We start from the raw sequence: 57,671 nt of genomic DNA on the forward strand, positions 1-57,671 counted from the left end.
TCCCGTCGCAACGCTCCAAGACGCCTTAACGACATACCTCAAAACCGGTCAGCTGCCGCCGTTACCCCCAAACGTCGCGGCAAACGGCTAAAGTGTTACCGAAAAACAAAACGAGCATGAGTACGCTAACAAACGCAGCACCCACGGTTTCGCGAGCGGTTGCATCAAAAGCCGCCTGCCGGAGTTCGCCGACTGGCCTTTCGTTGACGCCACGACGCAATGCAACGAACTTTACGCGGTAGTTCAACAACATATTTAAGGAGGCCGATGCAAAGGCGATAAGCAACGTTTTCACCATCGAATCGGTGGTGAAGACCGCTCCAGCCGAAAACAAGAGCAGCAGCAACAGCAAAAAAACGTATGGATGTGTACGATACCATTCGGTAACGTGATAATGTGCCGCTCGAGTCGCTCTGAACATCGTCGTTCTCTACTCCGCCTGCACTCGGCTTTTCGTCCACTGAGCGTCCAACAACTCTTCCGACCGATACGAACTCCTCACAAGCGGACCGGCGATTGCTAAGATTAGTGCCATCTGTCCGACTACCATTCGATCCAAGCCCTGCTAACCACGACTAAACCGCCCTCCGACGATCACGATGCCCAAGGCGGTCGGTACGATGATCAAAACAAAAAATAATGCGGTTACAGTGCGATCGGCTCCAGGCCCGTCGAGTCCCAACGCCCCTGTTGCCCATGCGAGTCCGGTACCTATGGCTAGCGCGGCGGCACCCAAGAGAATCACGCCAACAGCTATCGTCATCGTAGCGTTCGCTGGGCCAGAACCATGTTCGCCAAGTTTACGAAAGCACATCCCTGTGAATAAGCCGACGTTAGCCGCCACGAACAGTATGCGCGAGGAAGATGATTCCGCGCCCGAAAGAAGTCCCGCGATGCCGCTCATTACTAAGGCAATGCATGACAGCAGCAGAATCCCTATGCCGAGTTTCGTCGAGTTGGGCGATCCGCTCGGGCCCAGATTGTCGGGTTTACGGTGCCAGAGCATAGCTACGCACTGTCTCGTCTGACGACAAACGATTCCATCAACTCTTCCGAGCGATACGAACTCCGCACGAACGGACCGGCGACGGCGAAGCCGAAGCCGATGGCGTATGCGTATTCCTCGTACTCCTTAAACTTCTCCGGCGTCACGAACGCCTCGACCTCGCGCTGCTTGAGCGTAGGGCGGAGGTACTGTCCGATACACACGGCTTCGCAGCCGGCATCGCACAGATCGTGTAACGTCTGTCTAATCTCGTCCTCGGTTTCGCCATGGCCGGCCATCAACGCGGATTTCACGATCACCCGCGGTTCCCACTCGGAAGCCACGCGCAGCACCTCGAGCGCAGTGCGATACGTACACCGCTTACCGCGAACAGTCGGATACAGCCGCTCGACCGTCTCGATGTTGTGACCAAACACATCAGGCCGCGACGCCAACACGGTCTCCACCGCGGCGCGGTTGCCAAGAAAATCCGGCACGAGCACTTCGATCGTCGTGTTGCGATTCAGGCCGCGAATGGCCTCTACCGTATTCGCGATATGCGCTGCACCGCCATCGGGCAGGTCGTCGCGGGTGACCGAGGTAATCACGGCGTGGCGCAGGCCCATCTTACGAATGGCCTCGGCGACGCGGCGCGGCTCGTCGGCCTCGACGGGTTCCGGTTTTCCACTTGGGACGGAGCAGTACCGGCAGTTCCGCGTGCACGAATTGCCCAGAATCATCAGCGTTGCGGTGCGCTTCTGCCAGCACTCCGCCATGTTCGGACAGCGCGCGCTCTGGCAGACGGTGTGCAACTCCAAGCCTTCGACCAGGTCCTTCGTAAACACGAAATCCTGGCCGGAAGCCCAAGGCCTGCGAATCCATTCGGGGAACCGCGCTGTCACGAAATCGAACACCTCATCCCGGTGGGGGCACCGCGCCAATCCCGCCTGCGGAGCACCCGCCACATGGCTTGGCGAGGCGAGTATAGCATAGCGACGCGACCAATATAAAGTTCACGCGGGGAACTACTTGCGCAGTTTCCCGCAGTATTCGCATCTCAATTGTTACTAAATGCTTGTCGTCAAACAACTTGACATGTCAGGCCCCCTCATGTACAGTCTGTTCACCAAAATCCCAATGGATCGCTAACAATTCCTGGGGTGGATCGGGGCTGTATATAGCGTCGAATTGGTAGCGGGCCACAATAGATTGATTGGTTTCGTTCTTTCCGTAGGGAGTGGTGGGTGCGCCTTATAGAAGAAAGACCGCTACCGCAGACAGCGCGGGAAGCGCCGCAGATTCTGGTCGTCGGCGGGGGCAAAGGTGGCGTGGGAAAGACCTGTTTCTCGGTCAATCTCGCCATCGAAATTGCCCGCAAAGGGTGGCGGGTCATCCTGGTCGATGCCGACTTGAGCTGCTCGAATGTCGAGACGGTGCTCGGTGTTGAAGCGCAGGTAAAGCTGGACGTGTTCTTTTACCAGCGCGGTGGAAAAGACCTGCACGCGGTGCTCTGCGACACGCAGTACGAAAACCTCAAACTGGTCCCCGGCACGACCGGGCTGCTCGACGTTGCCAACCCCAAGTACCAGCAGAAGGCGGCGTTCATCCGGGAACTCCAGCAACTCGATGCGGACCTCATCATCGTCGATCTCGACGCGGGCGCGCACTTGAACACGCTCGATTTCTTCTTGATGACCGACACGAACGGCGTGTTGGTCATCACGCCGGAGAAGACGAGCATCGACAACGCGTTCAAATTTCTCCGCGCGGCGTTGTTTCGGAAGATCGAGCGGTTTTATCAGAGCCCGGAAGTGGCGCTCCTGCTTAAGCGCACCGAGTCGCTTCGCGAATTCGTGGCCACTGTTAAGACGTCCGAATTCTTCGACGCCGAAACGCGCAAGCGGATTTGCGGCGAACTCGTCGCGATCGCGCGGGCCATCCGCCCGCGCATCGTCGTGAACCGTGCGCGCAACGCGTACGAAGCGCAAATCGCCGCCAATATTCTGTCCAAATTTGCCCGGCAAAACCTCATGATCGAGCCGGAAAACCTTGGCTTTTTGTACTTTGATAAGTGCGTGCCGGAAGCGATAAACTCGGGAACGCCGTTCGTCGTGAGTTACCCGAAGCAGAAGATATCGGCCTGCGTGACCGATATCGCCAACCGCTTAGGATATTTCTAATCATGCTAGACCGCTCGGACCCCCGCAAAGAACCCGCAACCGCCAAGCCGCAGGTGCAGTGGAAGCCGGTCGAACCGCCCATCCAAGACGCGCCCGACACGTACGAAGCGCTCGAGAAAGCGGGGAAACGCGATTCGTTCCTGGGGCGTTGGCTCCACTCGATGGATGACAAGATCACCACGAACCGCGGCACCGCGCGGGTGCGTTCGGCGGTCGAGGAAGCGGGCGACAATCCGAATGTTACCGCCGATGACCTCGCTATTCGCCGCGCGAAAAACGTGAAGCCGCAGCGCATGATCGTGCCCGAAGGCGTCATCATCGAAGGCAACATGACGAGCGGATCGGAGACGGAGATATCGGGCCGGATCGAGGGGGACGTGACCGTGGATGGCCGCCTGTACCTCGGCGCGAGCGCGCTGGTGACCGGAAATGTCCGCGCGACGTCGTGCGTCGTCGAAGGTTTGGTCGAAGGCAAGGTCGAGTGTTCCGAAGACCTCGAACTCGGCCGGACGGGCCGCCTTAACGCCGACGCCATGGCAGGCAAGGAAATGAACCTGGGCGGCCAGGTTTTCGGGAATATCGCAACCGGCGGCGTCGCGCGCCTGCGCTCGACTGCCCGGCTCACCGGCAATATTCGCTCGCGGCGCATTGTTATCGATGACGGTGCCCTGTTCAACGGGATGTGCACCATGCGTACTCCGACCCAACGGGCTGAGGCGGGAGGAGCGCAGAAACAGTTGCCGTTGTAAGAAGGTGAGGTGGTTGCAGTGCCGTTGTATTTTGATTCTACAATTCTGCTCATGATTCCGGGCGTCCTGATTACGATTTGGGCCCAATGGAAGGTCAAATCCGCGTACGCGAAGTACTCCCAGATTGGCACGCGTTCCGGCCTTACGGGCGCGCAAGTCGCCGCGCGTGTGCTGCAAGACGCCCGGATTGGGTTGGTCGGCAACGCGAAAGCCGCGCGCGGACAAGTCGTGAGTCTCGAGGCGATTGGCGGTCATCTGACCGACCACTACGATCCGCGCGATCGCACGCTGCGCCTGAGCGACGAGGTCTATCACGGCCAGAGCATCGCGGCGCTGGGAATTGCCACGCACGAAGTTGGCCACGCCATTCAACACGCCAACGCCTATTCGATGCTGATGTGGCGTAATGCGATCTACCCGGTGACGAGTATCGCATCGACGTTATCGTGGCCGCTGCTGCTGATTGGTCTGTTCGCGGGCTATTCGCCGCTCCTGAATATCGGTATCGCGCTGTTCGCGTTCGCGGTGCTGTTTACGCTGATTACGCTGCCCGTCGAATTTGACGCGAGCCGCCGTGCGCTGCGCGCACTCGCCGACGGCGGATACCTGACCGACGACGAATTGTACGGCGCGCGCAAGGTCCTCGGCGCCGCGGCAATGACCTACGTTGCCGCTGCCGCTGTCGCACTGCTGGAACTGCTCCGTTTGGTGCTGATCGCGCGCGGACGCGACTAGCAGGCATTCAATTTCACCGGCCCGCCCCCGGGATCGTATGATGGTCCCGCGGGCGGGTCGACTTTTTGCGGTGAAGTGGAGTCTTACCCCAATGGCATCGAGGTTTGCGGTCTACATTCGGGTAGGCCTTTGTGTTGTGTTCTGCGCGATGACATTCGCATTTCTCGCGAACGCCGCCGACGAAACGCCCGTGCCCGTGACGGGCGAGGGGACCGCGACGGGGTTGGGGCCGGCGGCGCGCAGCGCCGCCATCGCAGACGCCCAGACGGCGGTCGTCCTCGAACGCATCGAGAAAATTGCGCCGTCGCGCGACTTCTCGATCTTCGCATCGCTCTTGCGGGTTGCGCCGTCGTACTTCCAGTCGTACAAGCTGGTGAAGGAATCCAAGACGGACGACTCGACGCAGGTCGAGATCGAAGGGCAACTGCTCGAACGCAAATTGAAAACCGATATCGCAGGCATTGCGCTGGCGCAGAACTTTGTCACGCCGCGAATCGTCATCATCGCGCGCGAGCAACTGACACCGCCCGCGAACGCTGACGACGCGGCGCCGGGCGTAATCGAGAAAAAACTTCACGAAGACCTGAAGCGTATTCAATTCGAGATCGTCGAGCCGGCCGCGCTGCGTGAGCGGCTCCCCGTCGAGAAGTGGGGACAGTGCGTCGACGGCAGCGCGGAGTTGTCCGCGCTGTTCGCGCGGGAAATGCTCGCGGACATCGTGGTGCTGGCGTCGGGCAAGACGGGCCTGGACGATTCGCGCGAAGGTTCCAAGTTGCACCGCGTACACGCCGAGGTGACGCTGCGCGTCGTGCGCGCGCAGGACGGATACGTGCTCGATTCGCCGAGAGCCGAGGCCGTGGTGAACTGCGCCGATACGACGGCGGGTAGCGCGCAGGCGATCGAGGACGCGTGCGGGAAACTCATTGAAGAGGCGAAGACCGCCGTTGCGCTGGGCGCATTGAACGGGGCGCCCGCCGATACGCTGACGATCACAATCGAACGGGTCGGCAGCGAACAGCAAACGAACGACGCAATCGCCGCGATCAAACGCTGCCTCGGCGCGGACCAACACGAGGTGATGTACCATGACGCCGAACGCGTGCGTGTCCGTATCCCCTTCGCCGGGCCTATCGGCCAACTCGTGGACTGCGTTCCCGCGTTGACCGTCTCGTCCGGGCGGCTTGCCCTCAAAACCGTCCTTGATCGCGACGTGACGCTCGTTTTCGAATCGATATAGGCCTCACGCCGGTTACGCGAAAAGCGGGTTCTTAACTCGTTACGAAGTTTCCACTGTGTAACGCGCTCCTGCAAAGCACCGCTTTGGCGTTGGCCCGAAAGCAGACGCATCTTCAACATCGTTGGGGAGAAATTCCCTTCAAGAAGTCTCATACTCGTAATCGGTTCATCGCGCATTGCTCCCCCGGAATCGCCACACATAAGCATGAATCTCCGTAGCCCTCCCGAAAAACCACCCTCGCCCCCAAATGTCCGGCATTTCCCGCCACGCCGTCTATACTGTGAAGGGGAGAGTACGGATGCGTAGCGACGCGGATATTGTAAGGGTGACATTAGCGGGCGACCGCGAGGCCTTTGCCGAATTGGTCGAGCGATACTACGCCCTGGTGTACGCGCTGGCGCTGGCGAGTCTCCGTCATCGGGCAGACGCGGAGGACGCGGCCCAGGAGTCGTTTCTCCGCGCGCTGAAATCGCTCGACACGCTGAAGGACCCCGCGCGGTTTGGGGCATGGCTGTCGTCGATCGTTCGCAACATCTGCCGCGACATGCGCGCGAGCGAACTCCGTGAAGCGCCGCTTGATGGTGGAGCGATTGGGACTCCGAAGTCGACCGAGCCGGACCCGGAGCGGAACGAACTCCACGAACTGCTGTGGGGCCATGTCATGGCGCTTCCGCCGGATGAACGCGAAATCTTGATACTCTATTACTTCTCGAAGCACAACACGCGAGCAATTTCGGAACTACTCTCGATGTCGGTGTCCGCCGCCGAAAAACGGCTGCAGCGGGCACGGCACACGCTCGGCGCGCGGATGGAAGCCGCGCTCGGTACGGTACTCGGTACTAAGCTTCCGCACCAAGAGTCTATCGAGCGAACAGTGAAACTAATCGTTGTCGTTCCGGTTGCGTGGACAGCGGTAACCGGAACAAGCGCCGCCAGCATAGTCGCTTCAGCCGTGACGTTACTTGGCGCGTGGAAGGCGCTTGCAGTTGTTGCGTTAATTGCTGTGACTTACTTCACATTTCACTATTTTACGCACAAGGAGTCGGATAGCTTCGCTACGGTTGTCAACGAATCGGCCAGCGAATTCGATGCACCACCAACATCACCGGTCAAGAGCGGCGCTGCCGATATCAGGCCGGCCAACGTTGAATCGAATTCTGACTCGGCGCTCCATCAAGACCGGAAGTCGAAGCGTTCGGGCCCCGTCATACGCGTGATCGCGGATGATGATCCAAATAAGCCGGTCGACGGCGCAAAGGTAACGATTTTCCAGCCCGCGAATTTGACAGATATTTTGGAGGGGACCACCGGACGTGATGGAAACTTTACTCTGTCACGTGTGCCGGTTTCCGGTTCTCTGCTTTCGATTGCGCACCCGGACTTTGCACCGTTGCGTCAAATCCCTCTGCGGATAGGGCGTGACGACACAAGGGTATTCTCACTGTCTTCGTTGACAGGAATTCGTCTGTCCGGGCGCGTAGTGTCCCGCGAGTCGCAACGACCGATACGGAATTTCTTTTTGAAAGTCAACGGTCCCGATGAAGGTAAACCGATGCAACTGCGGCAAGGCTACCTGAAGGTCAATGCCGACGACGGGCAATTTGAAGTCAATGGCGGTGCGGGGCCCGTCTCCATTTTGGCCGTCGCGGAGGGGTTCGCCATTCAAGAGATCGATTTATCTCGGGCAAATATCGACCTGCACCATCTCCAGTTTGAATTGAATCCGGCGTACAGAGTCAACATAGCTGTCGTGGATGAGAGCGGAACACCGATTCGCAATGCCGAAGTGGCGATTGAAACGGCCCCGCAAATTGGGGCGGAAGACGCTGTGCCGGGCAATCCGCGGCAGTTGACCACCAATGAACACGGAGTTGTGCGGGTAGAAAGCTTATCGTTTCGACCGACGGCTGTAAGCGTGGAGCATTTCGATTTCATCCCGATCAGTGTGGCGATCGAAAGCGGCGCGGCTCGACACGAATATTCGGTGACGGTAGCAATGGAGAAGGTGGTCGTTGTAAAGGGGACATTAACGCGAGACGGTATGGCTGTCTCGAACGTGGATGTACGTTTCTCGTCTATCCAGGATCGTGGGGATGGAAGTGAAGCATGCGTAGCATTGGCGGGTGCGCGCAGCGATGTCAACGGCGCGTTCGAATTCCGCCTTGTACACGAAGGCCGTCGTAAAATACCCGACGGACCGTGCTATTTAGAATTCTCGGTCGCTTCGCACTTCTACCGTGAGCCGGTGGAGATATCAACAGTAGCCGCACAAGACTTGATTGTGGATGTGTCGTCGCTCCGCAATGACGCACCAATCGATTACTAGACAGCAGCAGGTTTTAGTTGCGAAAACGTTATCGCTTTCCGGCGAGCGTAATTCCGTCGCGAACGCTGGGCATAACGCATTCGGATCGCGGCGTAGCTGACGAAATTATCAAACCTCGCAATAGGCGTGTGTCGGTTGCGTGGAATACCTGCCGGGGCTGCGATCACCCGATCAACGGATTGACCACGCGAAGGGCGGGAAATCGGCCGAAGTCGCGGTCGGCGGACCAGAGTTCGCTCACGCCGTGAAGGAGGCAGATCGCGGCGATGCACATAGGCCAAGCAGATTGGTGTCTAACGCGACCAGGTGCCCCGATCCCCATAACTCATTTCAATGATCTCGTCCCAGCTCAAATGGGCGACGTCCGGGCATAGTCCCTCGCCATGGAATGAAGCGTCGCGCAATTTGAACGGTTTGCGCGTCGAACGTTCGTCGATCACGCGGCGAAGGCCTTCTTCGACGAGTTCGTCCAGGGTGGTCTTGTCTCGCACGGCGATTTCCGTCGCTTCACGCAAGAGTTCGTCAGCAATCTGGACCGTTGTCTTCATATGGCCAACCATATCACGGAATGTTGCTAGCCGTCGATACTACCGCTTCCGCGCCAACGTGACACCATCACGGACGCTGAGCATGACGCATTCGACGCGGGGGTCGTTGTAGACGTGTTTGTTGAATTTGTCTATCGCGATGTCGAGTTCGTCTTTTGGGTCAACGACGCGGCCGCTCCAGAGGACGTTGTCGGCGACGATGAGACCGCCTTGCGGGACTTTGGGTAAGGCGGCTTCGTAGTAGGTGATGTAGTTTTCCTTGTCGGCGTCCAGAAAGACGAGGTCGAAGGGGCCGTCGAGCGCGCTGATGGTATCGATTGCGGGGCCGATCCGGAGGTCGATCTTCTTGCCATGTGGACTCTGCGCCCAATAGCATTGGGCCATTTCCGTGGCTTCGGGATCGACGTCGCAGGTTATCACCTGACCGTCATCGGGCAGGCCCTCGGCGAAGCACAGCGCGCTGTAACCGGTGAAGGTGCCGACTTCGAGGATGCGTTTGGCGCGCGCGATCTGCGCGAGCATTTTCAGAAATCCGCCTTCCACTTTTCCCACCTGCATGGTGTACGCCGCCATTCTTGCGCGCGTCTCGCGCTCAAGTTCGTGAAAGACGGCCGTGCGCTCGGAAGTATGTGCCTCGATGTAGGTTTCGATGGGTTCGGGGACGATGTTGGACATAGCGGGGCTCCATGCAACGGGGTGGACTAAGAAGTAGCGGATCGTATCAGAAGGAGGATGCATCGTGCTTGCGGAGACGTTGATGTCAATTCTCTGCGGAACCCGGTACCCGGCTCCCGCATACATCCACCGGCGCCTGTACCCCTTGGCGCACCGCACGCGGCACCCCCAGGGGTGTTGAAATGGCGGCGTCCATGAAATAAGCACTTACGACGATATTGGCTCGACGAGACCCCTTGTTTCGTCAAAAATGCAAATCGAGACCCTCTTGTTTCGTCAAAAAAACTAATCGACCCCCACCCCAGCTTGGCTCCCCAAAGTCGGCAAGGGCGCGGGCCGATGCAACACGATGGGCTAAGGATTAGAGAGCAAGGAAAGGCCAACATCATCCGCTTGTATTGGCGGATGGGGTTGTTATACTTACCCCTCAGTTTTGCAGACTGGATAGATCGAACGAATTGATCCTTCGACTGGAGGTACTTGTCGTGAATCGGGCAATCATTCTTACGTTAACGCTTGCGGGGCTGTGTCTCGGCGCGCGCGCGGATCTCAACAGTTACGTGAACAAGCCGGACGAATCGTACAAGTACGAATTGACCGCAAGCGGGCCGGTGGGCGAGTTGACCGCGCATTCGGTCCGGCTTACGTCGCAGACCTGGCAAGGAATCGTGTGGACGCATTGGCTGACGGTCTTTCAGCCGAAGGAAATCAAATACGACAAGTGCATGCTGTTGATCACGGGCGGCAACAATACGAACGAGGCGCCGCGCACGAATTCCGGCGAGGCGAAGATGATGCAGCAGATCGCGCAGAGTACCGGTACGGTGACCGCGATGCTCGAGCAGGTGCCGAACCAGCCGCTGTTCGACGGGCTGAAAGAGGACCAGATCATTTCGCTGACGTTCGAGAAGTATCTCAAGGGCGAGGGCGACGACTGGCCGCTCTTGCTTCCGATGGTGAAGAGCGCCGTGCGCGCGATGGACACGATTCAGTCGGTGGTGAAGGAAAAGTCGGGCAAAGAGATCAATGGGTTTATGACGCTGGGCGGTTCTAAACGCGGGTGGACGACCTGGCTGTCGGCGGTGGCGGACAAGCGGGTGGTGGGGATCGCGCCGATTGTAATCGATATGCTGAACATGGTGCCGCAGTCCGAATTGCAGCTCGCGAGTTATGGGTCGTACAGCGAGGAGATTAAGGATTACACGGAGCGCGGAATCCAGGCGTATTCCAAGACGGAGGTCGGCGCGAAACTGCGCGCGGTGGTCGATCCGTTCTCGTATTGCGATCAGTTGACGTTGCCAAAGCTCGTCGTGTTGGGAACGAACGACCCCTATTGGAACGTGGATTCGGCAAACAATTACTTCCCGTACCTCAAGGGCGACAAGCACCTCTACTACTGCGCGAACACGAAGCACGACATCAACGGCGGGGGTGTTGCGACGATCAAGGCGTTTTATCAAACGCTGTTGACGGGCGAGAAACTGCCAACAATAAATTGGGAAAGGCGGCCGGACAATTCGCTCGCGGTGACGTGGCCGCATGCGGAAGGGAAGGCGAAGTTGTGGAAGGCGCTTTCGGGCACGCGCGATTTTCGTCCAGCGAAGTTTGAGAGCGCGGACTTGGACGGAACGGGATCGGCTGTGGCGAAACTGGAGACGCCGTTGAGCGGATGGGCGGCGTATTACGTGGAAGTGACAATGCCGAGTCCCGCGGGCGGCACGTTCGGGTTGTGCACGGGCGTGACGGTGTTGCCGGACACGTTTCCGTTCCCTGACGCAGCGAAGCAATTGCAGATGCGAGGCACGAACAGCGAGTTGAACTGAAGATAACGGCGCGTTTATCACGAGTGTGAAGCTCGAATTGAGGGGCGGCGATTGAGTGTCCCGCGCGTGTCGGTGATCATTCCGTCGTGGGACGGCCACCGGAACGGGTGTGTGCCGCGGCTGTTGGAGAGCGTGCGCGCGCAAACGTTTCAGGATTTCGAGACGCACATCGTGAAGGGCGTGTCGCCGCAGGGAAGGGCGATCAACGACGGCGCGAAGGCCGCGCGCGGATCGCTGCTCATCATCCTCGATGACGACAGCGAACTTGCGGATGCAACCGTATTCGAGACGCTCGTCCGCGTGATCGATGACGACCCAACCGTCGGCATGGCGGGCGCGAGCATTGTGACGCCGCCGGACGCGAACGATTTTCAGCGGCGCGCTGCGCGGCAGTTTCCACGATTCAACACGCCGGTCGTCGATCGCGTGACCGACAGCGATCTCGCGTGCCACGGGTGCTGCGCGATTCCCAAGGCCGTGTTCGACGCCGTGGGCGGGGAGCGCGAGGACATCGTCCGCGGGCTCGATCCGGACCTGCGCGTGCGGTTGCGCGCAGCGGGATACCGCGTGGTGCTCGCGCCAAACGCGCGCATCCATCATCCGCTTCCCGGTTCGTGGCGCAACCTGACCCGGCAATTCTTCCGCAACGGGTTTGGCTCCGCTTACGCGCAGAAGTTTCAACCCGGCAGCGTGTACGAAACGCACGAGTCGCTCGATGCCGCTACGTTCGTTCCGAGGCGTCCGCTGTGGTATCGTGCAGTCCGGTTTCCGTTGCGCCTGGTGAAGGCGGCGGCGGAAGGGAAGACCATGCGCCTCGTGGCCTATTGCGCTTACGGCGTGGGGTACGTTTGGGGTTTGCTCACCGCCAGGAGAGGCTCGCTTACGCCGTAGCCGCACGATATGCCATCGCCACTACGCACCGTCATTAAGCGGTCGTTCAAACGCGCCGCCATGCTCGCCGGCCCCGTACTCAGTCAGCCGCGCCCGCCTTCGCGCATTCTCACCTATCACTCCGTGGGCCAACTCGATCATGCGATGAACGTGACGCCCGAGAATTTCGCGGAACAGATGGCGTGGTTGGCGGACCATGCGCCGTTGAACACCTTGGACGATGCCGCCGACGCGAAGCCGGGCGTTGCGGTGACGCTTGACGACGGGTATCGCGACAACCTGACGAATGCCGCGCCGATTCTCGTGCGGCACAACGTGCCGGCGGTCGTGTTTGTCGTGGCGGACAAATTGGGCGACTTGCTGGTGACCGACGCGGAACCGTGGCACGGGCGGTTGATGACGTGGGACGAAGCGCGGGAATTGAGCGCGATGGGGATTGCGATTGGGGGGCATTCGCTAACCCATCCACGGTTGAGCCACCTCGACGCAAATAAGCAGCGCGAGGAAATTGTTGGAAGTTGCCGGAGAATCGCGCAGGAGCTGGGAAAACCGGTGTCCTATTTCGCGTACCCCTACGGGACCTCCGCCGATTACGACGAAACAAGCGTGCGCCTCGCGCAAGAAGCCGGATGCGCCGTCGCGTGCTCGAACCGGTACGGGTTCAACGTCGAAGGGTGCGATCGATTCACGTTGCGCCGGATTTGGATCGACGCCACCGACACCCTGGAAACCTTTGCGGCAAAAGTGACCGGCAAGCTCGATGCGCTCAGCGTGCTGGATTCGCCGGCGGGGATGTTCGCGCGAAGGATGCTGAACAAGGTGGCGTAGGCGGCGCTGATCGATCGGCCATGGCCCCTAGCTTCCCAACGTGTCTTTCTCTTGGTTACGAACCGCCTCCAAGATACTTCGCGCTCTGGAAATCGCGGAATTAGCATCGGCCTTCGAGACGTGATACTTGCCGCCGTAGTCTCCAATGTCGCGAATATCCGCCAGAAAATCGAAAGCCCGGCCCAATTCGCCATCCCACTTCCCAGTCTTTACGAGGTCGCGGTGGACGGCAGCTCGCAGTTGGGCATGCTTCGTGAAAGAAATGTTCTGTAGTGCGAAGCAGGCGCAGATCGCGTGGAATGCAGCGTAGTAGGCCCTGGACGCCGCGGAATCCGGATCGATGTCGACCAAATGCGATGCGGCCTCGATGGATGCCAAAGCACGCAGCCAACAGTCCTTTGCATAGTCGATCATCTGCGCATGCCTTCCGCCCTTGCGGCACGATACAAGGGATAGTCGGCGGTCTCGTAATCCACGAGGTCCGCGGGCAGTGCGCTTATCGGCACGCCGTATTCGAGTGAAATCGGAAAGGCTGCATCGACGCAGAGCCCCAAGTCACGGGCCAACTCGATTGGTCCCTGCAGCAGCACGAGGACGTCGAGATCGCTGTCTTCGGAGGCTTCGCCGCGCACGTGTGAGCCATAAAGCACGATACCTCGAAGCCGCCCCGGAAAGGCCTTGCGCAGCGCGCGTTCAAAGTCTTCCAGGGCAGCGGTCGAAACAGCAGCGGTCATATCTAAGTACTCCTTGGCGTGCCCATCCTTCCGCTCATGGACGGGAACTGTTTCGGGTAACGACTACCGAACATATCACCGCCTACTAATCTACCTGTCAAGCCTCTGTAAACAAAGCGAATGCCAAACAGTAGGATACGCCGGGACGCGAATGGGTAATTTTTGGCGATGCGATCGATCAGGGAGGGGCGCGTGGGCCGATGTGGGGTATGGGGTAGAGGGGAGGACGGCCCACGCGCCGTACACAGCGATGATTGCGTGTCGCTTGCTTATCCCCTGCGTATGCACATGTCGCCTGGAATAACGATCCAGGAGTGCGACGGGTTGACAGATGTGCACGCCGGTTTCTCCGTCCGCGAATCCAGCGTATCTGCTTTGGCGTTAAGACGTTAGATAAAGTCCGTTTTTTGTGCTGTCCCCACCGCCATGCTATACTCGCTGCGCATGGTTGAACGGGGTGTGGGACAGGCTACGACATGGCGGACATTCTGAGTCAAGACGAAGTCGACCTGCTTCTGAACGCGGTGTCGAAGGGGGAAGTCGAATCCCCGGCGCACGAGCCGCGTGGGCTTCCCGACCGCCAGGACATCATGCACTACGACTTTCGGCGGCCTGAGCGCGTCTCGAAAGAACAACTCAAAGGTCTGCAAAGTCTGTTCGAGGCGTTCGCCCGCGAATTGAGCATAATGTTGCCGCCGTTCCTGCGCCAGATTGTTCGCGCGGACCTGGTTTCCATCGACCAACTCACCTACGACGAATTCATCTTGTCGGTTGCGCGTCCGACATCGCTCTCGATCGTCAACATGGCGCCGCTCGAGGGGAACGCGGTCATCGAGCTGAGCCCGTCCATCGTATTTCCCGTGGTTGATCGGATTCTTGGAGGTAAAGGCGTCGCGCTGCCCAAGCCGCGCGAATTGACGGAAATCGAGAACCGCATCGTCCATCGCGTGATGCTGATGATACTCGACAGCTTGCGGCGATCGTGGGAACAGCTCATTGAATTCAAGCTGACGGTGGTGCACCAGGAGAGCGACCCGCTGATTGTGCAGATTGTCGCGGGCAGCGAAATGGTGATCTTGGTGGCGTACGAAATCCATATTGGGGAAAGCGTCGGCGCGATGAATATGTGCATACCGCTGCTGGTGCTGAACCCCGTGCTCGACCAGATTTCGCAGCAGACGCGGTTCATGCGGAAAATGCCGCAGGACGTCATGGACCGGACCCGCTCGCAGATCGAGCGCGTGGTGAAAAAGGCGTCGCTGTCCGTGGACGCGATCCTTGGCCGTGCGACGTTGCCGTTGTCGGAGATTGCAAAATTACAGGTGGGCGATATCGTGCAGCTCGATACGGACATGCGCACGCCGCTGCACATCGAGGTCGGCGGGATACCGAAGTACCGCGCGGTGTGCGGCCGGCGGGGCGAGCAGAGCGCGGTGCAAGTCGTCGAACTGATGACGGAAGAATGAACTACAACGAACGAGGCATATGGCGTTGAGTCAGGCCGCCATCGAGATATTCGCGCGCGGATACGTTTCCGGCGTATTCGACGTTGTCTCCGCGATGCTGGCGAAACCCACCCCCAATGCGGTCGCGTCGATCAAGCCCTGCGGCGCGGACGGCATCGCGGCATATCTCGCAAAATACAATTCGCTCCTTCGCGGGCAGATTGAAAGCGGCGGCGCTGTGGCAATCCTGCTCTCGGGTGGAGATGCGAACGCCATCATTGCGGGCGCGTTAGGCGAAGAGACCACGGCGGAAGTGTCCATTTCCGGCCGGGATCCCGGGACATTGCGGGAGGTGTTTGAGCCGTGTCTGAGTGCCGGCGCCGGATTCTTCAAAGAGAAGTATGGCAAGGAAATCGTGGTGAAGGGGGCGGAGGCGCTGGCCTGTGGGCCGGACATTGCCGCCGGACTTCTGCAATTCGTCGGCGCGGAATCCACGGCCGCGGAGTTTTCGTTCACACTGGCGGACGGCCACGACGGTTCCGGCGTGTTGCTGTTCTCGAACGTGTTGTGCGACGTAGTCCCGCAGGAGACGCCTGCGCAGGGAGGTAGTAACGTGGCGGGTGCGATGAGTCAGGACGAAGTAAACGCGATGCTGAAGGGACTGGGTCCGAACGCGGACTCCGAGAGCGACGCCGTCGCCGCGCCGGCGGCCAGCCGGGACGACACCGGCGCCGAAACGAAGAACCTCGACATGGTACTTGATATTCGCCTGACCGCGACGGCCCGGTTGGGGCGCGTGGATATGCAAATTGCGGATATCCTGTCGCTGGGGCCCGGATCGATCATCGAAGTTGGCCACCTTGTCGACGAACCCGTTGAACTCCTCGTGAACGACAAACTAATCGCGCGCGGCGACGTCGTGGTGGTCGACGAGAAGTTTGGCCTGCGCATCACGGAAATAATCAGTCCGCGCGAACGCATCGAAAGCCTGCGCTAACGTGATTGAAGGTGAGCCGTGCCAGCGCTGACAGCCATACCGGAAATGGATCTGTGGACGCGCTGGAAGGAGCGCGGCGACGAGTCCGCGCGCGAGGAACTGATCGTGCGCCACATGCGCATCGTGAAGTTCATCGCCGGGCGGATGGCGATCCATGTGCCTTCCAGTGTGGAGATGGACGATCTCATCGGTTGGGGGGTGCTGGGACTGCTCGACGCCATCGATCGATACGACCATAGGCAAGACATCAAGTTCACGACATACGCTTCGATTCGTGTGCGGGGCTCGATTATCGATCAAATCCGTACACTGGACTGGGCCCCGCGCAGTTTGCGGGCGATGGCGCGCAAACTGGGCGAAGCGCGCGACAAATTGCGCCACGAACTGGGCCGCGAGCCGACGGCGGACGCGATCGCGGGCGTACTGGGTACGACCATCGAGCACGTGGAAGATACGGTCGCCCAGCTTCAAACGGCGCAGGTCCTATCGCTGCAGGACTACGTCGCTTCGGAAGACGGTGGCGAACCGCAGTTACTGGACGTGATGAGCGACCCGCGCGCGTCGTCGCCCGATGCGGCCATGACGGAGCGCGAGCGGCAGGAGCGAATCGTGCAGGCGATCAACGGCCTGCCCGATCCGCAGCAAAAAGTGTTGCACCTTTATTACTATAAGGAATTAACGCTGAAGGAAATTGGCGCGGTATTGGAAGTGACCGAGTCGCGCGTGTGCCAAATTCACTCCGCGGCAATGAAGACCTTGCGTAAAGCGGTGCGCGGAGACACGTGATGCCGCAGCCGATCGACGCAAATACCGAGTTGGCGCGCACGACCGCGGCGCAACGTGTGCAGGAGATCGCCGACCGCGCGTCGCTTGCGTCGCAACAACGCCAGGCGCAGCAGGCGCACCAGGAGCAGGTAAACGCGGAAACGGTCGTACACACGCCACCGGAGAGTGCGCAGGAGCCAGCCGTCACCGATCGGCGGGAAGGGCAGGAAGGGCGCAGACGGCGGCGTCGCGAAGGGCGCAAAACCGATAGTGGCGCGGGCGACGCAGTCCATACCGATCATGGCGCAGGGGACATTGAAGTCATCCCCGACTCCGAACAACACCGGCTGGACCTTCATGCGTAGCAGATTCCAACGTCCGCGGTCGCGGCAAGGGGCCTATTAATGGGTTGGGTGCTATCGCTGGTCCTTGTGGGCGCGCTTGCGCTGCTCATCGCCGTCTGTATGCTCATCGTGTATATGCGCCGCGAGCGGTCACTCAGCGCGGTATCCAAGCGCGACGATCTGGCGAGTATGATGATTCTGCTGCAAACCATGCGCGATCTTCTGGAGCAACAGAAGGGGTTTGCGCGCGAATTGAACAAGGCGCTTGACGCGCGCGTGGAACTCATCAAGCATACCGTTGACTCTGCGAAGGCCGAGTTGACGGCGGTCACGGATTCGGTCAGACAACTGCACCGCGAGATCGATGAAATCAAGCGATCGGCGGCCGAGGCAGCGGAGCCGCCTCCCAAACCCGCGCCGGCCACGCAACCCGCAAACGTACGCCAGCTTTCCGCGTACGCGCCGCCGCCGGTCGAGCCACCGGTTGTGCGGGAACATGAACGCCCCGCGCTGCGTGTGTTGGCCATCCCGCGCGTACCGGAAACGGCAGGCGACGCGATCGACTCATGGGTCGGGCTGGACTTTGCGGGCGACAACCCGGAGCCGTTGGGCTTTGACGTGCCGGAGACGGAGCCTGAAGCGCCGCATGACGCGGACGCCGCGCGGTCGGCGTTTCGCGCGCTGCTCGATCTCGCGCCCGAAGTAATGGTCGAGAAGAATACAGTCGCACCCGCGCCGCCGATGGCGCCGGTTGAAGGCAATGGAAGGCCGATACCGCCCGTGCACGCGCGCGTCTACGAGTACAACGACGCGGGGATGAATGTCGCCCAGATTGCGCAGGAACTGGGCATCGGCAAGGGGGAAGTGCGGCTGATTCTGAGCCTCCGCAAAGGCAAAGGCGGATAACGGCGGTCCACGATGGCGGGATTCGGCGGCATACCCGGTGTCAATCCGATCCTGGCGTCTATCATCGCGCAACCATTTCAGCTCCCCGCGCTGCGTCCGGGCGAGGTACTTCAAGGGCAGGTGCAGTCGGTCGAGCCGAAGACATTGATTCGTTTTGGCGGGATTGTTATTCCTGTCGAGAAAGTCGAGGCACTGTTGCCGGGTCAGTCGGTCAGTGCGGAAGTTGTCCGAACCGATCAAGGGCTGCAACTGCATATCACGCCGGGCCCGCTCGCCCCTCCAAAGACGCCGGGCGCGGAATCGCCGCCGGAATCCCCCCGCGATCTTTCCGGAATCATCGTGAAGGTGCTGCAAACGCTGGGAAAACTGGAGTTGGCAGAGCAGGCGGTGGCATTGGTGCCTCGCACGGTTGCGGCGAACGCCGCGGCCGTTCGCCTGGTGCTTACAATGCTGCTTGATAGGCCTGGCGCCGACGAGCACGCGTGGCGCGCGGCGCAAATCGTGCAACAGGCCGTTGATGACGGCGTGTTGTCCGACGCCGAGGTACGCGACATCCTGCCCGCGCTGCGCAGCATCATTTCCAATGAACTTGGGGACATCGCTCCTGCACTACGCCGGGCCGCCGCCACGGCCCAACGTCCGCTCGCCGCGCGGATGGCCGAGGCGTTGGCCAAGGGTGGAGTCCAACAATTCTTGGCATCGCTGTCGGACGAAGCGCCGGCGGCGCTGGCGCGGCTGCTGGAGAACGACGCTTTCGTTGAATACCTGCGCAATGCGGGCCGGTCGGCGGAGTTTCATCGCGCGGTCGAGCATCTCGTGGACCGTTTTGCCGCGGCCCAACTTGTCAATGCGCGTGGGGCCGACGTGCCGTACCTTTTTTTCGCGCTGCCCACGCCGCCGGACGCAGCGGTGCGGCATGCACACATTCACATTATGGGCGAGGGCGGCGGCAAGGCGCAGCGGTTCGATGCGAAGAATGCGACGGTTGTGCTCGATTTGTCTACGTCGGCGCTTGGCGATTTGTGGATCACGTTGACTGCGACGCACGGGGCGTGTACGTGTTGGATTCGCGCACGCGACGCCGAGGCAGTCGAAGCAATTCGGTCGCAGGCGGCCGGCTTGGCCGCGCGGCTCGCCTCAGCAGGGTATGTGGGCGCAAGCGTGGTTGCAGACCTGTGGGACGGCAGCCGCGTACGCGAGCTTGCGACAATGATGCGCCGGTTCAAGGGACTGAACGTAGAAGCATGATGGACGATCACGATCGCATAAAACGGAAAGCCGTTGCGTTGAAGTACAACGCGGAGGCCGACGCGGCGCCGCGCGTGGTCGCAAAGGGCGATCGCCTTTTGGCGGAACGCATCATCGCGATTGCGAAGGAAAACGGCGTGCCGATTCACGAAGACCCGGACCTGGTTTCCTTGCTTGCGGCATTGGAAATCGATCGAGAGATTCCCGACGCGTTATACCGCGCCGTAGCAGAAGTATTGGCGTTTGTGTATACGGTAAACGAACACGCGAAAGCGTGAACTAAACCGGGAGTGCGCGTTGCACTTCCAGCGGCAGACTTTCCCGCAGTTCGGGGCGGGTTTCGACGAGCCGCGTAATGTCCGCCAAGTCTTTTTTGCGTTTGCTCGCACGGTGCGCGACGCCCATGTACGCCCATGACTTGCCGCGCAGCACATCTTCGATCCCCGCGACAGTCTACGTGTAGCCCAGAACGCCTTTCTGGATGGCGCTGACCAAGAATTGCTGGTAACGCAGATCGGTTTGTAGCTGAACGCGCAAGTCCGATCCCTGCATTTTCAAGTTCACGCTGTTCGGAAACACTTCGATGGCGAACCCTGCAGACTCCGCGGCGGCACAAACGTCTTTTAGATACGCGTCTTGCACAACGATGTCCACGTCCAAACTTACCATGGGCTCCGCGTACGCGTTCACGGCCAGTCCGCCGACGATGCAATGCGGCGCGTTCAGGGATTCGAGTATACGTACGACGCGCCCCACAACGTCCTCGCTGCCATTCGCGAGCGAGTTTATGAATTGTTTGCCGGTCATCTTGCCGGAGTTCTAACGAAATCTCTGTAACTTTTCGCCCACGCCGTTTTCACTTTGGCGCGCGCGGCGCGAAGCGCCTTCACTTCGTTTTCGTCGGCGATCGCGCCGAATTCGAGGGTATAGGTGCGACGCTCGCCGGGTTTGAGGTGGTGGAGCAGGTCCAGTTCTTCGTCAACATGGCGGCCTTCGACGCCGCAGTTACAGGGTTCGAAGCCGACGACGTAATCCTGCTCTCCCATTTGCTTCCATTCGACGAAACGGGGCAGTTCGCGCTTGTTGTACTTCACGTAGACGCCAAAGCCTTCACCGCGTTTCCACCCGTCGTTGACAAGTGCGCATGTGACCGAACCGTTTCTTTGCGCGGCCATGTCGTGGTAGTAGACTTTTTCCTTGTAGCCGTGGAGCGGCGGATCGCACTTCCACCAGTTCTCTCTATCGTTTTCGGCCTCGGCATCGCGCGGGGCAATCGTGCGTGTCGGCGTGATGAGTTCGGAACCGGCATCGACGGCCGGCCAGCCGATGTTGCAATGGTACAACAACTGAAATCCGGTCTTTTTGAATCCCTCGTTTGTGACGACGTCGTGGATTTGAAACGATTTCGCGCCGAGTTTGGTCGAGACGGTGCGCGTTAGAGTCAGATTTTCGCCGAATACAACCGTTTCCCGCATCGTGCCCGACACGCTCAGGACGTAGTCGTCGCCCTGCCACTCCTGCGTTACTTTAATGTCGCGCGCGGGCGTGTTGCCGATGCGGCCGTGCAGGCCCGTGCCATAGATCGCGCTCTCCTTCGCCGGCGCGCCGACGTTGACGAGTCCACACGTCGTGACCAGTCCGCCGAAATAACTGCGCAGCCAGCGCAGCCACTCGGCCTCGTAGAATTGCGGGGCAACGTCTCCGGTGGTGGAGCGCCAGCCCATGGCCCGCCCGCAGTACGACGCGGACGAAATGTCCAGGCAGCGATCCAGGAGCACGGTCAACTCGAGGCCGCTGCCGGTATGGAGCAGCGCCGCACGTGTCGGCCGTTCGTTGGCGTCGTCCAACGTGACGATTCGGATTCCGGCAATCTGGTCGGGGTTTCCAATCCTGCGCCTCAAGCCGGCGACGGAATACTTCTTGCGGTAAATGTCCATAGGTGAGGAATGCCTTTTCGTGTAAGTGCTTGTGGTGACACGGTACTCGACCCGTTTTGGCCGGTTCAAGCGGAGGGTTGCCTCCGGTAAATATTAAGCATGGCTGACTACTATCTTAACAGTGAAAAGGCTTGACCAATCCGCGCGAAGTTCGATACGATCAAAAGCTGCAAGGTGCAAGGTGGGTTTTACGGAGCGGATCGTCGCCGGGTGTTCAAGGTGCGCAATCCGGGAATTGCTCGATTTCCGCCCGACACGAAAGCGTCTGTCCTAATGTGACCCCACCCCAACGTGTGAGCTGAGAATTTCCGATATCGAAACCGCCGGGGCAGTTGTGGAGGTGGGATCGTGAGAAGGCCGTGTCTTCATTCGCTGAGCGTCGTTGCGTTCGCGTTCATTTCGCAGATAGTCTCCGCGCAACCGTCTGGATTTCAGGTTAGCACGGTTTGGTCCTCCGGATTTTCCGCGCCGGTAGCAGTGCGATTTACACCGTCGGGCCGCGCGTTCGTGATGGAGAAGTGGGGCAAGGTTTACACCTACGACAATATCAACGACACGACTCCGACGCTGGTGATCGATCTCTCCAACCAGATTTGGACGTTTCACGATCATGGTTCGCTGGGTCTGGCAGTCGATCCGCAGTTTCCGACGCGCCCGTACATTTATGTGTTGCACGCGCTGCGCGGGGTCCCGGGCGGGCGCCTGTTGCGCATCACACTCGATACGTCAACCATGCAGTCGGTGGGGAATCCACTGGTGCTGCTGGAAGACTGGGCGCAAGTTTACCCGAGCCATTCAATAGGCGACTTACAGTTTGGTCCGGAAGGCGCTTTATACGTCACCGCCGGTGACGGCGCGAGCTACGATTTTCCTGACTGGGGACAGACGGAACCGCACAATCCGGACGGTAGTCCGTTGGGTGGAATCGATGTGCCGGATCCCGTGAACGAGGGCGGCGCCTTGCGCAGTCAAGACATCCGCAGCACGTCCGATCCGCTTGGGTTCGATGGGACACTGTTGCGCGTTCATCCGGATACGGGCGAGGCGTGGCCGGGAAATCCGCTGGAGGGTGGGGCGTCGAACGACGATCGCATTCTCGCGTACGGGCTTCGCAATCCGTACCGGTTCGCGATACATCCGACGAACAATTCCGTTTGGATTTGCGACGTTGGGTGGACGCAATGGGAAGAATTGAACCGGGTGCCGTATCCGTTTCCGAACCCCGTTCCAAACTTTGGCTGGCCGGCGTATGAAGGCGTCAACCCGCACCCGCAATATCAGGGCGCGAACTTGCCGCTGCTCCAGGCGCTGTACGCCGAAGGCACGGCGACTGCGCCGTTCTATACCTACCAACACGCGGGAAGCGCGGCGATCACGGGCGCGACGTTTTACTTGGGAGGCAACTACCCGCCCGAGTACGACGGCGCGCTTTTCTTCGGCGACTACGGTGCAGGCTGGATCAAAGTGATGTTCCCGGACGCCAACGGGACGCCGAACCCCGCGAATATTCAGACGTTCATCGCGACGGGGGCCGGCGTCGTTGACATACAACGGGGACCGGCGGGCGAAATCTATTTCGTGGACTACGGCAACAGCCGCGTGCGGCGCATTCGGTATCTCCAGGGCAACAACCCGCCGATCGCGGTCATTCAGCCCAGTGTGACGAGCGGCAATGCGCCGGTGACGGTTACGTTTACGGGATCGGCGTCGTTCGATCCTGACCCAGGCGACACGATTTCGTATAGCTGGGACCTTGACGGCGACGATGTGTTTGGCGACGCCGCCTCCGCGAACACGCAATACACTTATACGTCGTCCGGCAACTACTCCGCGAAGTTGCGCGTGACGGACAACAACGGCGCGTCGGACACGCAATCGGTGACGATTAGCGTGAACAACCTGCCGCCCGTACCGGAGATACTGTTCCCGGAGGAAGGCGCGACGTGGCGCGTTGGCGACGTTATCGCGTTTGGCGGTCAGGCGACGGACCCGGAGACGGGACCGATGCCCGCGGCGCAGCTTTCGTGGGAAGTCGTGTTGTACCACTGCGCGACGCTGGATTTCTCGGACTGTCACGAGCACCCGGTGCTGGATGAAACAGGAATTTCCGAAGGCGACGTGTTGGCAGTCGATCACGAGTATCCCGCATATCTCCAACTCCGCTTGACAGCGACCGAACCCGGTCCGAATGGCCTTTCCGTAACGGTGACGCGAGATTTGCTGCCCGAACTCACGACGCTGACGTTGCAGACCAACCCACCGGGCTTGTACGTGGGCGCGTTCTCGCAGACACAGGCAGCGCCGCTCGTCAAGGACGTAATCGTCAACGGCCAAACGGCGATCACCGCGCCGTCACCTCAAGCGATCGGTGAACAAGCCTACGTCTTCTCGAGTTGGTCCGACGGCGGGGCGCAGTCGCATAACGTCAACTTTACGACGTCGCCGATGACAGTTGCTGCCAACTTTGTGCCGGTGTCGACGGGGACAAACGAACCGCCCGAGATTGGGCCGCTTTGGCCGTTGCACGTCACGCAAGGTTCGAGCGTATGGACGTACGTACCTGTATCGGACCCCGATGGCAGCATCACGTCAGTGAGCGCGGTGAATATGCCCCAAGGCTCGCAAATCATGCACTACCCCGATGGCAAGTGGGGATTCGAGTGGCAGACGCAATCCGGTCAGGCGGGTGACTACGTTATCACGATTACCGCGACGGACGATGGCGTTCCGCCATTGAGCGTTTCGGACAATTTGGTCGTACACGTGCTGTCCGGCAATGTGCCGCCGGCGATGGACGCGGTGTGGAGCACCACCGTGAACGCAGGCGACTTTCTCAACCTGCGCATCGGCGCGTGGGACACGGACGGCGACGTCCCCGACCTTTACGCGCAAAACCTGCCGCCCGGCGCGAACTACAGCGAGGACGGGTGGGGCACAGGTTTCTTGACGTGGCAGACGACGGCCGCGGACGTGGGCGTGTACACCGGCATTCGCGTATATGCAGTGGACCATGGCGAACCGCCGCTGACGAGCGAGCGCGTGTTCACAATTACCGTGCTAGGTTCGGCCAATGCCCCAGTTATCGATCCGATCCCGTCGAGCACAATACCGGCCGGGGACACGCTCACGCTTAACGTATTCGCATACGATCCGAACGGGACCATTCCAGTGCTGACAGCACAGAACCTACCCGCTGGCGCGACATTCACGCCGACCGGCGGCGGCAATGGCGTCTTCTCGTGGCCGACTACCGCCGCCGACGCCGGGAACCATTCCGGTCTAACGATCATTGCAACTGACTCGGTTACGCCGTCGCTGACATACAAAGCGATGTTTAACGTCAATGTGGTTGTCTTGTCCGGCGAGCCGGTACTCGATCCGATCGGTCCGAAGGGCGCCGTCGAGGGCGTGCAGTTGCAGTTCGACGTGACCGCCACGGACCCTGACAGCGGGCCGCCCAGTCTTAGTGTGCTCGATTTGCCGATTGGAGCGACGTTTATCGACAACGGAAACGGTACGGGTACATTTGCGTGGACGCCGGCGGAGGGCGATGCCGAGAACTCACCGTACCTTGTTACGTTTAGCGCGTCGGATGAGACCGATTCTGACAGCGAAATCGTCGAGATCACAGTCTCGAGCCCGAATACGCCGCCGCACGTGGAAACGATTGGCGGCAAGAGCGGAGTCGAAGGCGTGCCATTGGCATTCTATGTTTATGCGCACGACCACGATGGGACGGTCCCATCGCTGTCGGCAAGCAATATGCCGAGCGGCGCGGAGTTCCACGAGCATGGCGAGGGTGAAGGAGAATTTCACTGGTTGCCCCCGGTGGGGTCGGCCGAAAACTCGCCGTATTTCGTGACGTTTACCGCAAGCGACGGAGAACTGACGCACAGCGAAACAGTTTCGATAACCATTTCCCCGGGAAACAGCGCGCCGGTAGTTGCTGCGTTTGGGCCGTTCACAATCGCCGAGGAGCAAGTATGGTCTGCGAGCGTGTCGGCGACCGATCCCGATGGGACGACACCGGCGCTTTCCGCGCCGACACTTCCCGCCGGCGCTTCGTTTGTGGACAACGGAGACGGTACGGGCACGATCTCCTGGACGCCGGACGCGAACGCTTCGCAAGGATCGCCTTATGCCGTGACGATTTCCGCTAGCGATGGTTCGCTATCCGATGCGAAGTCTTCGACGATCACGGTGACGAACACGAACCGCGCGCCGGAGATGGCAGTTGTGGGCGACAAGACAGTGGCGGAGAACGCGCTGCTGCAATTCAATGTGTCGGCGAGCGATCCTGACGGGACGATTCCGGCGTTGAGCGCGCAGTCGTTGCCGAGCGGCGCGTCGTTCGTGGATAACGGAAACGGCACGGGCACGTTCACGTGGACGCCGAACTTCGATGCGGCAGGCGCATCGCCGTACACCGTGACTATCACCGCGAGCGATGGCACGTTGTCGGATCGCCGCGAGCGACGGCACGTTGTCGGACTCGAAGTCTTCGACGATCACGGTGACGAACACAAACCGGGCGCCGGTTGTCGCTACTATTGGCGACAAGACGGCGGTGGTGGGTCAACTCTTGCAGTTCACGGTCAATGCGAGCGACCCGGATGGAACGGTCCCGACGCTGAGTGCGCAGTCATTGCCGAGCGGCGCGTCATTCGCGGATAACGGAAACGGCACGGGCACGTTCACGTGGACGCCTTCATCCGGCGCGGAGGTTGGCTCGCCATACACAGTTTCGTTCACGGCGGGCGACGGATCGCTTACGGACGCGAAATCGTCCGTGATTACCGTGACGACAAGCACCAATCTTCCACCGGCGTTCCAAACGATTTGGTGGCGCGAGGTGACGGCGGGCAATGGCGTTGGGTTCTTTATTACGGCGACGGACCCAGAAGGCAGTGCTTTGCTTTACAGCAGCCCGAGCCTTCCCGAAGGCGCGCGATTGATTCAGTATCCCGGCTATTCGAGCATCTACTTCGAGTGGTTCCCGACTGCCGCGCAAGTAGGGTCGCACCAAATCCCGATCGTGGCCACGGACGCCGGATCGCCGCCGATGAGCGGCTCGTCGATCATTCCGATTAGCGTGCTGGGCGGCAATGTGGCTCCGAAGATGGACGGCGTATGGGACACGACGGTGGTCGCTGGGGCGTTCGTCAATTTGCGCATCGGCGCTTGGGACACGGACGGCGATATTCCGACGCTCACCGCGCAGAACTTGCCGCCCGGCGCGACGTATACGAGCGACAACTATGGCACCGGTTTCTTTACGTGGCAGACGAATACGTCGCACATTGGCTTGCATTCGGACATCACGATCATCGCGACCGATCACGGAAACCCGCCGCTGAGCAGTCAACGGGTATTTGACATCACGGTGCTGTCGCCCTGACACGGGCCTTAGCGATCGTCGTGCGGACTGTCCGCGGCGCGACGCATCATGGCGAATATCGCGCGCACGTCTTCGGGCATCTCGTCGAGCGATTGGTAGGTGTGTACGGCCCCGTTCTGGTCCCGGTATGTAATGGGGCCGCCCGTGGTTGTGATTTCGGCCGTTATGACTTCATCGGGTCGCGCACGGGCGCGCAACGACTCGAACTGGGCGCGCATTTCCGGGGACATCTCATCGACGTTTATCGTCCGCGACAATACGACCGGTTCGCTGACGTAGGTCTTCGCGGAGAATACTGGCGTCGAACGGCTCGAAACCAATCGTCCGCGTCCACCAAAAAAGCTGCTCGATGCCTCGTAATCCATGATGACAAGCGGCTCGGGCAAGAGCCCCGTCATGCGCTGAATCCCTTCCACGAACTGGCGCACGCGCGGCGGCAACGGCATTTCCTCCACGGGCCGATCCGTTTGATGGTGAATGTCGAACGATAGAGGTTCCATCGTAGCGCCGAGGAGTTCGAGGCCCGGCGCCGGTTCGATGCTCACGGTCCATCGGTATCCAAGCCGCGACATACGCGCGTGGCGCCGCCGCCGCAGCCGCTCCACGACGCGCACGCATACGCGTGTATCGCGGTCGATGGACAATCGGTTGGTGGTTGTCCAGAGTCCGCGCGACGCCACGGTGATTTGATTCCGGCCACTGACGAAGATCGACACGCGATGCCACAAGGCGCTCGACGGCGAATAGATTCCCATCATCGCGAGTAGTCCGCATATGACGCCGTACACCGCGAACCCCGCGCTGCGGATTGTTTCGTATCGTTCCGTCCGCGCACTCTGGCGGGCCTCGCGTTCGGCGCGCGTGCGCGCGGCGTCGTCCTGGATGCGCTGCCATTCCCCGGGAGTCATCGATTCGCGAAGCGAATCCATTGCGGACTGTAATTCGCGCCGATCGGACTCGAAGGTTTGCGGTTGTTGCCTCTGGGTGAAACGTGATGAGAAAACGTACGCGGACATGAGCACGATGAGGAGCGCAGCGATGAGCGTGGCGCCGAGCCGCCGTATAAGCGTGGCCGATCCGGGCCGGAAAACGATCGACTGGGGCGTCATCTCGACGCAGGTCCAGTCGTAGATGTCGAACGTGCGCGGCCGGACGCGAATTCGCTGGGCGGTACGCTCCATCGTGTGCTGCTCCGAGTAACGCTGTCATACCGTAGTCTGTCGTACTTGCGCAACATCGAATGGCGGCGCCGCCGGTTGGTTCGGTAGTATTCCGCTTCTTATGAACGCCGCACTTGAACGCATAGAGCATGTGGTGTGCGTTGGGCATGCCGCGGCGCTGAAGCGGGACTGGCGGGGCGCGCACGCCGCGCTACGGGCCTGTGCCGATTTCGCCGAACTCCACCGGCCGCCGGAACACGCCGAATACAGCCCCGCCGAATTGATTGCGCGCGTGGCGCGATCCGCGGGCCGTCCGGTCGAGGTGTCGGGTGGGCGCGCGCCGAACCTTGCGGGCGATATCGAACGGATTGCGTCGATAGCGCGCGCGCTGCTGCGCAGTGCGGTGCTGGAGCACGACGCGCTGCTTTGCGCGAACCTCGTCGAGTGCGACACCGTCCCGGCTTGGCGGTTCTCCATCGATGGTCCCGGGCGTTTTCCGGATCGGATTGATTTCGGGTTCGACTTGACGTTGACGTTTTCGGAATGCGAAGCGTTGTGGACCTGCGCGACGCGTGGCGGGCGAATCGATTCACGAAAAGGCGAACTGGATTTGCGGCTGAAGGGAGTGCGCGCCTGTCCAGACGTACCCACCGGGTGCGAGTCGATTATCACGGCGCTGCGCGCGGCGGAGCAGCATGCGCGCATTCTCGCGACGGAAGAGTTTGCCTCGGCGGATATGGGCGCACTTCACGATTGCTTGAACCATATCCTGAACGAATTCGACGCACAGGATGACTCTCTTGCGCCCTGCGATCCTGTAGCGCTCGTACGTGAGGCAATTCCCGCCGCCGCGCCGGACGATGTCGCGCCCTTGCACGTGACCGTCGCGCCGGGCATTCCGCCGATACTGGTCCGTCGCAACCGGATTGCGCGGCTGTTTCGCACGTTGGGCGCGCTTGGCCGTGCGGCGTTGACACACGGCGGTTCGATGCGGCTGGAAATCACGTACGACGCACCGCAACGGATCATGAGCCTGAGTTTCCAGCTCAGCGGTGCTCACGAGCGCGAAGCAGTCGAAATGTATCTTCCGAGTGTGCATCGTGGCGTCGCACGTCACGGTGGCGAGATGGCCCTGGATTCTTCTTCGGAGGAAATCTATTTGCTTATCGCCATACCCGATGAAGTGGCACGAGCTCTCGATGAATGGCTACCGGGTTGGGACACGTTTGCGCCACGGTCGATACAAATGCTCCGGCTTCTGAAATCGGGAGGTCCAGTCCCGCCGGAGGAATTGATCCTGGGTGGCGTACTCGAAGACGAACTCGAACGCCGCTTGTTGCCGCGGCTGGGCGTTGCGCCGGCAGCCACGCTCGTCCACGAACTCACGCCGCGATCCCCTGCGCTAACGTCCTCTTCGGCGCAGCGAATCGAAAAGGTGCTGTCCCAACTCAAACGGGGCAGGCCGAAGAAGGAAATCTGCGCCCCGGCGTATGCCGCCGAGATTCTATGGATGTTCTCGGTGGACGCGCGTCACGCCGCCGCGATTGGAATCCGCGACGGCGCTTTGGCGGAGGTCCCGGAACTCTGCCATGTGCTTGCCGCCGCCTCGATAGACAGACTGGACGCGCTCCGGCGGATCGCTTGCATGGTCCTGCCGCCAGTGTGAACTCCTGCCCGTCACGTTTCGCCCGGAACTGAGGTAAAATAGTGGAACGCGAGGGAATTTTGGGGGCTGGAAGTAATCAGTTTACAAAAATGGGAATATTGTGCTACTCTGGTAGAGCCAGAGTAGTCTTCCCGCCGTCGATCAAGGAGTAGTACGACAATGGTTCCCCTGCGCAGGTCTTACCCACGCGTCGCGTTAATTTCCTTAATTCTCACGATCTCCTTTCCCGCCCTCGCGGCCAAAATTATCGCCGCAGAGTTGGTCGCCTCCGGGTTCAAACAGCCAACATACGTATGCAGCGATCCCAACGATTCGTCGCGGCTTTTCGTGCTGGAACGCAGTTCCGGGAAAATCAAACTGGTCAAAAATGGCGTGGTACTTTCGAAGCCATTTCTCAATCTTGGCGACAAGGTCAGTTCCGACCGGGACGGGGAGCAAGGGCTATTCGGTATGGCGTTCCCGCCGAATTTTGGCGCGGGCAGTTCGTACTTTTACGTTTGCTACTCGGACATTTTTGGCGCCAGTGTGCTTGAAGCGTACAAGGTCGGGTCGAACCCGGACGTGGCAAAGAAAAGCAGCGGAACTGTCCTTCTGGAAACGCAAAGCACGGAAAACATCCATTTTGCCGGCATGTTGGCGTTTGGCCCGGACGACTATTTGTACATGGGACGCGGCGACGGCGGGCCGGCAGAGGACCCCTTTGGTCATGCGCAGGACAAGAACACGCTGCTGGGGAAATTGCTGCGCATACAGGTGAACAAGGACAAGCCGTACAAGGTTCCCGCGACAAACCCCTTCATCGGACAGGCGAACATGAAACCGGAAATCTGGGCATGCGGCCTGCGCAACCCGTGGCGATTCAGTTTCGACCGGCTCACCGGTGACATCTACATCGGGGACGTGGGGCAGAATTGGTTGGAAGAGATCAATTTTCAACCCGCATCGAGCGCGGGTGGTGAGAATTACGGTTGGAACACGGCGGAGGGGCTTGAATGCCTCGGGGGCGGCGGCACGTGTGGAACGAACGCTGGATTCACCCCGCCGATCCACCAGTATTTCCACACCGACGGCAATGCGGTGATTGGCGGGTATGTGTATCGCGGCAGTGCGATTCCAGAGATACAGGGCAGATACTTTTTTGCGGACCACGGATTCACGACGATTTGGTCGTTTGTGAACAACGGCGGCGCCGTATCCGATCTCAAAGACCATACCAACGAGTTAGAGCCGGACGGCACGAATACGATAAACTCGATATCGTCGTTTGGCGAGGATGCCGACGGTGAGTTGTATATCGTCGATATCTTCGACGGCGAGCTCTACAAGATAGTTCCCCGCCCGTAACGCGCGACAAGGCCTGAACGCCGTGTGCGGGATTACGCGAGGTAATGACCATGCAGTTTGTGGTTCGCGTGCCCGTGAACTTGTTTCTGGCCGGCCTGGTTACGTGTTCCGCGTGGGCGGGCAGCGTGGAGATCGCATCGCAACTGGTGGCGTCCGGATTCGACGATCCGGTTTTTCTCACCGCTCCGCCTAACGACCCAACGCGCCTCATGGTCCTCGAGCAGTCGACCGGCAGGATCATGCTGATCAAGAACGGATCGCCAGTGGGCACCCCGTATCTGGACATTGACAATCGCGTCACGGACGACGGGGGAGAGCAAGGCCTGTTGGGAATGGCGTTTCATCCGGAGTACGCGAAGAACCGGTACATCTTTGTGAGCTACATCGACAACAATGGCAATACGAGAATCGAGCGGTATAAGGCGCGCAAGAGTTTCGACGCGGTGAAAAAGAAAACGCGCGCGAAGATACTGTTTGTCGAGCAGCCGTTCAGCAATCACAACGGTGGAATGATTGCGTTTGGCCCGAACGACGGTTACTTGTACGTTGGCCTCGGCGACGGCGGCAGCGCAAACGATCCCTACAATACGGCCCAACGCCTGGACACGTTGCTGGGCAAGTTCCTGCGAATCGGCGTGGATGGCGCCCTCCCATATACCGTTCCGTCGACGAACCCGTTCGTGGGCGAAGGCGGCGGTGCGCTCGGCGAAATCTGGACGTACGGCTGGCGCAATCCGTGGCGTTGGTCATTCGACCGGCAGACCGGGGACCTGTACGCTGGGGACGTGGGGCAGGACGCAATCGAGGAGATCGATTTCCAGACGGGGACGAGCGAAGGCGGCGAGAACTACGGGTGGAAAGTCGCGGAAGGGTTTGCGTGCCGAGGCGGCAGTGGTTCGTGCGGCGGCAACACGGGATACACGCCGCCAATCTTGGACTATACGCATTTTGACGGAACGGCGGTTGTCGGGGGATACGTGTATCGCGGCACGGCAATTGCTGGCTTGAGTGGTACCTATTTCTTCGCGGATTACACGCGGGGAAGAATCTGGTCGTTGAAATATAACGGGGACGATGTGACGGAATTCTCGGAACGCACGGATGAACTCGATCCGCCCGGTCTTGCCCGCATCAATAAGCCGGCCTCGTTTGGCGAGGACTCGGCGGGGGAGTTGTATATCGTCGATCGCGACGACGGTGAGATATACAAGATAATTTCGGGGTGAGTTTCATAGACGAAATCTTTGCGAAGGCCCACGCGGACCCTCGCCGAATCCTTTTGCCGGAGGCGAACGACGACCGTACGCTTCATGCCGCGGCGACGTTGCGCGAACGGGGTCTCGCGCAGGTAATCCTGCTTGGCGACGAAGGCTCCATCTCCGCGCGCCTGGAGCAGCTTCACATATCTCCCGGCTTTGCAATCGCCGATCCGTCGCGTGCGCCGTGGCTTGACGAGTTTGTGGCGGAATACTACGCGCTGCGAAAAACCAAGGGGATGACAGAAGACGCCGCGCGCCAGGCGATGCTCGATCCGCTTGTCCACGGGATCATGATGCTGCACAAGGGGCGCGGCGACGGTCTGGTGGCGGGCGCGATTCACTCGACCGCGGACACGTTACGTCCCGCGCTACAGATTGTGCGGACGGCGCCGGGCGTGTCGCTCGTTTCGAGTTTCTTTTTCATGCTGGTCGGCGAGACGGCATATTTGTTCGCCGACTGTGGATTGGTCGAAGAACCCAGCGCGGAACAGCTTGCGGAGATCGCGTTATCAACGGCGGGGACCGCGCTTGCGTTCGGAATCGAGCCGAATGTGGCGCTACTGTCGTATTCGACGAAAGGATCGGCAGACAGCGCGAGCACGCGCAGGGTGGTGGAAGCGACGCGCATCGCGCAGTCGAAAGTTATGGAACGGTTTGGCGCCTCGTCTTCGGTTCGGATTGACGGCGAGCTTCAGGGCGATGCGGCGCTGGTTGAAACGATCGGGAAGAAGAAAGCGCCGGGGAGTACTGTCGCGGGGAAGGCCCGTGTGCTGGTATTCCCCGATCTGAACTCAGGCAATATTGCTTACAAACTGGTCGAAAGGCTTGGCGGCGCGAAGGCGTTCGGCCCGATTCTTCAAGGGCTGCGGCTGCCGGCAAACGATTTGTCGCGCGGATGTTCGGCCGAGGACATTGTGGGAGTTGCAGCCATCACCGTAGTACAATCACAGATGGCGGCGCCCAAACATGCCGCGCCGGAAAGCGTCATATGAAGATATTGGTACTCAATAGCGGCTCCTCTTCCGTTAAGTTCAAGGTATACGAAGTCGACGGCATCAATCAGGAGTTGGCGAGCGGCATGGTCGAGCGAATCGGCTCGAAGGCCGCGGACTTGAAGTGCAGTTGTTGTTTCCCGAGCGACCCGCGGTGCGCGGCGCGCATGTTCGGCGAGCCGGGTAAGCTGGACGTGCCGGACCACAAGCGCGCGGTGGGCATGATCTGCGAACTATTGCAGAGCGACCATTGTGTACTTGTAAAAGGTATCGAGGACATCGCGGGGATTGGCCATCGCGTGGTCCACGGTGGAGAAGAGTTCGCGGAATCCGTGTTAATCGACGATGAGGTGATCGCGGGCATCGAGCGGTGCGCGCGCCTCGCGCCACTGCATAACCCGCCGGCGCTCCTGGGCATTCGCGCGTGCGCGGAGACGTTCGTCGGCACGCCGCAGGCGGCGGTGTTCGACACGGCGTTTCACCGCACGATTCCGGAGAAGGCGTTTCGCTACGGCATACCCGACGTGTTATACCGCGAGCACGGCATCCGCAAGTACGGGTTTCACGGGACCTCGCACCGGTACGCGTCGCACGAGGCCGCCAAGCTTCTGAAGAAGCCTATCGAGCAGACCCGGATTGTGAGCTGCCATCTCGGCAACGGGAGCAGCATCACTGCGGTGCAGGGCGGTAAGTCCATCGACACCACCATGGGGCTGACGCCGTTGGCGGGTGTCATTATGGGGACGCGGCCCGGCGATCTCGATCCGTTCATTCCGTTGTTCATGATCAAGGAAATGAAGATGTCGGTGCAGGAAGTGGACGACGCGTTGAACAAGCGCAGCGGGTTTGAAGGGATTTGCCACCATCACGATGTGCGCGAGATCGAGGAGTTGGCGCGCGCCGGGGACGACGCCTGCCAACTCGCGCTGGATATGTTTGCGTACCGCGCGGCGCGGTTCATCGGCGGATCGATTATGGCGTTGAGCGGCTGCGACGCGATCGTGTTTACAGGCGGGATCGGGCAGAACGACCCGTACATGCGCGCGCGCATTCTGAAGTACGCCTCGCACTTGGGAATAAAAGTCGACCCCGCGCGCAACAGCCGAAACGAGCGGTCGATCACGACGGACGATTCGCTGGTCGCGGTCTTCGTCATCCCCGCGAACGAGGAACTGGTTATTGCACGGGACACGGCCCGCCTCGTGGGATCGCGCAAGGTATCCAAGCCGGCGGTGGCGTAACGGCCGCGCCAATCGCGCCGAATGGATTCAGCAGGTGAATTGCCAACGGGAGCAGTATGTCGATAGCACGAGCCGACAATCCGATCGATCTCTTCAAGGCGTGGTTCGAGGAAGCCAAGCAGTGCGGGCTTCGCGAGCCGACTGCGATGTGTTTATCGACGTGCACTCCCGATGGCGCGCCGTCGTCGCGCATGGTACTGCTCAAGGGCGTAGACGACCGCGGGTTTGTATTTTACACGAACCTGGGCAGCCGCAAAGCAAAGGAAATCGAGGCGAACCCGCGCGTCGCGCTGAATTTCTACTGGATGCCGCTGGGCAAACAGGTGCGCATCGAAGGCGTGGCAGAGCTGGTGCCGGACGAGGAAGCGGACGCATATTTCGCGTCGCGCGACCGGCAGAGCCAGATTGGCGCGTACGCGTCCAAGCAGTCGCAGCCCTTGACGGGATACTTCGAGTTGGAGCGGCGAGCGGCCGAGATCGCACTGCGATTTGGCGTAGGACGAGTGCCGCGCCCGGAATTCTGGTCGGGGTATCGCGTTGTTCCCGCAGCCATCGAATTCTGGATGGAGAAGCCGTTCCGGCTGCACGAGCGGCTGGTGTACACGCGCTCGGCTACCGGGTGGGAAACGACCTGGCTTTTTCCCTGAGATTGCACGGGCGAGATGCCCGTGCCTTTACAGTGCGTTCCACTATTGCTTGACGCTCACGTCGTCCACGAGAAACTGGACGTATGACGGCGATCCGCCGGACGTTGAGCGGAACCTCAGGCGGTGCTTGTTCCCATCGCAATAGGCGCTTACATCGATATCAACGCGCGTGTAACCGTCGTCGTATTGCGTGTCGCCGTCTTTCACTTTGAATACGCGCTCGTCATCAACATACACGCTTAATTGATCTTCGCCGTTGCCGCTGAAGTGCGAGATGTAGAGCCAGAATGTCAGTGTGCCCGAGCCGCCGCCTGGGAATTTCACCTTCTGCGTTAACAGCGACGCATTCTCGCCGCCTACGTTGCCGCCAAAACTTGCCCACCATTCGCCCGTGCGCGCGAGATTGTCCGTGCCGGAATCCGTACAGGCGCCATCGCAGATAACCTGCGGCCAAAACGTCGAAGACTGGTTCCACGCATCGTTTGGCGTACCGCCTTCGAAACTGGGGTCTTTCACCTTGTTCTTCGCCTTCTCGCCGCCCGGATTGGCGAGGACGATCCGGTCTCCAGGCGCGGTAGCAAGCACAAATGCAGCGATACACATGACGAGCAGTTGGGTGGCGCCGGACTTCATGCGGAATCTCCGTTGTTGAGGCCGCGTACTTTACGATCTGCCGCGCTGAGTTATACACGTTCCGCCAATCCCGGGCAATCGGGGGATCGCGGACAGCTCGAATTCGGCGGGGAGGCTGTCGGGGCGGGTTCAGAGTCGTGAATGTGCGCACGATTGTATTGAGCACAAGTGTTCGATTGCGCAGTCGTCTACCGTTCAATTCGTGCCGGGAATATTGGATACAGCGTCTAACCTACACAAAATATGGGGCTTACAAAAGTGGCCCGTTTTGATATTCATTTGGCACGGTGCGTGCTCTTCACGTGTTGAAGTCAGCAGTTGAATCTTACCAACAACGGGGGCGCGAACGCCTCGGGGCGAGGATCGCGGTCCGGATGAACGAACACCTACCTCTTCAAGTCCGGTATCGCTTTTCGACCAACCCAAGCCTTCACATCCCACCTTTGTCACCAGGACAGCCTTGCAGCTAAGACCGATCATTTGGGAGTTTCGAGGCGCCCACCCCCGTTTCGGCTTTTGGTCACTGGTTGCGGAGAGTTTGGGGGACTTAACTCGCCGGTGGTATTGGCCAGTGATCCGAGGGGGAAGGGAACCCCGGCGTTCTTCGGGGGAGGCACGCCGGGGTTTTCTCTTTCTCTTGTGAGACAGATGTAGCAACGTTCCGCGTGGCGGGTTCTTTCGATTACGACGGAGTCGGTGAGAATCCGTTCAACGCCGCGTGACTTACGGCGTCATCTCCCCAATCCATTCCTTGATCAGTGGCAGCGAATCCTCGTCGACCAGGCGCCGGGGGAGTTCGGGCATCATGATCCCGGGTTCGGTGGATTCGAGCCGGAAGGTGAGTATCGACTCGTCGGGTTTGCCCGGAACAATATCGTAGAGGCGTCCGCCGGAACCGCGCCCAGCGGCGACAGGCACCTTCATGACGCCCCATTTGATGGGGTCGTGCTGGCTGATTCGCAGGTCGAGACCGGAGTTGCTGGCCGGGCCTTGCGGGTTGTGACAATGCGCGCAGTTGATATCGAGCCATGCCCGCGCGCGATCATCCACAGAGCCCGTCGTTGGATCGTTCCAAACCGCGACCTTTGGAGCGGACTCGTGCGCCGGCGCGCCCCTCAAGTAGCCCGCCTGGGTCCAGCGATCGAGTTGGTTTGCCTCGCCGTCGCGATACGCGAACGCTTTGTTCAGATTTCGGGCCTTGGGGCCGATGGGCACAAATGCCTTATTCAACACGTGGCAGCCTTTGCATTGGTTTACGTTGGGGACGATGTAATTGGACGACCGCTGCGAGCCGTCGTGATGAATCCACGAGACGTCCTTGGTTGTGCCCGCGACCTTGAGTGTTGCTTCGGTCTGTTCGTCGTTCCACAGGTAGACGAGTGCGTCCCAGGCTTTCTTCTTGCGAATGAGCAGACGGGTTTCGATGATGCGCTGGCCCTTCGCGGGATCGCGCATGTCGTGTAGAAACGCGAAGGTCTTTATGAGCGTCGCGCCGACGGGGAAATCGAATACGTCTTCGCCGTTGTACGCTGCGGACGAACCTTGCGGCATCCACACGTGCCGGTATTTTGCCGCATAGTCGGAGAAGAGCGGCGTATTCAGGTCGTAGGGAATGACGCCGTCGTTGGGATTGAGGTCGGCGAGATTGCCGACAAAGAAGCGGTACTCCGAAAGCAGCTTTGGCGCGTTGCCGCCCAGCTTTACGTTGACCGCGCTTGACGTGGTCTTGCGCGCCGCATGGACCTGGCCGATGACGGCGGCGAATACAATCGCGGCCAACGTAACCGCCGCAACTTTCACCGAACGCATACTACCTCCGGGCGAGCTTAATCGGCTTGAGCCGCGGCAGTTCGCCGGCGTGCGCAGCGATATCGCGCGTGACTTTCGCTTTGGCGGGGTCAACGAGGGTGTTCCCCAGATCGAAATTGATGAAGTCCGCGTCGCCATTATCGGCGATGTAGATGCGAAGTTCCTTGGGCAATTCGCCGTTCGCGAGCTTCTTTGCGTCGATGACGCCGTCCCACACGATGTCGGGAACAGGTTTGCCGACGAGTTCGCTGAGTGCGCCGCCGAGGTCGCCTTGCGGGTCATTGCCACAGGGGCCGAACGTGTTGTTGTGGATGAAGATGCCTTCCGGGTACGGGTCGTAGTTCGGGTCCTTGATCTCTTTGCCGGAGGCAAGATAGCTGACGATCAGACAGTTCGTCGTCTTGTTGCCGCTCAGCGTATTGTCGAACACTTCGACGTTGTTGTTCGCCATGATCATGAGACCGGTGCCGGTGGGCACGGTCGCGACGATGTTGCCCGCGGGCGCAAAGTTTTGCGTGTCGTTGTCGACGATCCGGTTGTTGAACACGCGCACGTCGCGTCCGCCCTGCATGGGAAGGTCCGGCATGTCGAAGACGAGGATGCCGCCGGTGTTGTGCGTGGCGACGCATTCGTAGACGTCTGCGCCGTGGCAGTTTTCGATTTCGATTCCGGCGACGTTAAACTCCGCGCGGGACTTTCTAACAACAACGTTCTTCGATTGGCCGACGTAGATTCCGGCGTCTGAGGCCCCGATCGCTACGCACTTCTCGATGAGCACGTTTTCGCTTTCAACAGGATAGAACCCGTACGAACCGTTGGTTTCCTTCGGGCCTCCGGTCCATTCCGTTCGGACGTTGCGGAAGGTGATGCCCTTGCAGCCCTTCGTCTTGATCGCATCGCCCTTGGAATCTTCCACGGCGAAATTCTCGAGCACGGCCCCGCTGCCCGTGACAATCAGGCCTTCGCTGCCGGCGTTCTGATTCTTGAAAGACAGGATTGTCTTGTCGGGACCCTTGCCGCGGAGCTTGACACGATCGACGTCGAGCGACAGCCCCATCGTAAGATCGAAGGTGCCGGCGCCCAATTCGACTGTCGAGCCGGGCTTCGCGGTGATGAGCGCTTCCTGTATCTCCTCTTGGGCGTTCGGGCCGGGTTGAATCGCCGCGTGGGCGTACACCGTAGTAAGGAGCGCGAGAATGACAGCAAGATATCGACGCATGGTACCTCCCTCGTGAAATGCATTTGCGCGCAGCGACCGCCTGTACTCCGGAGGGAGTATATATCGAGAAGGGGCGCTGGGAAAACCCGGAACTATCCTGGATTCTGGATTTTGGTTTCTGGTTCGGGGTCCAGCGCAGACAGGTGGGCCAGCGACTCGGCGTGGCTTGGCTCGAGCCGGAGGACCCGGCGGAATTGTTCGATGGCCTGGGGCTTGTGGCCCAACCCAAGCAAGACGCAGCCGAGTTGGAAGTAGGCGGGCGCGTAGTATGGGGCGATGGCGATGGCGTCCTTGATCCGCGCGATTGCCGCGACGTGTTTGCCGGACGTTTCGAGGCCGCGCGCTTCGGCAAGGAGGTTTTCCGCGACGCGCGTTGCGCGGGGGGCGTCGGAATCCGTGCCCCACTTGCGGTTGAAGGCGGCTTCGTTGGCGGCGATCAATTCGCCGAATCGAGCGTTGTCGAATCCCATTGCGGAAAACGTGCGACTACCATAGTGGAACACGAAGCAGTCTTCGGCAATGCACACGCGGTAGCCGGCCTTACGCACGCGCAGGCAGTAGTCGTCGTCCTCGAAGTTGCCCACGCCAAACGATTCGTCGAGCAGGCCGACGGATTGAAACGCCGCGTCGCGGATGAGCATGCAAAACCCGACGATGCGCTCGACGTCGAGCAAACGGCCGCGAAACTCGGTGGCGCGCGCGTCGGCGAAGGCGTTGATCTGATCGAGGGTCGTGAATTCGAGACCAGGCAGAAATTGCGGTCCGGATACGCAATTGCTCATTGGGCCGACGAGGCCGATGCGGGGAGAACTTTCCAGCGCGTGGGCCAGGCGTTCGAGCCATTGTGAAGGGACGATGGTGTCGCTGTTGAGCAACAAGACGTGGCCCACTGCGTGGGCGAGCCCGAGGTTTACGCCAGCGGGGAAGCCGCGATTCGTTTCGCTGTGGACGACGACAGCGTTCGGCACCGAATCGAAGTACTCGGAAACGCCGTCGGTCGATCCGTTGTCCACGAGGATGAGCTTGTGAGGATAGTTTGTGTGCGCCTGGATGGACTCGATGCACTGGCGGCAGCAGTCGAGTTGGTTGTGTGCGGGGATGACGATGGAGACGGGCGCCGGCACGACGCTACTCGAGGCGGTCGCCGACGGGCGGACGCCAGGCCAGGCCGGGCCATATCCAGGGCAACGGCTTCTTGGTCGTGTATCCCATCATTACCGCAAACGTGCCTTTTCCCGTCGCGACTCGCACAAACGGCCGCACGGCGGTAATCGTGCCGGGCGGTTTGCCGGTATCGTGCTCGTAAGCCTTCGCGCGGGAGATGAAAACGGTCGTGCCCCGGTAGCGAAACCGCGCCATCGTGAACGGAAAACACGCGCGCCACTTGCGGTCGAGTTCCTCCGCGGGGCGTGTCCAGTCCATATATAGCTCGTTGTCCGCCAGTTTCTTATCGTAGGAAGCGGCTTCCGGCGATTGAATAGTTCCCTTGAGTCCGTCACGTTCGATTTGCGCGAGGACTTCGCTGATCTTTTCCGCGGCAAGTTTCGAGGTCCGGCGAACGAGCGAGCCGGCGGTGTCGCTGTGCGTAACGGGAATTCGGTGCTGCGCGAGGATCGGACCGGTGTCGATGCCTTCGTCGATCACGTGAAAGGTCATACCAGTCTCGTCATCGCCCGCTAGAATGACGGCTTGAAAGGGGTTCGGCCCCCGGTGTTTCGGCAAGAGCGAGGAATGGCAATTCACGCAGCCGATGCGCGGCAAGGAAATGATAGGTTTCTTCAGAATGATTGAGAAGCCGCCGACTAGAATCAGGTCGGGATTCGTTGCGGCAAGCGGCGCGAGTTCGTCTTCGGTCATCTTGTCGATGTAGACGATTGGCACCCCGCGTTTGCGCGCAATGGCGCTGACGGCCGCATTCGGCGTGAAAATGGACGCGAGCAGTGGGTTGAGCCAGCGCTTGTAGCCCTTGATCGTGCGGCCGTTGTCGATCACGGCGACGATCTCGTGTCCCGCATCGAGAATTGCGCGGGCGAGTAGCGTGGCCATGAGGCCGCTGCCGGTCATCGCAATACGCATGCGTCAGGCTTCCATCACGCAGCGGTACCACGCGAAGAACATGACCAGCGCCCAGAACTGGCGGCGTCTATACACGTTGTGCGTTGCCTCGCGCAGAATCGCATCGATCGCGTGCCAGCGGAAAAGGCCGGTGGCGTCAACGCGATCGGGCGTGATGCAGTGCGCGGCGACACCTTCGATTACGCGCAGTGCGCGGCCGCTCTGCGGGATGTGGAAGTCGCGGCGCGCGCGAAGCCGGACCGAGGCGGGCAAGGCGCCGCGCGTTGCGAGTCGGAGCAGCGGCTTGCTGCGCACGCCATACTTGGCCTTGGCGGGCAGGCGGACCGCGAAGTCCAGCAGATCGTCGTCGAGGTAGGGATGGTGCAAATTCAGGCCGTGCGCTGCCGCGATGCGATCGCATTTTGTCAGCAGGAAGTTCGGAATGCCGACGTGCAAGTCGAGCGAAAGCACATTGCGGGTAAGGTCGCCTTCGGTGAAATGCTCCTGCACCGCGGGGATGCCGCCTCCCATATCGTAGATTGCGGATTTCATCGCGTCGGTGTAAAGGTCCTCGCGCTCGCCGCGATCGAATACGGAGACGAGCGAGAGGTAGGTTTCCTGCATGTCGTGCATGGACACGAGATACCGGCTGCCGCGGCGGATGAACGCGTTCGGCGGAAGCGCCGGCATAAGGTCCGTGAGCAGTCCGGCAGGCACGAGCCGTTTCGCGCCGCGCGCTTTCTGCAAGAAATTGTAACGCGGATATCCGCCGAGCAGTTCGTCCGCGCCGTGGCCCGACACGAACGACGCCTTGTTCTCGCTTGCCGCTTCGGCGATCAGCCACAACGGAAGTATCGACGGATCGGCGAGCGGTTCGTCGAGCGCGCGCACCGCTTTGTGTACGGTGTCCTCGGTCAATCGGCGCGCGTGGATTTGGTGCAGCGGGAGGCCCATCAACCGCGCGGAATCCTTGGCGAGCCGCGATTCGTCCTGCCACGCCCGATCGAGGGCGACGAAAATGGGCCTCGCTTCCGGTCGCAGGGCAGCCAACGCCGCGGAATCGATCCCCGACGACCACAGCACCTTGTCGGGCGCTTCGCGCTCGAGTGCGTCTGTCAGCAGCGCGCGAAGGCGCCGCGCCGCGGCGTCGCGCGGTTCCTCGTGCGGTTGCAGATTGAACGGCGCCGCGGGTATTTCGTTGAGGCGGCCGTCGTGGTACTCGATGACCTCGCCGGGTTGTACACGGAACACGCCCGCAATAATCGATTCCGGGCCGGGCACGCAGCGCAACGTGAGGTAGCGGTCGACGGCGAGCAGATTGAGCCGCTTGGGGACAAGGCCCGACGCGAGCAGCGCTTTCAATTCGGATGCAAACGCAAGAAATCCCGCACCGTGGAAGTAATAGAGGGGCCGCCTGCCCAGCCGATCGCGCGACAACCACCACCGTGCGCCGCGGTCCAATCCGATTGCGCACGCGTATGCGCCTCTGAACGGCAACGGCGCAGGCCGGTGCGATTCCGCGCAGTACCGTTGCACCATTGCCGGCGTCAGCTTCGCGACGGTTTGCAGACGGGGCGCACCATCCAATAGACATACGTCCGTGTCAATCGGATGCGACGCCGCAACGGCGAAAGACTCCCCGATGGAGCGGTGCGTGGCGTTTGCGCGGGAGCGCAACGCGGCGGCCATCGCGTCGAGCGCGGCCGAATCGCGGCGTCCGAGTATCCCGCAAATCGCATCCATGATCAGAAGGCCTTTTTCGAATCGAGCAGCAAGGTCACCGGGCCGTCATTCACGAGATAGACATCCATGTGGGCGCCGAACTCGCCGGTCTGCACTTCGATTCCGAGTTCGCGCACTTGCGCGACAAACCGTTCGTAGAGCGGAACCGCCAGTTCCGGGCGCGCCGCTTCGGTGAACGACGGGCGCTTTCCCTTGCGGCAGTCGCCGAACAGGGTAAATTGCGAAACCGCAAGCACGCTCCCACCAACGTCGCGCAGTCCGAGATTGAACTTACTGTCGTCATCGGAGAAACAACGTAGTCCGGCAATCTTGTCCGCCAGGTAGTCGGCGTCCTGCTCGGAATCCGATTCGCCTATGCCCAACAGCACGAGCAGCCCCTTCCCGATCTTTCCCACCACGCGTCCACCCACCGTGACGGACGATTCATGCACCCGTTGGACGACCGCGCGCACGGCGTGTCAGAAATCCAGCCGATCGCAGTTGCAGTGGCCGGCGCGAGCGCCCTTCAGTTTCGCAAGATATTCGGCGTCGTCCAGCGCGCGCAGCGAACTCTCCGCGCCAAGTTCTTCGACGAACGCGCGCGTTGCCCCGAACCCAACGTGCGGAGGTAACAGCGGCGATTCGATTTTCCATTCGTCGTTCATTCGAACCAGCACGTATTCGACGGGATCCCCGATACCGAAACGCGCCGAGGCTTCCGGCGTCAATGCGTCGAGGGGGTAGAACGTGTCTCCATCCATCACGCCCTCGACGTCGTAGCGAACCCGGGCGGTGACCTTCTCTCCGGCGGCGACGGGCCTTCCGATTGCGAGCCCGGGAGATACAACGAAGGAGTCCCACCCCGGCTCGTCAGTCCACGAGACGAGTTCGGCCATCGAATGGTATCTCGTCCCATCAAGGCGGGCGCCGCTGCGATCGAGTTGCACATACCGCTGCAGCACGTTGAGCGCGTCGCGCTCGTCCTGCGTAAGACGGACGGTCGCACAGGACGAGAAGAGCGCGCAAATGGCCATCAGCAGGGCGAATCGATTGTTCTTCATTTCGGTCCCGGTTCATGTTGTGGAGTCGAAATCGAGCATAACAGCGATTCAAGCGGGGAGTAAAGAATTGTGCGGGGATTGGCGAAGCGATTCGCGCGCGACGTATACTGGCTTGGTAGCAGGGTGGAGTAACACGCGCTCATGGTTGTCGGTGTGCCGAAGGAGATCAAGCCCGGGGAGAACCGCGTCGCCATGCTTCCCTCCGGCGTCGCGGCGTTCGCCGCGCATGGTCACGAAGTCCTCGTCGAAAGGTCGGCGGGCGCGGGAAGCGGCATTACCGACGCGCAGTACCGTGCCGCGGGGGCACGCGTCGTCACGGGCGCGAAGGGCGTGTGGGACCGCGCGGACCTGATCGTCAAGGTGAAGGAACCGATCGGCCCGGAAATGAAGCGCCTGCGCGCCGGACAGATTATCTATACCTACCTCCATTTGGCGTCGGACGAGGCGTTGACGCGCCACCTGATGAAGAAGAAAGTCACGGCGATCGGCTACGAAACGATCCAACGCGACGATGGCGCACTCCCGCTGCTGACGCCGATGAGCGAAGTCGCCGGCCGGCTTGCGGTGCAGAAGGCCGCGCGATGTCTGGAAGCGGCGAGCGGCGGGCGGGGAATCCTGCTGAGCGGCGTGTCCGGCGTGAAGCCTGCACATGTTGTGATTCTTGGCGCGGGCACGGCAGGCCAGAACGCGTGCCACATTGCCGTGGGGATGGGCGCGCACGTCACGATCCTCGATATCGATCCCGCGCGGTTGCGGTACGTTCACGACATTATGGGCGGGCACGTCACGACGCTCATGTCGAACCGCGCGACCGTTGGCGAGGAAGTGTTGCAGGCGGACGTGGTGATCGGAACGGTGCTGATTCCGGGCGCGCGCGCCCCGGTTCTGGTCACCAAACAGATGGTGAAGCAGATGCGGCCGGGTGCGGCGGTTGTCGACGTTGCGATCGACCAGGGCGGCTGCATCGAGACATCGAGACCGACCACGCACGCGGACCCCACGTACACGGTTCACGACGTCGTACACTACTGCGTGACGAACATGCCCGGCGCCGTGCCGCGTACGTCCACGTATGCGCTCACGAACGCAACGCTTGGTTACGGGTTGGCGCTGGCGGACAAGGGCCTCGACCGCGCGCTGGCGGAGGACAAGGCCTTACGCCGCGGGCTCAACGTGCATGAAGGGCGTGTTACGCATCGCGGTGTGGCGGAGGCGTTCGGCATGGACTGCGCGGAGGTATAGCGATGGGCATGGCCGAGATGCGGCGCGATATCGAATACCTCGCGGGGAATCTTGCGCACCGCGGCGCAAGCACGGAAAGCGAGCGTACGGCGGCGGAGTACATTCGCGAACGGTTCTCGGTGCATACGCCGAATACGGAGCTTGACGACTTCTTCGCGATCGAGAGTCCGTGGCTGCTGTTTTCGTCGTATTACGGTGAATTCCTCATTGTCGCGCTGCTTGCTTTTTGGCAACCGTGGTTTGCGTTTGGGTACGGTGCGGTCGTGTCCACGCTATATCTGCTCGAGTTTTCGGGGTACCGCGTGTTGGCGTTGATTCTTCCGCAGTATGAAACGCAAAACGTCGTGGCGCGCATTCTCGGCGACCGCCCGAAGAAGCTGTTCGTCATCACGGCGCATTACGACACGCCGAAATTCAGCGCGGTGACGTCGCCGCAGTTTCAGCCGTGGCTGCGCGCCATGCACCTTGTTGTGTTGGCCTGCATGCTCGCGGTACTGGCAACGTGCGCGGCCGAGGCGCTTGGCGTCACCGGCAGCGAAGGGCATCGCTACGACCTCGTCATTCGCTGGTGCGCGGTGACGACGCTGCTGTGCGCGGCGGTTGCTTTGTTTACGTGCGAGTATTCCGGCGAGTTTACGCGCGGCGCGAGCGACAATGCGTCGGGTGTAGCCGTGCTGCTCGACCTGGCGCAGCGCCTCACGCAGAACCGGATCGACGAGGCAGACATCTGGCTCGTCGCTACCGGCAGCAAGGAAACGTGGCTGAGCGGTATGCGTCATTTTATGGCGACGCACCAAATCGACAAAGCGAACACCTACTTCCTTAACGTCGACCACGTCGGATCGGGCGAACTGCACTACGTTACCGGCGAAGGGTTGCTGCAACAATTCTCCGGCGACCGAGACATGCTGCACGCAGCCGTCAAAGAAGCGCCGCAGCACAATGCGACGCCGTTGGTATGGCGCGGGCTGCCTTCCGATGCGTTCCTGCCGATGTCGCGCGGGTACAAGGCAATGAGCATTACCGCCACCGCCGGCGACCACACCTACGAAGACGACAGCGACCGGGCCGGGTCCATCGACTACGCGACGGTGACGGCCGCCGCAAGCTACGCCGAAGCAATCCTGCGGCGCCTCTGATAGGTTGCTGCGCCTGCTCCCGCGCCGGGCGGAAGTTTGGCGCTTACCCCGCCTCGCCGGGTCCAGATGCATCAGCCAGACACGCAGGATAGCTTTATTCATATTTCTCATACTTCGACCCCGCTGGGGAGGGTCGGACAGCCCAATTTAACCTTGTCCTAACATTGAATTGTTAGCGTGCCATGCGGACGGGGCCGGATTATACTAAGGAAAGACTTATGGCACGCGAACATATTTTGGTGGTCGATGACGAAGAGGACATTCTAGAACTGGTGCGGTACAACCTGGAAAAATCGGGGTACCGCGTGACGTGCGCGGCGACCGGCGGCGACGCGGTGAAAGCGGCGCGCAGCGGCGTGCCCGACCTGGTGGTGCTCGACCTCATGTTGCCGGGGTTGGACGGACTGGAAGTGTGCACGTTGCTGAAGAACGATCCGAAGACCCGGGATGCCGCCATCGTTATGCTGACCGCGCGCGGCGAGGAGCCGGACATCGTCCGCGGACTGGAACTTGGCGCGGACGATTACGTAACGAAGCCCTTCAGCCCGCGTATTTTACTTGCGCGCGTTCAGGCGGTGTTGCGCAGGCGTGAGGCCGAAGCGAAAGAGAAGGATGCGGTACTCCACGTGCATGAACTTGTCATCCATCCCGGCCGCCATGAGGTCTCGGTCAACGGCAAGCCGCTCGACCTAACGTTCACGGAGTTTCGCCTGCTGCATTACCTGGCCCGCCGGCCCGGCTGGGTGTTCACGCGATCGCAAATCGTGGACGCCGTCCGCGGAGAAGGTTATGCAGTGACGGATCGTGCGGTAGACGTTCAGATCGTCGGGCTGCGCAAGAAGCTCGGCGCGTACGGACATTACGTCGAGACGGTCCGCGGCGTCGGATACCGGATGAAGGAGTAAGCGAGCGCGTGGCACGCAAGCGCCTCATATGGCAGTTGTTCCCGCTCTTCATACTGGTGAGTCTTGGCTCGCTCGCTACCGCCGGCCTGTACGCGACGCAGACGCTGAAGCAATCATACTTGAGCCGGTCGATTGCGGACTTGGAGGCGCGCGCGCGGCTGCTCGAAGCTGTCCTTTCGGATTCCATTCAGCGGGACGAGTTTGTCAAGCTCCAGGAGCGATGCACCGAACTTGGCAGGGTATCCTCGACCCGCATTACGGTAATTGCGCCGTCGGGCGAAGTCGTCGCCGACTCGGAGGCCGACCCAAAGACGCTGGAAAACCACGGCAGCCGGCCGGAAGTGCGCACGGCCTTGGCTGGCGGCGTTGGAACGTCGGACCGCGCGAGCAGCACAACGCACGCCCCGACAATCTACGTCGCGATTCCCGTGAAAGATGAGGAAGGAATTCGCGGGGTCATTCGCGTCGCCGTGCCGAAGTTCACGTACCTCGGCGTGCTTGTGTCAAATGCGTTTCCTCTCGGCGTGGGTACGTTGTTGGTATTGTCGTTGGTGGCGCTATTGAGTCTTGCCGCGTCACGCCGCATCACCGACCCAATCGATTCGCTGCGAAAGGGCGCGGAACGGTTTGCGCGCGGCGAACTCGTCGCGCGGTTGCGCGCCGCGGATTCCGCGGAGGTGACGCAGCTTGCGGAAGCCATGAACACGATGGCGGCGCAACTCGAGGAACGCATCCGCGCGGCCGAAGGGCAGCGCAACGAACTTGAAGCCGTGTTCGCAAGCATGGTCGAGGGCGTGTTGGCAGTCGATACGCACGAGCGCGTCATCAACATAAACGCCGCCGCGTGCGCCATGTTCGACATTTCGCGGGACAAGGCGCTGGGACGCGACTTGCGCGAGGTCATTCGCAACGCGGACCTCCACGAGTTCGTCGCCGTGACGCTGCGCAGCAGCGGGTCCCGCGAGGCGGACATTACGCTGCTTCACCCCGGCGAGCAACAGGTGCGCCTGCACGGATCGCCGCTGAAGGACGCCGTGCGGCGGAACATCGGGTGCGTCATTGTCCTGCACGATGTCACCGCGATCAACCGCCTGGAATCCGCGCGCCGCGATTTCGTCGCGAACGTCTCGCACGAACTCAAGACGCCGATTACGTCAATCAAGGGATTTGTCGAGACCCTGCTTGACGGTGCACTGGACGACCACGATTCCGCGCGGCGATTTCTTGCAACGATCGGCAAGCAAGCATCGCGGCTCGACGCGCTTATCGAGGACTTGCTGAAGCTGTCGCGCGTTGAACAGGAAGGCGAGCGTGGCGCCATCGAACTTCACGACGGACAAATACAGGACATACTCGAGTCCGCCGTGCAGAACTGCGGCGTCCGTGCGCTGGCGAAGGACGTGCGTATTCTCTTGAACGCGGAACCCAATCTGTTCGTCCGGCGCAATCCCGAATTGTTGCAGACCGCGATCGAGAACCTCCTCGACAACGCCGTCAAGTACAGCGAGGAGGGGACCGAGGTCGACGTTTCGGCAGTCCGCGACAACGGGACGGTTACCATCAGTGTGCGCGACCAAGGGTGCGGCATCGAGCGGCAACACCTGCCGCGAATCTTCGAACGGTTCTACAGGGTGGACAAGGCCCGCAGTCGGAAACTTGGCGGCACAGGACTCGGGCTCGCGATTGTCAAGCACATCGTTCGCGTCCACGGGGGTCAGACGTCGGTGGATAGCGCGCCCCAGAAAGGGAGTGTATTCTCGATTCATCTGCCCGAAATTCACCTCGAACAGCAGACCCGAAACGTTGTGTAACCATATATGGTTAAATGGCTTATTGTTGGTTAATTCACCCACCGCCCCTCGATTATCACCGAATCGGCTAACACAACCCTAATACTTCTCCGGTAGGGTCTACGTCCGGGAGAGCGCAGGACAAGAGGAGAAGTTCGCCAATGCCTCGGTTGAGATTAAGGGTAGGGGTCTGCCTACTCGCCGTTGCCTCCCTTGCCAATCTTGCTGGTTGCAGTCCCAAACAGGAAAGACCCGCCGGGGGCGCCGGTGCGGCTGGCTCGGCGAAGTCAGGGTCGATGTCGCTGAACATCAAGGGCAGCGACACCATGGTCCATCTCTTGACTGCGTGGGCGGATGCCTTCATGAAGACTCACCCGGAGGCGAAAATCTCGGTGACCGGCGGCGGCTCTGGCACCGGCATAGCGGCCCTGCTAAACGGCACGACCGATATCTGCGCGTCCTCACGCGATTTGAATGAGGATGAACGGCAGACCGCCGAATCGAAGGGGCTGGCATTACAGGACATGGCGGTCGCGCGGGATGCGTTGTCAATCGTAGTGAATCCGCAAAATCCCATCGCCGAACTAACGCTGGACCAGATTGCAGCCATTTATACGGGATCGGTCACAAATTGGTCGGAGGTGGGTGGGCCTGACGAAACCATCGTTGTCGCATCGCGCGAGTCAAGTTCCGGCACATACATGTTTTTTCAGGAGCACGTGCTGAAGACGAAGGATTACGCCGCCGGCGCGCTGTTGCTGCCGGCCACGTCGGCGATTGTGCAGACGGTGTCCGACGCCAAAGGGGCGATTGGCTACGTGGGGCTGGGGTACGCGCACGAAGCGGGCGCGAAGGTAAAGAGCCTTGGTGTGAAAGCGGCCGTGGATGCGCCCGCGGTAATGCCGAGCAACGAAAGCGTTTTGAGTGGTGCGTACTCCGTTTCGAGACCCCTGTTTCTCGTCGTCTCGAGAGAACCCGCCGGTGCCACGAAAGACTTCATCGATTTCTGTTTGTCCGATGAGGGCCAGGCGATTGTCGAGGACAACGGTTACGTGAGCGTGAAATAGATGTCGTTTCGTCACATCCAAGATCGCGGCGTGAAGCACGTGCTGCTTGCGGGGGCGTCCGTGAGCATCGTTGTTGTTGCGCTGATCTTTTTGTTCCTGTTCCGGGAGGCCGTTCCCTTCACAAGTGAACCCGGCCTGGGCCAGTTCATCGGCGAACGGTGGCGGCCTACGTCGATGCAGCAGGTCGGTTTCGGTTTGTTACCGCTGATTACCGGGTCGGCGATGGTGACGCTGCTTGCGACGCTGATCGCGATTCCGTTCGGCGTGCTTGGCGCGGTCTACATCGCCGAAATCGCCGGGCCCCGCGAGCGCGAAATTCTGAAACCGTTCATCGAGATGATCGCGGCGATACCGTCCGTGGTGTTGGGGTTCTTCGGTCTTGTCGTGTTGGCGCCGTTGGTGAAAACCCTGTTCGGGCTGCCGATTGGGCTCACCGGGATAACGGGCGCGTTGCTGCTTGCGTTCATGGCGGTGCCGACGATCATGTCGATCTCCGAGGATGCGATTCGCAGCGTGCCGCGATCCTACATCGACGCGTCGCTGGCGCTGGGCGCCAACCGCATTCAGACGATTTTCAAGGTCGTTGTCCCTGCGGCGATGTCCGGGATCATTGCGAGCATCATGCTGGGAATGGGGCGTGTCGTCGGCGAAACGATGGCGGTGATTATGGTGACCGGCAACGCGGTGCAGTTCACGTTTTCGCCGCTGGTCCCGATTCGTACGATGACCGCGACCATTGCCGCGGAGATGGGCGAGGTGACCAACGGGAGCGCGCACTACCAAGCGCTGTTTTGGGTGGGAATCGTGCTGCTATTCGTTACGTTCGCGATCAACCTCGTGGCGCTGCGCGTGCTGAAGTCGTACGGGAGAGCATGAGCATGTCGACGTACACCGAGAAGACCGCGTTCTTCGCGTTGCGCGCGATTACCTATCTCGTTGTCGGTGTGGTCGGATACATCGTGTTGGATGTCCTGATAAAGGGCATCGGCGTGATCAACTGGTCGTTCCTCACGTCGAACCCGGACGGCGCGGGTGGCGGAATTTTTCCCGCTATCGTCGGTACGCTGTATCTCGTGCTCGGCACCATCGTCGTCGCGCTGCCGTTGGGAATGGCGAGCGCCATCTACCTCACCGAATACGCCAAACAAGGACGCTTCACGAGCGCCATACGACTGGCGATCGTTACGCTGGCGGGCGTTCCCTCCATCGTTTTTGGATTGTTTGGGCTTGGAATGTTTGTATTGTTCTTCGGGTTCGGAACGAGCATTCTCGCGGGCAGTTTCACGCTTGCCTGCATGATACTGCCCACAATCATCGTCTCCAGCGAGGAAGCGCTTCGCGCCGTGCCGCCGACGTTGCGCGACGCAAGCCTGGCCCTCGGCGCGACAAAGTGGGAGACCATCCGCAAGAGCGTGCTGCCCTACGCAATTCCGGGAATGATGACCGGCAGCATCCTCGGCATCGGGCGTGCGGCGGGGGAGACGGCGCCCATCCTGTTTACGGTCGCGGTGTTTTCGCGGCCGGACCTGCCGCGATCGGTCTTCGACGATGCAATGGCGTTGCCGTACCACCTCTACGTCTTGGCAACGCAATTCCCCGATGCGGACGCAGCGCGCCCCACGGCGTACGGGACGGCGCTGGTGCTGCTGCTTCTGGTCCTCGGCCTTAACACAGGCGCGATCGTTCTTCGAAGTCACTTCAGGAGACGCAACAAATGGTGATCAACATGCCAGCAGCATTTTCATTGGAAAAACACGCTACGCCGGTGGAATTTCGGCCCAAAGTCGAAACGAAACACCTCAATTTCTATTACGGCGCGACGCAGGCGTTATTCGACATCAACATCACGATTCCCGCGAATCACGTCACGGCGCTGATTGGCCCGTCCGGGTGCGGCAAGTCGACATTCCTTCGCACACTGAACCGGATGAACGACACAATTGACGGGACGCGAATCGAGGGTTCGATTACGATCGACAAGCAGGACATCTATCGAAACGGTACGGATGTTGTGAGCCTGCGCAAACGGGTTGGAATGGTATTTCAAAAGTCGAACCCGTTTCCGAAGCCCATTTTTGAAAACGTCGCGTACGGGCCGAGAATCCACGGAATTCGGGACTCCAATGTCCTCGAAGAGTTGGTCGAACAAAGCCTGAAACGCGCCGGGCTGTGGGACGAAGTGAAGGACCGGCTGCACCGGAACGCGCTGGACCTTTCCGGCGGGCAGCAGCAGCGCCTGTGCATCGCCCGCGCGTTGGCGGTCGATCCCGAGATTCTCTTGATGGACGAACCCGCTTCGGCGCTCGACCCGCGCGCCACCGTCCGCATCGAGGACCTGATCAGCGAGTTGCGATCCGACTACACCATCGTTATCGTAACGCACAACATGCAGCAGGCCGCGCGCGTGTCGGACTATACGGCGTTTTTCATGGAAGGCCACTTGGTCGAGTTCGACGACACCGAAAAGCTTTTCACGAAGCCGGCAAGGAAGCAAACGGAAGACTACGTTACCGGCCGCTTCGGATAGGTACCGGAAAGGCCGTGACCGTTGGCACTACACTTTCTGCGCGAAATTGATCGCCTCAAGAAGCAACTCCTCTCGTTAAGCGCGCTCGTCGAAGAAAGTGTCGCAAAGGCCGTGTCCGCGGTCCGCGACCGCGACCGGAATCTTGCCCGGCAGGTCATCGAAAACGACTTGCGCATCGACGCGCTCGATATCGACATCGAAGAGGAATGTCAGAAAATCCTCGCGCTGCATCAGCCCGTCGCGCACGACCTTCGGTTCATTATTGCCGTGATTAAGATCAACGGCACGCTCGAACATATTGGCGATTGCGCCGTAAACATTGCCGAGCGCGCGCTCTTTCTGTGCGACGAGGAACATCTCGATATTCCCTTCGACTTCACCGGAATGGCGGAGAAGGCGCGCGATATGCTGCGCCTCGCGCTGGACGCGCTTGTCAACCAGGACGATGGTCTCGCATATCAAGTCATCGCCGCCGATGACGAGGTGGACCTCATCAACCGCGAGATGTACGGACAGGTCAAGGACGGTATTCGTAAACATCCCGAACAACTGGAGTCGTTGATCCACCTGCTTAGCATATCGCGCCACGTCGAACGCATTGCCGATCTCGCGTCACACATCGCGGAAGAGGTCATTTATTACGTGAAGGGCGATATCGTCCGCCACAAGACCGAGCAGTTTCGTCCGCATGTCGAAGACGGCGCAGAATGACGCGATTCCGAGTCGCCATTGCGGCCCTACTTGTCCTTTCATATTCGATCCGCGCGGAAGTTGCGCCAACACCGCGTGACGTTTCCGCCGAACTCAGGACCATCGTCGTACAGAACGACGTGCCCGCGCTTTTTGTCGGCGTTGTGAACGAGAGTGGCCTCGTCGCACTGGGGGCAGCGGGCGTGCGGCGCAAAGGTTCACCGTACCCGGTCTCCGTCGACGACAAGATTCACTTGGGATCGTGCACGAAAGCCATGACCGCCACGCTCGTTGCAGCGCTGGTTGAAGAGGGCGTGATGACCTGGAACGACACGGTCAGTGGCGCATTTCCCGAATTGGTTAGGTCCATGCACTCAAAGTGGAAGTCCGTCGACGTCACGGAACTGTTGACGCATTCCAGCGGCGCGCCAACCGATCTGAACTTTGACGGACTGTGGGAGCGGCTCTGGAACTCGCGCGACGCGCCAAAGCAACAGCGCCTGGAACTGGTGCGCGGCGTTACGTCGCGCGCACCCGAAGCACCGCCGGGAACGAAATACATCTACTCGAATGCGGGTTTCGCCATTGCCGGCGCGATCGCGGAACACGCGGCCGGCGCACCATATGAAGACCTCATGCATGATCGTCTGTTCAAGCCGCTGGGAATGACGAGCGCCGGGTTTGGCGCTCCCGGAACACCGGACCGCGTCGACCAGCCGCGCGGCCACACCGAAGACGGCGACGCCGTCGAGCCGGGCCATGACGCGGACAATCCCGCTGCGATAGCGCCTGCCGGCACCGTGCATTGCTCGATGGCCGATTGGGCGAAGTTTGTAAAGCTGCATCTCGACGCGGCAATGGGACATCCTCGATTGTTGAAGGCTGAGACTTTCGCTACATTGCACAGCGCGGTGAACAATTTCCAGCCGCAGTATGCAATGGGGTGGGCGGTGGTCAATCGTGACTGGGCGGGCGGCGAGGTCTTGACGCACAACGGTTCCAACACCATGTGGTTCTGTGTCGTGTGGGTTGCGCCGCGCATGGGATTCGCGGTCATGGTTGCGTGCAATCAGGGTGGCAAGAAAGTTCAGAAGGTCGTCGATGACGCAGCCGGGACCTTGATTCGGGAACTTTCTGGCCGGGCGAAGTAGCCGGACTACCGCCGCAACGTTCACGAGGAATCCGGGATAGGCCAGTGTCTTTCACGAATTCGATTCTGTATGATTCCGCCCTTGTGCGGCCTGAATCCTATCGGTAAGAAAGCGACACACTCCATGGCGACGACGAACGCAAACTACGACAAACTTAAGGCGGGATACCTGTTTCCCGAAATTGCCAAACGCACGCGTGCGTTTGCTGCTGCAAACCCCGGCGTCACGGTCATGCGCCTCGGTATTGGCGACACGACGGAGCCGTTGACACCATCGGTAATCGCGGGGTTGCATCGCGGCGTGGACAAACTCGCGGACGTGAAGACCTATACCGGCTATGGCGCGGAGCAGGGGAATGCGGACCTGCGCGCGGCGCTTGCGGGGCGATACGCGAAGCTGGGCGTACCCCTCGAGGATGACGAAGTGTTCGTCAGCGACGGCGCAAAGCCCGATTCGGCGAACATCCAGTCCATCTTCGGACTGGACAATGTTGTTGCCGTGCAGGACCCCGCGTACCCCGTGTATGTGGACAGCAACGTCATTGCGGGTCGCACAGGCTCATGGAAAGCTGGACGGTTCGACGGCCTGGTCTACATGCCGTGCAACGAAGCGAACGGATTCTTTCCCAGCGTGCCGAAAACCAAAGTCGATCTCATCTACATTTGTAGTCCAAACAATCCCACCGGCGCAGTCGCGACGAAGGCGCAGTTGCGAGCATTCGTGGATTATGCCCGCGAACACAGGGCGATCATTATTTTCGATTCGGCCTACGCCGCGTATATTTCGGATCCCGAACTGCCGCGAAGCATTTTCCAAATCAACGGCGCAATGGAATGTGCGATCGAATTAAGCAGTTTTTCGAAGGAAGCGGGCTTCACGGGGGTCCGGCTCGGGTGGTCTGTCGTGCCCAAGAGTGTCGTGTGCGAGAACGCCGCGGCCGGGAAGATTCACCGCCTGTGGAACCGCCGCCAGACGACGATGTTCAACGGGGCGTCGAACATCGTCCAGGAAGGGGGTGTTGCCGTGCTGTCGGAGGCCGGGCAGCGGGAATGCGCCGATATGGTTAGCTACTACATGGCGAACGCGCGCACAATCAAGTCTGGGCTTGAGCGGATCGGACTGACCGTGTTCGGCGGCGTTAATGCACCGTACGTTTGGCTGAAGTGTCCGAACGCAATGAAGTCATGGGACTTCTTCGATAAGCTGCTTAGCGAGGCACACGTTGTGGGCACGCCGGGCGCCGGGTTCGGGCCCAGCGGCGAAGGGTACTTCCGCCTTTCGTCGTTCGGCCACCGCGAGGACATCGTCCGGGCGGTCGAGAGTATTGAGAAAAACCTGAGAATATAGGCCAATCTGTATCGAAGCCGGCTTCCCACATACCGCGCGTTCCGGCTGCGCAAATACCGAATATTGTGGCACTCCTTGGCGGCGATTCGGGCATGTAGCGTGCTGCTCTGTTTTGGCCGTTGCGTCAAGAAACTACTATATCTTGTATGTTTCAAGAAAAACGGGTACAATAGAAACGGTGAAAGGTGGAAACTGCGGTGTTAATACGCAACTTTCGCGCCCATTCGGATATTGGAATACGGTGAGTCGGCCGTTTTGAACTGGGTCAACCCAATCCGATATCATAGTCGATTGTTTCACTGAGGCGGTTTCGCAAGAAAAGGAGGAGGAATTACTCACATGTTGTACCTGCGGAAAGGGTCCCTAATCACACTGTGTTTGGCCTTGGCGTTGACCGCGTCCATGGGCTGCAAGAGCAAGAAGAACGCGCAGCAGCCGATTCAGCCCGCGCTGAGCGATTCGGCGGGCACCACCGAGACGACAACCGGAACGGGCCAGCCGAACGTCGACCTCGAGGGGTTGTCGTTTTCGAGCGCCGGCGTACGTCCCATCTACTTCGATTACAACAGCTATGCCCTGCGCCCCGACGCGTTGGCGACGCTGAAGGCGAACGCCGATAAGTTTAAGTCCGATCCGAATCTGGTGAACGCGTATATTCAGATTGAAGGCCACTGCGACGAACGTGGCACACAGGAATACAACCTCGCCCTTGGCGAGAAGCGCGCGCTCGCGGCGCGGGACTATCTCACGAAACTCGGCGTGAGTGGCGACCGTATTGTGACGATTAGCTACGGCGAGGAAGCGCCGGCCGATCCCGGTCACAACGAGTCGGCCTGGGCGCTGAACCGCCGGTGCGAGTTTAATCGGGCTAGCCGATAAAGGGGGTTGCAGCTATGCGGGGAACGTCACTTGCCCTTGGAGCGGCAGCGCTCCTGATGATGGCCGGTTGCGCGACGACCGGCGGCGATCAGATGGCCAATTCGGTCTACGCGACGCACCGGATCGTGCAGAAGCTGGATACCGATCTGGCGGCGCGCGTCGACAAATTGAATCAGACCGCGGCCGATCTGTCGGCGAAAGTTGACGCGAGCGATCAGGCGACCCGCCAACTCCAGAGCATGATGGAAGAAAACCAGGCGAAGCTGAACGCGCTCCAGAAGAACTTGGACAGGTTTTCGCAGGCGATGTACCGCCAGCTCGGTTTGTCGCCGGGCACCACGGGTGGAGTTCAGGTAGGTCCGTCCAGCATCGAGCCGCCCACCGGCGAGACGCCGACGACACCGGCCGTCCCCGGCGAGGCTGCCGTGCCAGCTTTTCCCGGCGGGACTGCCGCGCCAGTTCCCGCTCCCATGACTGCCCCTGCGGAATCGCCAGCGAGCGATCTTTCAGGCAATGCGACCGCAGACTATAAGAAGGCCGCGGAATCGTATATGAACGATAACTTCCAGGAAGCGCTGACGCTGTACTCGCAATTCCTCGAGAAGTATCCGGACTCGGATCTCGCATCCCTTGCGCAATTCTGGAAAGCGTCCTCTTACCAGAAGATGGGCCAATGGGAACAGGCTGTGCGGGAGTATGACACGGCGCGGCAAAGCTACCCGATGTCGAAGAAGACGCCGCTCGCGATGTACAACCAGGCAGAGTGTTACCTGCGCTTGGGCCAGCAGCAGCGCGCGATCGATTTGCTTAAGGACGTGACGACAAACCCGCGCTACTCGACCGACGCTACCGTCGAGATGGCCCGCAACAAGCTCAAGGAGTTGCAGGGACAGTAACGCCCCCGATACTATTTGCACGGTGCGCAGAGCGGATGGCGTTCTGCGCGCCGTTTTTTCATGAGAACTTTACGCGCGACAGGCTCTTGACATGCTCTATTTCCTCGGACTTGACGTGGGCGGCACAAAGACCCACTGCCTGATTGGTGACGAAGCGGGTAATGTACTCGGCTTTGGCCGGGCAGCCACGGGCAACTACGAGGTGCACGGAGTGGGTCCGGCGCTGGAAGAGAACAAAAAGGCCATCAATGCCGCGCTCGCTGACGCGGGAATCGCATTGAACGAGATCGCCGGCATCGGAATGGGAATCGCGGGCGCCGACATTCCCGAGGACTACGTAATGCTCGAGCGGGAGATCTACACCCCTCTGTTCGGCGACATCCCGCGCGACTTTCAAAACGACTCGATGGCCGGCCTGCGCGGTGGCACGCAAGCGCCACACGGCATCGTTATCGCCTGCGGGACCGGCTGCGTGTGCG

Annotated in this window: 55 protein-coding genes (1 of these 55 running past the window's edge); 37 read left to right on the forward strand and 18 right to left on the reverse strand. The window is 60.5% G+C overall.

Features of this window, described 5'->3' with window-relative positions; genetic code table 11:
* Positions 1–61 precede the first annotated feature (61 nt).
* On the reverse strand, positions 62–421 hold the full coding sequence (locus HUU46_16880) for a hypothetical protein (protein ID NUM55323.1): 360 nt from the start codon (positions 419–421) through the stop codon (positions 62–64).
* A gap of 587 nt (positions 422–1,008) precedes the next feature.
* The gene (gene lipA, locus HUU46_16885) at positions 1,009–1,887 is read right to left on the reverse strand and encodes a lipoyl synthase (protein ID NUM55324.1); all 879 of its coding nucleotides are present in this window, start codon (positions 1,885–1,887) and stop codon (positions 1,009–1,011) included.
* Positions 1,888–2,229: 342 nt separating this feature from the next.
* On the opposite strand from lipA, the gene HUU46_16890 reads away from it, so the two are divergent.
* From HUU46_16890 to HUU46_16910, 5 genes are all read left to right on the forward strand, one after another.
* On the forward strand, positions 2,230–3,165 hold the full coding sequence (locus HUU46_16890; protein NUM55325.1) for a P-loop NTPase: 936 nt from the start codon (positions 2,230–2,232) through the stop codon (positions 3,163–3,165).
* 2 nt (positions 3,166–3,167) lie between these two features.
* Positions 3,168–3,914: a polymer-forming cytoskeletal protein gene (locus HUU46_16895; protein NUM55326.1), complete on the forward strand. Its 747-nt coding sequence runs from the start codon at positions 3,168–3,170 to the stop codon at positions 3,912–3,914.
* Positions 3,915–3,965: 51 nt separating this feature from the next.
* Positions 3,966–4,649 (forward strand): zinc metallopeptidase, encoded by a 684-nt coding sequence (locus tag HUU46_16900; GenBank protein ID NUM55327.1) that lies wholly within the window; start codon positions 3,966–3,968, stop codon positions 4,647–4,649.
* 91 nt (positions 4,650–4,740) lie between these two features.
* Positions 4,741–5,886 (forward strand): hypothetical protein, encoded by a 1,146-nt coding sequence (locus tag HUU46_16905; GenBank protein NUM55328.1) that lies wholly within the window; start codon positions 4,741–4,743, stop codon positions 5,884–5,886.
* 298 nt (positions 5,887–6,184) lie between these two features.
* Complete coding sequence (locus HUU46_16910) at positions 6,185–8,212, forward strand: sigma-70 family RNA polymerase sigma factor (protein ID NUM55329.1); 2,028 nt, start codon at positions 6,185–6,187, stop codon at positions 8,210–8,212.
* 293 nt (positions 8,213–8,505) lie between these two features.
* Here HUU46_16910 and HUU46_16915 read toward each other — a convergent pair whose 3' ends face one another.
* The gene (locus HUU46_16915; protein NUM55330.1) at positions 8,506–8,772 is read right to left on the reverse strand and encodes a DUF2191 domain-containing protein; all 267 of its coding nucleotides are present in this window, start codon (positions 8,770–8,772) and stop codon (positions 8,506–8,508) included.
* 27 nt (positions 8,773–8,799) lie between these two features.
* Positions 8,800–9,498: a class I SAM-dependent methyltransferase gene (locus tag HUU46_16920; protein ID NUM55331.1), complete on the reverse strand. Its 699-nt coding sequence runs from the start codon at positions 9,496–9,498 to the stop codon at positions 8,800–8,802.
* Between the two features lie 422 nt (positions 9,499–9,920).
* On the opposite strand from HUU46_16920, the gene HUU46_16925 reads away from it, so the two are divergent.
* From HUU46_16925 to HUU46_16935, 3 genes are read left to right on the forward strand one after another with little or no spacing between them, the layout of a single operon-like run.
* Entirely contained in the window at positions 9,921–11,258 is a 1,338-nt protein-coding gene (locus HUU46_16925) for a PhoPQ-activated pathogenicity-like protein PqaA type (protein ID NUM55332.1), read from the forward strand.
* Positions 11,259–11,309: 51 nt separating this feature from the next.
* Complete coding sequence (locus HUU46_16930) at positions 11,310–12,149, forward strand: glycosyltransferase (protein ID NUM55333.1); 840 nt, start codon at positions 11,310–11,312, stop codon at positions 12,147–12,149.
* Between the two features lie 9 nt (positions 12,150–12,158).
* On the forward strand, positions 12,159–12,977 hold the full coding sequence (locus tag HUU46_16935) for a polysaccharide deacetylase family protein (protein ID NUM55334.1): 819 nt from the start codon (positions 12,159–12,161) through the stop codon (positions 12,975–12,977).
* A 27-nt stretch (positions 12,978–13,004) separates the two neighbouring features.
* On the opposite strand, the gene HUU46_16940 is transcribed toward HUU46_16935, so the two are convergent.
* Together HUU46_16940 and HUU46_16945 are read right to left on the reverse strand one after the other, a co-directional pair.
* Entirely contained in the window at positions 13,005–13,391 is a 387-nt protein-coding gene (locus HUU46_16940) for a HEPN domain-containing protein (protein ID NUM55335.1), read from the reverse strand.
* The gene (locus HUU46_16945) at positions 13,388–13,711 is read right to left on the reverse strand and encodes a nucleotidyltransferase domain-containing protein (GenBank protein NUM55336.1); all 324 of its coding nucleotides are present in this window, start codon (positions 13,709–13,711) and stop codon (positions 13,388–13,390) included. Before HUU46_16945 ends, HUU46_16940 begins: the two co-directional genes overlap by 4 nt.
* A gap of 476 nt (positions 13,712–14,187) precedes the next feature.
* Here HUU46_16945 and fliM point away from each other — a divergent pair, with 476 nt between their 5' ends.
* The 7 genes from fliM to HUU46_16980 all read left to right on the forward strand — a co-directional run bounded on the left by fliM (position 14,188) and on the right by HUU46_16980 (position 19,694).
* Positions 14,188–15,177: a flagellar motor switch protein FliM gene (gene fliM, locus HUU46_16950; GenBank protein ID NUM55337.1), complete on the forward strand. Its 990-nt coding sequence runs from the start codon at positions 14,188–14,190 to the stop codon at positions 15,175–15,177.
* 604 nt (positions 15,178–15,781) lie between these two features.
* On the forward strand, positions 15,782–16,153 hold the full coding sequence (fliN, locus tag HUU46_16955) for a flagellar motor switch protein FliN (GenBank protein ID NUM55338.1): 372 nt from the start codon (positions 15,782–15,784) through the stop codon (positions 16,151–16,153).
* Between the two features lie 18 nt (positions 16,154–16,171).
* The gene (locus tag HUU46_16960) at positions 16,172–16,939 is read left to right on the forward strand and encodes a FliA/WhiG family RNA polymerase sigma factor (protein ID NUM55339.1); all 768 of its coding nucleotides are present in this window, start codon (positions 16,172–16,174) and stop codon (positions 16,937–16,939) included.
* Positions 16,939–17,283 carry a hypothetical protein gene (locus HUU46_16965; GenBank protein ID NUM55340.1) on the forward strand — a complete coding sequence of 115 codons (345 nt, stop codon included), beginning with the start codon at positions 16,939–16,941 and terminating at the stop codon, positions 17,281–17,283. The genes HUU46_16960 and HUU46_16965 overlap by 1 nt, the downstream gene beginning before the upstream one ends.
* A gap of 39 nt (positions 17,284–17,322) precedes the next feature.
* Positions 17,323–18,168, forward strand: a complete 846-nt coding sequence (locus HUU46_16970) for a hypothetical protein (GenBank protein ID NUM55341.1) — start codon at positions 17,323–17,325, stop codon at positions 18,166–18,168.
* Between the two features lie 12 nt (positions 18,169–18,180).
* Positions 18,181–19,416, forward strand: a complete 1,236-nt coding sequence (locus tag HUU46_16975) for a hypothetical protein (GenBank protein ID NUM55342.1) — start codon at positions 18,181–18,183, stop codon at positions 19,414–19,416.
* Complete coding sequence (locus HUU46_16980) at positions 19,416–19,694, forward strand: EscU/YscU/HrcU family type III secretion system export apparatus switch protein (GenBank protein NUM55343.1); 279 nt, start codon at positions 19,416–19,418, stop codon at positions 19,692–19,694. The genes HUU46_16975 and HUU46_16980 overlap by 1 nt, the downstream gene beginning before the upstream one ends.
* A 1-nt stretch (position 19,695) precedes the next feature.
* Here HUU46_16980 and HUU46_16985 read toward each other — a convergent pair whose 3' ends face one another.
* From HUU46_16985 to HUU46_16995, 3 genes are read right to left on the reverse strand one after another with little or no spacing between them, the layout of a single operon-like run.
* Positions 19,696–19,848, reverse strand: a complete 153-nt coding sequence (locus HUU46_16985; protein ID NUM55344.1) for a hypothetical protein — start codon at positions 19,846–19,848, stop codon at positions 19,696–19,698.
* A 21-nt stretch (positions 19,849–19,869) separates the two neighbouring features.
* Positions 19,870–20,223 (reverse strand): hypothetical protein, encoded by a 354-nt coding sequence (locus HUU46_16990; GenBank protein NUM55345.1) that lies wholly within the window; start codon positions 20,221–20,223, stop codon positions 19,870–19,872.
* Entirely contained in the window at positions 20,220–21,353 is a 1,134-nt protein-coding gene (locus HUU46_16995) for a DUF4432 family protein (protein NUM55346.1), read from the reverse strand. Before HUU46_16995 ends, HUU46_16990 begins: the two co-directional genes overlap by 4 nt.
* A 348-nt stretch (positions 21,354–21,701) precedes the next feature.
* On the opposite strand from HUU46_16995, the gene HUU46_17000 reads away from it, so the two are divergent.
* Together HUU46_17000 and HUU46_17005 are read left to right on the forward strand one after the other, a co-directional pair.
* The gene (locus tag HUU46_17000; GenBank protein NUM55347.1) at positions 21,702–26,027 is read left to right on the forward strand and encodes a PQQ-dependent sugar dehydrogenase; all 4,326 of its coding nucleotides are present in this window, start codon (positions 21,702–21,704) and stop codon (positions 26,025–26,027) included.
* Positions 25,936–26,751: a putative Ig domain-containing protein gene (locus HUU46_17005; GenBank protein ID NUM55348.1), complete on the forward strand. Its 816-nt coding sequence runs from the start codon at positions 25,936–25,938 to the stop codon at positions 26,749–26,751. Before HUU46_17000 ends, HUU46_17005 begins: the two co-directional genes overlap by 92 nt.
* Positions 26,752–26,759: 8 nt before the next feature.
* Here HUU46_17005 and HUU46_17010 read toward each other — a convergent pair whose 3' ends face one another.
* Entirely contained in the window at positions 26,760–27,932 is a 1,173-nt protein-coding gene (locus tag HUU46_17010; GenBank protein NUM55349.1) for a hypothetical protein, read from the reverse strand.
* 100 nt (positions 27,933–28,032) lie between these two features.
* Between HUU46_17010 and HUU46_17015 the strand changes: the two genes are divergently transcribed.
* The 6 genes from HUU46_17015 (at position 28,033) to pdxH (ending at position 35,060) form a co-directional block, all read left to right on the forward strand.
* Positions 28,033–29,577, forward strand: a complete 1,545-nt coding sequence (locus HUU46_17015) for a hypothetical protein (GenBank protein ID NUM55350.1) — start codon at positions 28,033–28,035, stop codon at positions 29,575–29,577.
* A gap of 159 nt (positions 29,578–29,736) precedes the next feature.
* Complete coding sequence (locus HUU46_17020; protein NUM55351.1) at positions 29,737–30,921, forward strand: PQQ-dependent sugar dehydrogenase; 1,185 nt, start codon at positions 29,737–29,739, stop codon at positions 30,919–30,921.
* A gap of 50 nt (positions 30,922–30,971) precedes the next feature.
* Positions 30,972–32,147, forward strand: a complete 1,176-nt coding sequence (locus HUU46_17025) for a PQQ-dependent sugar dehydrogenase (protein ID NUM55352.1) — start codon at positions 30,972–30,974, stop codon at positions 32,145–32,147.
* Positions 32,144–33,172 (forward strand): phosphate acetyltransferase, encoded by a 1,029-nt coding sequence (gene pta / locus HUU46_17030; protein NUM55353.1) that lies wholly within the window; start codon positions 32,144–32,146, stop codon positions 33,170–33,172. The genes HUU46_17025 and pta overlap by 4 nt, the downstream gene beginning before the upstream one ends.
* The gene (locus tag HUU46_17035; GenBank protein NUM55354.1) at positions 33,169–34,413 is read left to right on the forward strand and encodes an acetate kinase; all 1,245 of its coding nucleotides are present in this window, start codon (positions 33,169–33,171) and stop codon (positions 34,411–34,413) included. The genes pta and HUU46_17035 overlap by 4 nt, the downstream gene beginning before the upstream one ends.
* Positions 34,414–34,469: 56 nt before the next feature.
* Positions 34,470–35,060 carry a pyridoxamine 5'-phosphate oxidase gene (pdxH, locus tag HUU46_17040; GenBank protein NUM55355.1) on the forward strand — a complete coding sequence of 197 codons (591 nt, stop codon included), beginning with the start codon at positions 34,470–34,472 and terminating at the stop codon, positions 35,058–35,060.
* A gap of 42 nt (positions 35,061–35,102) precedes the next feature.
* Here the strand turns inward: pdxH and HUU46_17045 are convergent, their stop codons facing one another.
* The 8 genes from HUU46_17045 to HUU46_17080 all read right to left on the reverse strand — a co-directional run bounded on the left by HUU46_17045 (position 35,103) and on the right by HUU46_17080 (position 43,559).
* Positions 35,103–35,693: a hypothetical protein gene (locus HUU46_17045; protein ID NUM55356.1), complete on the reverse strand. Its 591-nt coding sequence runs from the start codon at positions 35,691–35,693 to the stop codon at positions 35,103–35,105.
* 723 nt (positions 35,694–36,416) lie between these two features.
* Positions 36,417–37,502, reverse strand: coding sequence for a hypothetical protein (locus HUU46_17050; GenBank protein NUM55357.1), 1,086 nt, complete (start codon positions 37,500–37,502; stop codon positions 36,417–36,419).
* Between the two features lies 1 nt (position 37,503).
* Complete coding sequence (locus HUU46_17055; GenBank protein NUM55358.1) at positions 37,504–38,721, reverse strand: right-handed parallel beta-helix repeat-containing protein; 1,218 nt, start codon at positions 38,719–38,721, stop codon at positions 37,504–37,506.
* 92 nt (positions 38,722–38,813) lie between these two features.
* Positions 38,814–39,845, reverse strand: a complete 1,032-nt coding sequence (locus HUU46_17060; protein ID NUM55359.1) for a glycosyltransferase — start codon at positions 39,843–39,845, stop codon at positions 38,814–38,816.
* A 4-nt stretch (positions 39,846–39,849) separates the two neighbouring features.
* On the reverse strand, positions 39,850–40,797 hold the full coding sequence (locus HUU46_17065) for a methionyl-tRNA formyltransferase (protein NUM55360.1): 948 nt from the start codon (positions 40,795–40,797) through the stop codon (positions 39,850–39,852).
* A 3-nt stretch (positions 40,798–40,800) separates the two neighbouring features.
* Positions 40,801–42,519, reverse strand: coding sequence for a hypothetical protein (locus tag HUU46_17070; protein ID NUM55361.1), 1,719 nt, complete (start codon positions 42,517–42,519; stop codon positions 40,801–40,803).
* Positions 42,520–42,521: 2 nt separating this feature from the next.
* On the reverse strand, positions 42,522–42,971 hold the full coding sequence (locus HUU46_17075) for a D-tyrosyl-tRNA(Tyr) deacylase (protein ID NUM55362.1): 450 nt from the start codon (positions 42,969–42,971) through the stop codon (positions 42,522–42,524).
* Between the two features lie 6 nt (positions 42,972–42,977).
* Positions 42,978–43,559 carry a hypothetical protein gene (locus HUU46_17080; protein NUM55363.1) on the reverse strand — a complete coding sequence of 194 codons (582 nt, stop codon included), beginning with the start codon at positions 43,557–43,559 and terminating at the stop codon, positions 42,978–42,980.
* 141 nt (positions 43,560–43,700) lie between these two features.
* Between HUU46_17080 and ald the strand changes: the two genes are divergently transcribed.
* From ald to HUU46_17150, 14 genes are all read left to right on the forward strand, one after another.
* Complete coding sequence (gene ald / locus HUU46_17085) at positions 43,701–44,801, forward strand: alanine dehydrogenase (protein ID NUM55364.1); 1,101 nt, start codon at positions 43,701–43,703, stop codon at positions 44,799–44,801.
* Positions 44,802–44,803: 2 nt separating this feature from the next.
* On the forward strand, positions 44,804–45,940 hold the full coding sequence (locus tag HUU46_17090) for a M28 family peptidase (protein ID NUM55365.1): 1,137 nt from the start codon (positions 44,804–44,806) through the stop codon (positions 45,938–45,940).
* Positions 45,941–46,158: 218 nt separating this feature from the next.
* Positions 46,159–46,845, forward strand: a complete 687-nt coding sequence (locus HUU46_17095) for a response regulator (GenBank protein ID NUM55366.1) — start codon at positions 46,159–46,161, stop codon at positions 46,843–46,845.
* An 8-nt stretch (positions 46,846–46,853) separates the two neighbouring features.
* Entirely contained in the window at positions 46,854–48,656 is a 1,803-nt protein-coding gene (locus HUU46_17100) for a PAS domain-containing protein (GenBank protein NUM55367.1), read from the forward strand.
* A 140-nt stretch (positions 48,657–48,796) separates the two neighbouring features.
* On the forward strand, positions 48,797–49,702 hold the full coding sequence (locus HUU46_17105; GenBank protein ID NUM55368.1) for a phosphate ABC transporter substrate-binding protein: 906 nt from the start codon (positions 48,797–48,799) through the stop codon (positions 49,700–49,702).
* Positions 49,703–50,578, forward strand: coding sequence for a phosphate ABC transporter permease subunit PstC (gene pstC / locus HUU46_17110; GenBank protein NUM55369.1), 876 nt, complete (start codon positions 49,703–49,705; stop codon positions 50,576–50,578).
* A gap of 2 nt (positions 50,579–50,580) precedes the next feature.
* Complete coding sequence (gene pstA / locus HUU46_17115) at positions 50,581–51,423, forward strand: phosphate ABC transporter permease PstA (GenBank protein ID NUM55370.1); 843 nt, start codon at positions 50,581–50,583, stop codon at positions 51,421–51,423.
* Complete coding sequence (locus tag HUU46_17120) at positions 51,417–52,229, forward strand: phosphate ABC transporter ATP-binding protein (GenBank protein ID NUM55371.1); 813 nt, start codon at positions 51,417–51,419, stop codon at positions 52,227–52,229. Before pstA ends, HUU46_17120 begins: the two co-directional genes overlap by 7 nt.
* A gap of 21 nt (positions 52,230–52,250) precedes the next feature.
* Positions 52,251–52,940 (forward strand): phosphate signaling complex protein PhoU, encoded by a 690-nt coding sequence (gene phoU, locus HUU46_17125; GenBank protein NUM55372.1) that lies wholly within the window; start codon positions 52,251–52,253, stop codon positions 52,938–52,940.
* Positions 52,937–54,070, forward strand: a complete 1,134-nt coding sequence (locus HUU46_17130; GenBank protein NUM55373.1) for a beta-lactamase family protein — start codon at positions 52,937–52,939, stop codon at positions 54,068–54,070. The genes phoU and HUU46_17130 overlap by 4 nt, the downstream gene beginning before the upstream one ends.
* A 123-nt stretch (positions 54,071–54,193) precedes the next feature.
* Positions 54,194–55,417, forward strand: coding sequence for an LL-diaminopimelate aminotransferase (locus HUU46_17135; protein ID NUM55374.1), 1,224 nt, complete (start codon positions 54,194–54,196; stop codon positions 55,415–55,417).
* Positions 55,418–55,819: 402 nt separating this feature from the next.
* Entirely contained in the window at positions 55,820–56,296 is a 477-nt protein-coding gene (locus HUU46_17140) for an OmpA family protein (protein NUM55375.1), read from the forward strand.
* 14 nt (positions 56,297–56,310) lie between these two features.
* Positions 56,311–57,192 carry a tetratricopeptide repeat protein gene (locus HUU46_17145; GenBank protein NUM55376.1) on the forward strand — a complete coding sequence of 294 codons (882 nt, stop codon included), beginning with the start codon at positions 56,311–56,313 and terminating at the stop codon, positions 57,190–57,192.
* Between the two features lie 91 nt (positions 57,193–57,283).
* A protein-coding gene (locus tag HUU46_17150; GenBank protein NUM55377.1) for a hypothetical protein crosses the window boundary here: on the forward strand, positions 57,284–57,671 show its beginning. 623 nt of this gene lie beyond the right edge of the window; only the first 388 of its 1,011 coding nucleotides appear in the window; it begins with the start codon at positions 57,284–57,286; its stop codon lies off the right edge, out of view.

Source organism: Candidatus Hydrogenedentota bacterium, assembly GCA_013359265.1.
Classification (GTDB): Bacteria; Hydrogenedentota; Hydrogenedentia; order Hydrogenedentales; family SLHB01; genus JABWCD01.

Coding starts and splice junctions, on each gene's coding strand:
- HUU46_16910 (NUM55329.1), top strand. CDS start 6,185: ATGCGTAGCGACGCGGATATTGTAAGGGTGACATTAGCGGGCGACCGC.
- pstC (NUM55369.1), top strand. CDS start 49,703: ATGTCGTTTCGTCACATCCAAGATCGCGGCGTGAAGCACGTGCTGCTT.
- fliN (NUM55338.1), top strand. CDS start 15,782: ATGAGTCAGGACGAAGTAAACGCGATGCTGAAGGGACTGGGTCCGAAC.
- HUU46_17015 (NUM55350.1), top strand. CDS start 28,033: ATGAACGCCGCACTTGAACGCATAGAGCATGTGGTGTGCGTTGGGCAT.
- HUU46_17055 (NUM55358.1), bottom strand. CDS start 38,721: ATGCGTCGATATCTTGCTGTCATTCTCGCGCTCCTTACTACGGTGTAC.
- HUU46_17140 (NUM55375.1), top strand. CDS start 55,820: ATGGGCTGCAAGAGCAAGAAGAACGCGCAGCAGCCGATTCAGCCCGCG.
- HUU46_17095 (NUM55366.1), top strand. CDS start 46,159: ATGGCACGCGAACATATTTTGGTGGTCGATGACGAAGAGGACATTCTA.
- HUU46_16905 (NUM55328.1), top strand. CDS start 4,741: ATGGCATCGAGGTTTGCGGTCTACATTCGGGTAGGCCTTTGTGTTGTG.
- ald (NUM55364.1), top strand. CDS start 43,701: ATGGTTGTCGGTGTGCCGAAGGAGATCAAGCCCGGGGAGAACCGCGTC.
- HUU46_16970 (NUM55341.1), top strand. CDS start 17,323: ATGGGTTGGGTGCTATCGCTGGTCCTTGTGGGCGCGCTTGCGCTGCTC.
- HUU46_16880 (NUM55323.1), bottom strand. CDS start 421: ATGTTCAGAGCGACTCGAGCGGCACATTATCACGTTACCGAATGGTAT.
- fliM (NUM55337.1), top strand. CDS start 14,188: ATGGCGGACATTCTGAGTCAAGACGAAGTCGACCTGCTTCTGAACGCG.
- HUU46_17130 (NUM55373.1), top strand. CDS start 52,937: ATGACGCGATTCCGAGTCGCCATTGCGGCCCTACTTGTCCTTTCATAT.
- HUU46_17145 (NUM55376.1), top strand. CDS start 56,311: ATGCGGGGAACGTCACTTGCCCTTGGAGCGGCAGCGCTCCTGATGATG.
- HUU46_16975 (NUM55342.1), top strand. CDS start 18,181: ATGGCGGGATTCGGCGGCATACCCGGTGTCAATCCGATCCTGGCGTCT.
- HUU46_17070 (NUM55361.1), bottom strand. CDS start 42,519: ATGGATGCGATTTGCGGGATACTCGGACGCCGCGATTCGGCCGCGCTC.
- HUU46_17010 (NUM55349.1), bottom strand. CDS start 27,932: ATGGAGCGTACCGCCCAGCGAATTCGCGTCCGGCCGCGCACGTTCGAC.
- HUU46_16945 (NUM55336.1), bottom strand. CDS start 13,711: ATGACCGCTGCTGTTTCGACCGCTGCCCTGGAAGACTTTGAACGCGCG.
- HUU46_17065 (NUM55360.1), bottom strand. CDS start 40,797: ATGCGTATTGCGATGACCGGCAGCGGCCTCATGGCCACGCTACTCGCC.
- HUU46_16920 (NUM55331.1), bottom strand. CDS start 9,498: ATGCATCCTCCTTCTGATACGATCCGCTACTTCTTAGTCCACCCCGTT.
- HUU46_16915 (NUM55330.1), bottom strand. CDS start 8,772: ATGGTTGGCCATATGAAGACAACGGTCCAGATTGCTGACGAACTCTTG.
- HUU46_16935 (NUM55334.1), top strand. CDS start 12,159: ATGCCATCGCCACTACGCACCGTCATTAAGCGGTCGTTCAAACGCGCC.
- HUU46_16995 (NUM55346.1), bottom strand. CDS start 21,353: ATGGACATTTACCGCAAGAAGTATTCCGTCGCCGGCTTGAGGCGCAGG.
- HUU46_17025 (NUM55352.1), top strand. CDS start 30,972: ATGCAGTTTGTGGTTCGCGTGCCCGTGAACTTGTTTCTGGCCGGCCTG.
- HUU46_17035 (NUM55354.1), top strand. CDS start 33,169: ATGAAGATATTGGTACTCAATAGCGGCTCCTCTTCCGTTAAGTTCAAG.
- HUU46_17090 (NUM55365.1), top strand. CDS start 44,804: ATGGGCATGGCCGAGATGCGGCGCGATATCGAATACCTCGCGGGGAAT.
- pdxH (NUM55355.1), top strand. CDS start 34,470: ATGTCGATAGCACGAGCCGACAATCCGATCGATCTCTTCAAGGCGTGG.
- HUU46_16965 (NUM55340.1), top strand. CDS start 16,939: ATGCCGCAGCCGATCGACGCAAATACCGAGTTGGCGCGCACGACCGCG.
- HUU46_17135 (NUM55374.1), top strand. CDS start 54,194: ATGGCGACGACGAACGCAAACTACGACAAACTTAAGGCGGGATACCTG.
- HUU46_16980 (NUM55343.1), top strand. CDS start 19,416: ATGGACGATCACGATCGCATAAAACGGAAAGCCGTTGCGTTGAAGTAC.
- HUU46_17080 (NUM55363.1), bottom strand. CDS start 43,559: ATGAAGAACAATCGATTCGCCCTGCTGATGGCCATTTGCGCGCTCTTC.
- HUU46_17105 (NUM55368.1), top strand. CDS start 48,797: ATGCCTCGGTTGAGATTAAGGGTAGGGGTCTGCCTACTCGCCGTTGCC.
- pstA (NUM55370.1), top strand. CDS start 50,581: ATGTCGACGTACACCGAGAAGACCGCGTTCTTCGCGTTGCGCGCGATT.
- HUU46_17120 (NUM55371.1), top strand. CDS start 51,417: ATGGTGATCAACATGCCAGCAGCATTTTCATTGGAAAAACACGCTACG.
- HUU46_17045 (NUM55356.1), bottom strand. CDS start 35,693: ATGAAGTCCGGCGCCACCCAACTGCTCGTCATGTGTATCGCTGCATTT.
- HUU46_16895 (NUM55326.1), top strand. CDS start 3,168: ATGCTAGACCGCTCGGACCCCCGCAAAGAACCCGCAACCGCCAAGCCG.
- HUU46_16940 (NUM55335.1), bottom strand. CDS start 13,391: ATGATCGACTATGCAAAGGACTGTTGGCTGCGTGCTTTGGCATCCATC.
- HUU46_16900 (NUM55327.1), top strand. CDS start 3,966: ATGATTCCGGGCGTCCTGATTACGATTTGGGCCCAATGGAAGGTCAAA.
- HUU46_17050 (NUM55357.1), bottom strand. CDS start 37,502: ATGCGTTCGGTGAAAGTTGCGGCGGTTACGTTGGCCGCGATTGTATTC.
- HUU46_17020 (NUM55351.1), top strand. CDS start 29,737: ATGGTTCCCCTGCGCAGGTCTTACCCACGCGTCGCGTTAATTTCCTTA.
- HUU46_16990 (NUM55345.1), bottom strand. CDS start 20,223: ATGACCGGCAAACAATTCATAAACTCGCTCGCGAATGGCAGCGAGGAC.